Below are 56201 nucleotides of genomic sequence, written 5' to 3' on the forward strand. Positions count from 1 at the left end.
TGGGCCGCGGACAGATCCTGTGGAAGCACGTGCTGCCGAACTCCGCGGCGCCGATCATCGTCTACGCGACGGTCGCGCTCGGTCAGTTCATCGTCGCCGAGGCGACGCTGAGCTTCCTCGGCATCGGCCTGCCGCCGTCCACGGTCTCCTGGGGTGGTGACATCTCCGCCGCGCAGGGTGCGATCCGTACCGCGCCGGAGATCCTCCTCTATCCGGCTGGCGGCCTCGCCCTGACGGTGCTCGGCTTCATGATGATGGGCGACGTCGTGCGCGACGCCCTCGACCCGAAGGCTCGCAAGCGATGACGACCCAGTTCCCCGTGACGAACGAGGGCGCCGACGGCACCGCCGGTCCCGCGCCCTTCGACCCCAGCAAGCCGCTGCTCGAGATCCGCGACCTGGAGATCTCCTTCACCACCGGTGCCGGCGAGGTGAAGGCCGTCCGCGGGGCGGACCTCACCGTCTACCCTGGGCAGAGCGTGGCCATCGTCGGCGAGTCCGGCTCCGGCAAGTCGACCACGGCGGCCGCCATCATCGACCTGCTCCCGGGCACCGGCAAGGTCACCGAGGGCTCCATCCGGTTCGAGGGCCGCGACCTGGTCACGGCCTCCCGGGCCGAGAAGGAGGCGCTGCGCGGACGCGCGATCGGCCTGGTTCCCCAGGACCCGATGTCCAACCTCAACCCGGTGTGGCGTATCGGCACCCAGGTCGAGGAGGCCCTCAAGGCCAACGGGTTCAAGGGGTCGAAGACCGCGCTGCGCGCGCGGGTCGCCGAGGTGCTCGCCGAGGCCGGCCTGCCCGACGCCGCGCGCCGCGCCCGGCAGTACCCGCACGAGTTCTCCGGCGGGATGCGGCAGCGGGCGCTGATCGGCATCGGCCTCGCCTCGCGGCCGCAGCTGCTCATCGCCGACGAGCCGACGTCGGCCCTCGACGTGACCGTGCAGCGCCAGATCCTCGACCACCTCGAGGGCATGACGCGAGACCTCGGGACGGCGCTGCTGTTCATCACGCACGACCTGGGGCTGGCCGCCGAGCGTGCCGAGCACCTGCTGGTCATGTTCAAGGGCAAGGTGGTCGAGTCCGGCCCCGCCCAGGCGATCCTCGCCGACCCGCAGCACCCGTACACGCAGCGGCTGGTCGCCTCCGCCCCGTCCCTGGCCTCGCGCCGCATCCAGACCGCGCACGTGCACGGCGAGGAGTCCGCGGAGCTGCTCGCCCACCACACGGACGAGCCGCCCGCCGTGGCGGGACCGGCCACCGTGGTCGAGGCCAAGAACCTCACCAAGGTGTTCCAGATCCGTGGACCGCGACCCGGCTCGTCGACCGACTTCACGGCCGTCGACGACGTCTCGTTCACGCTCGGTCGCGGGCGCACGCTCGCGATCGTGGGCGAGTCGGGCTCGGGGAAGTCCACGGCGGCCAACATGGTCCTCGGTCTGCTCGAACCGACGTCCGGGGCCGTGGAGTTCGACGGCGTGGACGTCGCCTCGCTGGGCACGAAGGAGGCGTTCGCCTTCCGTCGCCGCGTGCAGCCGGTTTTCCAGAACCCCTACGGCTCGCTCGACCCGATGTTCTCGATCTTCCGGTCCATCGAGGAGCCGCTCAAGCTGCACGGCGTCGGCTCGGCGAAGGAGCGCGAGGCCCGGGTGCGGGAGCTGCTGGACATGGTCTCGTTGCCGCAGTCGGCCATGCGGCGGTTCCCGAACGAGCTGTCGGGTGGCCAGCGGCAGCGCATCGCGATCGCGCGGGCCCTGGCGCTGAAGCCCGAGGTGGTGGTGCTCGACGAGGCCGTCTCGGCGCTCGACGTGCTCGTCCAGGCCCAGATCCTCGAGCTGCTGGGCGACCTGCAGACCGATCTCGGTCTGAGCTACCTGTTCATCACCCACGACCTCGCGGTGGTGCGCCAGATCGCCGACGACGTGGTGGTCATGCAGTCCGGGAAGGTCGTCGAGCAGGCCTCGACGGACGAGGTCTTCGACACGCCCCGCGAGCAGTACACGCGCGACCTGCTCGCAGCGATCCCCGGCGCACGCCTGGAGGGCGACGCCTTGGCCGGCTGACCGCTCTGTCGCCTCGCGCCGGCCGTCGGCGGGCCCCGGGGGACGAACAGCGCGAAGGTGATGACCATGACACGCCGACGATCGACGATCGCCCCCGCCGTGTTCTATCCGGCGGGCGGGCTGATCCTGCTCTTCGTCCTGGTCACGATGCTGGCCACCGACACCGTCGAACGCGTGATGGGCGAGCTGCAGGGCAAGGTCATCAACGGCTTCGGCTGGTACTACGTCGTCATCGTGGCGGCCTTCGTCCTCTTCGCGATCTGGATGGGCCTGAGCCGCTTCGGTGAGATCAGGCTCGGTCCCGACGATGAGGCCCCCGACTTCAAGCTGCCCGTGTGGTTCGCGATGCTGTTCGCGACCGGCATGGGCATCGGGCTCGTCTACTTCGGGGTCGCCGAGCCGCTGTCGCACTTCACCTCGCCGAAGCCCGGCGTCGCGGGGGAGGCCCCGGCGCTGGCGCAGGCGGCGATGGGGCAGACGTACCTGCACTGGGGCTTCCACGCGTGGGCGATCTACGTCGTGGTGGGCCTGGCCCTCGCATACTCGATCCACCGCAAGGGCCGGCCGGTGTCCATCCGGTGGGCGCTCGAGCCGATCCTGGGCGAGAAGCGGGTGCGGGGCTGGCTGGGGAACGTCATCGACGTGCTGGCGATCTTCGGCACCGTCTTCGGCGTCGCGACGTCTCTCGGCCTGGGCGTGCTGCAGATCGCCGCCGGGCTGGGATACCTCGGCGTCGTGGACCCGAGCGTGGCGCTGGAGATGGGGCTCATCGCCGGCATCACCGCTGTGGCCGCGGTCTCCGTGGCCTCCGGGCTCGAACGCGGCATCAAGTGGTTGTCCAACGTGAACATGATGCTCGCCGGGGCTCTGATGGTCGCGGTGCTCATCATGGGCGCCTCCCTCTTCGTCCTGCGCGAGTGGGTGCAGTCCATCGGCTACTACTTCCAGAACGTCATGTTCATGACGTTCGACACCCTGGCGTTCCAGGGCGACGCCGGCCTGGCCTGGGAGTCGAGCTGGACCATCTTCTACTGGGGCTGGTGGATCTCCTGGGCGCCCTTCGTCGGGCTCTTCATCGCCCGCATCTCCCGCGGCCGCACCGTGCGCGAGTTCGTCCTGGGGACCCTGTTGGTGCCGATGTTCGTCAGCACGATCTGGTTCAGCGTCTTCGGGGGCTCGGCCATCCACCAGGAGCGCAACGAGCCGGGCTCCATGCTGCTGCCCGACCCGGAGACCGGTGATCTGGCGGTCAACAGCGACACGGCGATGTTCCAGCTCTTCGAGTCGATGCCCGGCGGCGGGGCCTGGATGGGGGTCGTCGCGATGGTCCTCGTCGTCGTCTTCTTCGTGACCTCGTCCGACTCCGGGTCGTTCGTGGTGGACATGCTCGCCAACGGCGGCGACCCCGACCCGCCGCTGTGGAGCCGGTTGTTCTGGGCCATCCTCGAGGGCGGTGTCGCCGCCGCCCTGCTCTACGCGGGCGGCCTCGAGGCGTTGCAGACGGCGTCCATCCTGACGGCCCTGCCGTTCTCGCTCGTGGTGATCGCCATGATGTTCGCCGTGTGGAAGGCCCTCAACGAGGAGCATCAGACGATCACGCGGGCCGAGCGACGGTTGCGCCGCCGAGAGCTCACGGAGCGCGTCACCGAGCACGTGACCGAGCACGTCACGGAGAACTTCGCGGAGATCAGCGGGCGGTCCGCGGAACGCGGTCCCGGCGGTGGCGCACGCCGACCGCGATGGAGGCGTGGCTCGTCCGGGTAGGATAGAGCGGCTCCGGGTTCCCGGGTGCCCACCTCCCACGGAAAGAGAACCGTAGATGTCTGTGCGCTCCGACCTGCGCAACGTGGCGATCGTCGCCCACGTCGACCACGGAAAGACGACCATGGTCGACGCCATGCTGCGGCAGGCCGGTGCCTTCGCCGCGCACCAGCAGGTGGACGAACGCGTCATGGACTCCGGCGACCTGGAACGTGAGAAGGGCATCACGATCCTCGCCAAGAACACCGCGATCCGGTACGCCGGGCCCGCCGCCGCCGAGGCGGGCGAGCCCGGTGGCATCACGATCAACGTGATCGACACCCCGGGTCACGCCGACTTCGGCGGCGAGGTCGAGCGCGGCCTGTCGATGGTCGACGGCGTGGTGCTGCTCGTGGACGCCTCCGAGGGGCCGCTGCCCCAGACGCGGTTCGTGCTGCGTAAGGCGCTCGCCGCCAAGCTGCCCGTCATCGTGGTGGTCAACAAGGTCGACCGGCCCGACTCGCGCATCACCGAGGTCGTGGCTGAGACCACCGACCTCCTGCTCGGCCTCGCGAGCGACCTGTCCGACGAGGTCCCCGACCTCGACGTGGACGCGGTCCTCGACGTGCCGGTGGTCTACGCCTCCGCCAAGTCGGGCCGCGCGGCCACCGAGCAGCCCGCCGACGGCGTGCTGCCGGCGAACGAGGACCTCGAGCCGCTGTTCTCGACGATCCTGCAGACCATTCCCGCGCCGACGTACGACGACGACATGCCGCTGCAGGCGCACGTCACCAACCTCGACGCCTCGCCGTTCCTCGGCCGGCTCGCCCTGCTGCGCGTCTTCAACGGGACGCTGCGCAAGGGCCAGACGGTCGCGTGGGCGCGTCACGACGGGACCCTGAGCCAGGTCCGGATCACCGAGCTGCTCCGGACGGAGGCGCTCACCCGCGTCCCGGCCGAGTCCGCGGGCCCCGGCGACATCGTGGCCGTGGCAGGCATCGCCGACATCATGATCGGCGAGACGCTGACCGACCCGGACGACCCGCGCCCGCTGCCCGTCATCACGGTCGACGACCCGGCGATCTCCATGACGGTCGGGATCAACACCTCGCCGCTGGCGGGCAAGGGCGGCAAGGGCCACAAGGTCACGGCGCGCCAGGTCAAGGACCGGCTCGACGCGGAGCTCGTCGGCAACGTCTCGCTGCGCGTCCTGCCCACCGAGCGCCCCGATGCGTGGGAGGTGCAGGGGCGTGGCGAGCTGGCCCTGGCCATCCTCGTGGAGCAGATGCGCCGCGAAGGCTTCGAGCTCACGGTCGGCAAGCCGCAGGTCGTCACCAAGGACATCGACGGCAAGCGGCACGAACCGATGGAGCGCATGACCATCGACGTGCCCGAGGAGTACCTCGGCGCCGTCACGCAGCTCATGGCCGCCCGCAAGGGCCGCATGGAGACCATGGCGAACCACGGCACCGGGTGGGTGCGCATGGAGTTCGTCGTGCCGGCACGCGGCCTCATCGGCTTCCGCACCCGGTTCCTCACGGAGACGCGCGGCACCGGCATCGCGTCGTCGTACGCCGAGGGCTACGAGCCGTGGCACGGTCCCATCGAGTCGCGCTCCACGGGCTCGCTGGTCGCCGACCGCGCGGGCGTCGTGACGCCGTTCGCGATGATCAACCTGCAGGAGCGCGGCACGTTCTTCGTCGAGCCCACGCAGGAGGTCTACGAGGGCATGATCGTGGGCGAGAACTCGCGCAACGAGGACATGGACGTCAACATCACCAAGGAGAAGAAGCTGACGAACATGCGGTCGTCGACCGCGGACAGCTTCGAGAACCTGATCCCGCCGCAGAAGCTCACGCTCGAGGAGTCGCTCGAGTTCACGGCGGAGGACGAGTGCGTGGAGATCACGCCCGAGATCGTCCGCATCCGCAAGGTCAACCTCGACGCCACCGAGCGTGCGCGGGCGACGGCGCGGGCCAAGCGCGGCTGAGCCGTGCGGGGCGGCCTGCTCGCGGTGCACGCGCACCCGGACGACGAGTCGCTCGCGACCGGGGCCCTGCTCGCCACGCGGGCGGCGGCGGGGGAGCGGGTGACCGTCGTGACGTGCACCCGCGGCGAGCGGGGCGAGGTCATCGACACCCCGTCGCACCCCACCGGTCTGGCTCACCTGGAGGGCGACGGCCCGGCGCTGGCCGCCCACCGGGAGGCCGAGCTCGACCGTGCTTTGGCCGCGCTGGGCGTGACCGACCGTCTCTTCCTCGACACGGTGGACGTCGCCGACCGTCCGGGTGCGGAGCCGGCCCGGTTCGAGGACTCGGGGATGGCGTGGGTGGCGCCGGGCATCGCCGGGCCGGCACCGGAATCCGGTCCGACGGCGTTCGCGCGCGTCCCGCTCGACATCGCCGCCCGGCGGCTCGCCGCCGTGGTCCGGGACCGGCGACCCGCGGTGGTGGCGACCTACGAGGCCGGTGGAGGCTACGGCCACCCGGACCACGTCCGGACCCATGAGGTGACCGTCCGGGCGCTGGAGCTGGCCGCCGACCCGCGGGCCGCCGTCGTCGGCGAGCCGTGGGCGGTGCCCGAGCGCTGGGAGGTCGTCGACCCGGCGCCGGACGTGCGAGCGGCCCGCCGCTCCCTCGCGTCCGACACGTCGGTGCGCCGTCTCGTGGACGGCTGCGGGCTCACCCTCCCCGACCCGGACGGCGACCTGCCGCCCGTCGCCGTGCCCGCTACGGGCATGGATCGCGCGGGGACCGTGGCGGTGGACGTCGCCCCGGTGCTCGACCAGGTCCTGGCGGCGCTGTCCGCGCACACCACCCAGGTCCAGCACGTCGGCCGCGTCGCCTCGACCGGGGGCGGTGTGCTCGCCCGGTACGCGCTGAGCAACGGGGTGCTCGCTCCCGTGCTCGCGACGGCGCACCTGCGACGCGCGGCCGCCGCCGCCACGACGCCGGTAGGCTCGGTCCGGTGAGCTCGCCCGCACCCCACCACGCCCAGTCCGCGCCGCCCCGGGTGCCCGGCCGGACGCTCGTCGTCCGCGGCGTGCTCGCGCTGCTCCTCGGAGCGACCGTCGGGGTGATCGGAACGGTCTCGCACCGCGGCGAGTGGGCCGGCCTGCCCACGGGGCTGGCCCTGGCGCTGCTGCTGACCCTGTCCACCGCCGTGCTCTGCCGCGCCTGGTCCGGCACGGTCACGCTGCTGACGGCCGGAGCGGGCTGGCTCGTCGCCGTCCAGCTGCTCTCCGCGTCCGGACCGGGCGGTGACGTCCTGGTGCCGGCTCAGGCGGTCGGCTACCTCTGGACCTACGGTGGACTGCTGATCTTCGCCGTGGCGGCGTTCCTGCCCCGCTGGTGGTTCGCCGAAGATGGCTCCGAGCAACAGCCGTGACCCAGCGCGCCGAGTAGGATTCGTGGGCGCGCGGGGATCCGCGCCCAGGACGTGAGCGGGGTCGGCGCCGGCCCCACGAGACCAGCACGGAGCGTGTCGATGGGCAAGCCGACCGAGAGCGACGAGAACCTGCCCGAACAGGGTGGTGCCGCGTCACCGGGCAGCTCTGCGTCACCGGACCGACCGGAGCCGACGCCGGAGTCCACCCGGACGCCGGACGTCGGCAGCTCGCAGCCCACGCTCGTGACCGAGGTCCCGGGCGTCTCCGCGACGCCGCCGGAGCCCGAGCCCACGCCTGAGCCGCCGGCGGAGCCGACCCCGAACCCGGCCCCGGCGCCGCAGCCCGAGCCTGAGCCCACGCCTGAGCCGACCCCGACCCCGACCCCGGCCCCGGCGCCGCAGCCCGAGCCCACGCCTGAGCCGCCGGCGGAGCCTGAGCCCACGCCTGAGCCACCGGCGGAGCCGACCCCGACCCCGACCCCGGCCCCGGCGCCGCAGCCCGAGCCTGAGCCCACGCCTGAGCCACCGGCGGAGCCGACCCCGACCCCGGCCCCGGCGCCGCAGCCCGAGCCTGAGCCCACGCCTGAGCCACCGGCGGAGCCTGAGCCGACCCCGCAGCCGACGCCCGAGCCCTCGGTGAGGCCCGAGCCGACCCCCACGCCTGAGCCGCCGCGCGCCGCCCCGACGGTCGAGACGGACGAGGACGACACCCCCTACCAGCCGGCGGTCCGTGCCTACGAGCAGCGCCGGGTCATCGGCACCGCGACGGTCAGGGACGCCGTTGCCCCGGCTGTCTCGGCGGCACCGCCGACCGAGGCGATCCAGACGGTGAACGCCCCGGCCGGTGGCTCCGCGCCGCCGTCGGGCACCACCGGAACGCCGCTGGAGGGTCTCCAGGGTGACGGGGCGCCCAGCCGCTGGCCGAAGGTGCTGCTGGGCGTCGCAGGCGGTGTCGTCGTGCTCGGCGGGCTCTACGTCGGCGCTCAGTGGTTCGTCGCGGACTCCGTCCCCTCGGGCACCACGGTGGCCGGCGTGGACATCGGTGGGCTCGACGCCGACCAGGCCGTGACCGCGCTCGACAGCGGGCTCGGACCGCGGGCGGCGGAACCGGTGACCGTCCAGGCCGGGGACGTCTCCAGCACCGTCGACCCTGCCGAGGCCGGCCTGACGCTCGACGCCGCGGCGACCATCGGGGAGCTGACCGGGTTCTCGCTGGACCCCTCCCGGCTCGTCGCGCACCTCGCCGGCGGGTCCGAGAGCCCGCCGGTGGTCGACGTCGACCGTGCTGCCCTGACGTCAGCCATCACCTCGGTGGCGACGTCGCTCGCGACGGAGCCCGTCGACGGGACGGTGCGCTTCGCCGACGGCGAGCCGGCCGCCACCGAGGCCGTCGACGGCACCCAGGTCGTGGTCGACGCCGCCGACGAGGCGCTCGTCGAGTCGTGGCTGGTGACCACCGGCCCGATCGAGCTGCCCGTCGAGCCGGTCCCGCCGACGATCGACCAGGCGGCCACGGACGAGGCCTACGCCCAGGCGGAGCAGATCGTCTCCGGTCCGGTGGTCGTGTCCGTCGGGGAGCAGAACCCGGAGCTGCCGGAGCGCGTCCTCGCCCGCTCGACGTCGTTCGTCCCCGCGGACGGCGCGCTGGTGGCCGAGCTCGACGGCGACCGGCTCACCAGTGCCCTCATCGACCGCACGGACGACCTGCTGCGCGAACCGGACGACGCCCGTTTCGAGTTCTCGGGGGGCGAGCCCACCATCGTGGGCGGCGAGACCGGCACGACGCTGGACCCGGAGGACGTCGCGGCAGCCGTCGGGGAGGCCGCGCAGAGCACCGAGCGCGAGACCACCGTCGAGCTGGTGGAGAAGGATCCCGAGGACTCCAAGGCCTCCCTCGAGGAGCTGGGGATCAAGGAGGTGGTGTCCGAGTTCTCCACGCCGCTCACCAGCGAGCCGGTCCGGACCAAGAACCTGGTGCGGGGCGCCGAGCTGGTCAACGAGACGCTCATCAAGCCCGGCGAGACGTTCTCCCTGATCGATGCGCTCTCACCGATCGACACCTCGAACGGCTTCCACGCCGCGGGTGTCGTGAGCAACGGGGTGCACGTGGACGCTGTCGGCGGCGGGCTGTCGCAGATGGCCACGACCACCTACAACGCCGGGTTCTTCGCCGGCTTCGACGACGTCGAGCACCGGCAGCACAGCTACTGGTTCAGCCGGTACCCGGCCGGTCGTGAGGCGACGATCTACGTCGGGGCGATCGACATGAAGTTCAAGAACGACACGCCCTACGGTGCGCTCATGCAGAGCTACGTCTCCGGCGGGCGGCTGCACGTCAAGATCTGGTCCACGGAGCACTACGACGTCGAGGAGTCGGACTCCGGCAAGCAGGACGTGGTGCCGATCAAGACGGTCGACAAGTCGGGCAGCCCGGACTGCGAGCCCTACTCCGGGGGGCAGGCGGGGTTCGCGATCACCGTCTACCGCAAGGTCTACCTCGACGGCGACCTCGTCAAGGACGAGTCCAACTTCTGGCGTTACAAGCCGGACGACGCGGTGAGCTGCAGCAAGCCGAAGAACGACGACAAGGACGACGACTGATGCTGGGACGCACTGCCCGCGAGTCCTCCGCGCACGCGGCCCTCGCCGCTCACGAGGCGGGCTGGTCCGGCATCGCCGCGGGTTCGTCGGTCCCGTCGGCCGTGCCGGACGAGGCAGGCGAGCTGCTCGACCTCGGGACGACGACACAGACGCTCGACACCGTGGCGAGCATCGACGATCTCGCCGCCATCGTGCACCTGGGTCACCCGGAGCAGCCGTCGCCGACGCTGGAGCAGGCCCTGCTCGCCGGCGACCCGAGCCTGCTGGTGACCGCCGCCGTGCCCGTCCGCCCGCAGTGGGTGTGGGTCGCACCGCCGGGCGTCGTGGGCGGGCAGGTCGTGGTCGACGAGGCCGGGATGCGCGACTGCGCGGACACCCTCCGGTCGGTGGGAGTCAGCCCGCGGCTGGTCCCGACGGCGACGCCGGTGGAGGAGCGCGCCCTGCTCGCGGGCGACCACGGCTCGCTGGTCGTCGAGCGCAGCCGGGTGCCGGCCGGCTGGGCGGAGGTGCCCGGCGGCGAGCGCCTCGCGGAGCAGGGGCCGGTCTGGTACGGGCTCCTGGAGTCCGGCAGCGCGTGGCCGCGGTTCGACGGGTCCGCGCAGGTGTGGCTCGCCTTCGGCCCGTCGGACGACCACCGAGGGTCCCTGCGCGAGACGCTGGGCGTGCTCGCCGACGCCGGGGTGGACCTGCAGCACCTGCGCAGCCATCCCTCGACGTTCGGCCCGCACGTCTTCCTCACGTCCTTCCGCTGCCCGCGGGTGACGGTGCTGGACGCGCTCGTGGCCGAGCTCGACGCGCGGTCCGTGGCGCACCGCACGCTCGCGGTCCTGCCGGGGGACCGGTTCGAGCCGGGACCGGACGCGCTGACGCCGCGGTGGGCGGGCGTGTGAGGATCGCCTATCTCGGGCCGGAGGGGACGTTCACCCATCAGGCGACCCGCACCTGGACCGAACGGACCGCCGGTGCGCCCGTCGAGGAGGTGCCCCTCGGTACGGTCGCCGCGGTGCACGACGCCGTGTCGTCCGGGAGGGCCGACCGGGGCGTCGTCGCCATCGAGAGCTCGGTCGAGGGGCACGTCGTGCCCTCGTTGGACGCGTTGCTGGACAGCGCCGACGTCGTCGCGGTCGACGAGGTGGTGCTGGATGTCTCCTTCGACGCGTTCGTGCGCCCGGGGCACGGCGACCTCGTCGAGGCGACCGCCCACCCGCACGGCCTGGCTCAGTGCCACCGGTTCGTGACGGGCCGCGGGCTCGTCGCGGTCCCCGCGCCGTCCAACGCGGCCGCCTGTCGCGACGTGGGTCCGGACCAGGTGGCGTTCGGTCCGCGGCTGTGCGGCGAGCTCTACGGGCTCGAGACGCTCGCCGAGGCCGTCGAGGACTTCCCCGGGGCGCGGACGCGGTTCCTGGTGCTCGACCGGCGGGAGCGGGCCGGGGAGCACTTCGCGGCGACGCGGCACGCGGCGTCCGACGAGACGTCCTGGCGCACGATGCTCGCGGTCACTCCGGTGGTGACCGGCCCCGGGGTCCTCGCCCGCGTCACCGACGCCTTCGGCGCGCGTGCCGTGAACATGTCGAGCCTGATGGCCCGGCCGCTCAAGGCACGCGAGGGCCAGTACGCGTTCGTCGTGACGCTCGACGCCGCACCCTGGGAGCCGGGCGTGCGGGACCTGTTCGGTGACCTCCTCGATGCCGGCGACGCGCTCAAGGTGCTCGGTGTCTACCCCGCCGAGCCGGGGGAGGGCGGCCTGGAAGGCCTGCTGGCCGACCACGTGCCCACCGGCAGCGTGCGCGCCGTCGACCCGGCCGCCGCCATCGACCGGGGCCTGCTGTGGTGAGCGCCGAGGACGTCGTGGGCGCGCCGCGGCAGGTCGCCGTCGTCGGGCTCGGACTCATCGGCGGGTCGCTGGCCCGCCTGCTCGCGGTCCGGGGTGTCGACGTCGTGGCCACGGACGTCTCGCCGGCCACGCGTGCCGCTGCGCGCCGTGCCGGCCTGTCCGTGGCCGACGACGTGGCGGCGTGCGTGGCGCAGGCCGACCTTGTCGTCCTCGCCACCCCCTTGCGCGCGATGCCCGGGGTGGCGGCCGAGGTCGCCACCCACGCCCCGGCGTCGGCCACGGTGACCGACGTGGGCAGCGTCAAGGGCCCGGTGCGCGACGAGGTCCGCGCCGCCGGGCTGGCCGACCGGTACGTCGGCGCGCACCCGATGGCGGGCACCGAGCACAGCGGGTTCGACGCCTCGGACGCCGGCCTGCTGGACGGGGTGCGCTGGGCGGTGACGATCCAGGCGGACGTGGACCCGGCGCGGCTGGTCCGGGTGCTCGCCCTGGTGACCGGGCCGTGCTCCGGGGCGGCCGTCGTCCTGACCGACGACGTGCACGACGAGGCCGCCGCGCTGGTCAGCCACGTGCCCCACGTGGTCGCGACCCAGCTCCTGAACACGGTCGTGGGCGCGCCGGTGCGTGACGTGGCGCTGGGGCTCGCAGCGGGCAGCTTCCGCGACGGCACCCGGGTCGCGTTCACCGACCCCGAGCGGACCGAGGCGATGGTCACCCAGAACGCCGCGTGGGTGGCCCCGGCGCTGCGCAAGGTGGTGCGCGACCTGGAGCTCGTGATCGAGGCGCTCGAGAGCAACGGCTCCACGCACGCGTTCTTCCGGGCCGCGGACGACCTCCGTGCGGCGGGCCGCCCACCGGCGCCGGTCGGTGCGGGCTCAGTCCGGGTGGAGCGGGTGCCGTTGGTCACAGGATGGCCGACGTCGTTGGTCGAGCGGTGCACGGCGGGCGCCGTCGTCGTCGGCCTCACCCCCACCCATGCCGAGGTGGTAGCGGAGGGCGCGAGGTAGTACCGCTCGCGTCGAGACGAGCGATCAGTTCTGCGGCCGCGCCGGCCTGCGGACAGGGCGCGGCGGCAGCGGTCTGGCGGCCTCGACGTCGGCGGCCCGCACCAGCACCCGCTCCCCGGCGCCGGGCGCGTCCGGGCGGGCGGGGTCGCGTCGCAGGGTGATCCCGTCGTCGTCCGTCGCCACCACGACGCCGACGACGTCGGTCCAGCGCTGCCCGGACGCGCCGGCCTCCGCGGGGGAGAGCCGACGGCGTACCACGGCCCGGGTCCCTGCCGGCCAGTCTCGCCAGTCGGACGATCCGGGGAGCGGGTTCGGGGTTGTCACGTGAGCGATACTAGAGTGCTTCGAGAACGTGCTTCGAGAACGACCGGAGCGTGCTCCACCCCGTGACCTGGAGGGAACTGCAGTGACCTACGTGATCGCTCAGCCGTGCGTCGACGTCAAGGACAAGGCGTGCATCGAGGAGTGTCCCGTGGACTGCATCTACGAGGGCTCCCGCTCGCTGTACATCCACCCGGACGAGTGCGTGGACTGCGGCGCCTGCGAGCCGGTCTGCCCGGTGGAGGCCATCTACTACGAGGACGACGTCCCCGAGGAGTGGAAGGACTACTACCGCGCGAACGTCGAGTTCTTCGACGACCTGGGCTCGCCCGGCGGTGCGGCGAAGATGGGGCTCATCGAGAAGGACGACCCCATGATCGCCGACCTGCCCCCGCAGGCCTGAGCGCCGCCGTCTGACGCGCGGATGGGGTTCGCCGACCTGAGGTCCCTCGCCTACCCGTGGGACACGCTGGACGACGTGCGCACGACGGCGGCCGCTCATCCCGGCGGCATGGTCGACCTGTCGGTCGGCACGCCCGTCGACCCGACGCCGGAGGTGGTCCGCGGCGCCCTCGCCGGCGCCGCGGACGCTCCCGGCTACCCGCTGACCTACGGCACCACGGCGCTGCGCGAGGCCGTCGCCGGGTGGTTCGCGCGGCGCCGGGGCGTGCAGGGGCTCGATCCCGCCGGCGTCATGCCCACGATCGGGTCCAAGGAGCTCGTGGGCCTCCTGCCGAGCCTGCTCCGCCTCGGGCCGGGCGACGTCGTCGTCCACCCTGAGATCGCCTACCCGACCTACGACGTCGGCGCCCGCCTCGCCGGCGCTACCCCCCTCCCCGCCGACGACGTCGCGACGTGGGCCGGACGGTCCGACGTCCGGCTCGTCTGGGTCAACTCGCCCTCCAACCCCACGGGGGCGGTGGCCGACGTCGAGCACCTGCGCGCGGTGGTCGAGGCGGCTCGCGAGATCGGCGCCGTCGTGGTGAGCGACGAGTGCTACGCCGAGCTGCCGTGGGAGCCGCGGTGGCTGGCGCCGGACGGCACGAGCCGCGTCCCCAGCCTGTTGGACCCGCGGGTCAGCGGCGGTACGCACGAGGGCCTCCTGGTCGCCTACTCCCTGTCGAAGCAGTCGAACGTCGCGGGGTACCGGGCGGCGTTCGTGGCGGGCGACCCCGCCCTGGTGGCGGATCTCGTGGCGACCCGCAAGCACCTCGGGATGATCGTGCCCGCTCCCGTGCAGGCGGCGATGGTCGTGGCGCTGGGTGACGATGCCCACGTCCGCGCGCAGCGCGAGCGGTACCGGCGACGTCGTGAGGCGCTCCTGCCCGCGCTGCGCACCGCGGGCCTCGTCGTCGACGACTCGGAGGCCGGGCTGTACCTCTGGGCGCGCTCGCGGGGCGACGACGCAGGTCCGACGAGGTCGCGCGACCTCGCGCGATGGTTCGCGCAGCACGGAGTGCTCGTCGGGCCGGGCGAGTTCTACGGTGTCGCGGGAGCGCACCACGTCCGGGTGGCGCTCACGGCGGGCGACGACGCCGTCGCACGTGCTGTGGCGCGCATCACAGGTGCTTGACGCGGGGATTGGAACCGCATGGGATTGAGGGGTAGTTTCATCCGCAGGCCGAGGCTGCCCTGCGGAGACGCCCTCAGGTGGTCCCGAGCGGTAGTCCATGACATTGCCATGAGTTCGCGTGTCCCAGGTCCCGACGACGGGACTCCGGGGGCTCGTCAGGGAAGGAAGACATGACGTCCACCCAGCAGACCGCCACGGTCGAGCTCACCGTCGCGGGCGAGGGCCGCGCCCTGCCGGTGGTGCCGGCCACCGAGGGCAACGACGGCATCGTCGTCTCGTCCCTGCTCAAGGAGACCGGGATGGTCACGGTCGACCCGGGCTTCACGAACACCGCGTCGTGCGAGTCGACCATCACCTACATCGACGGCGACCAGGGCATCTTGCGCTACCGGGGCTACCCGATCGAGCAGCTCGCGGACAGCTCGTCGTTCCTCGAGGTCTCCTACCTGCTGATCCACGGTGAGCTGCCCTCCGCCGAGCAGCTCACGGCGTTCACCGACCGCATCAACCGCCACACCCTCGTGCCGGAGGCGTTCCGCACCTTCCTCGGTACGTTCCCGCGCGGCGGGCACCCGATGGCGATCATGGCCTCGGCCGTCAACGCGCTGGCCACGTACTACCCGGAGTCGCTCGACCCGCACGACGACGACGCCGTCGAGCTCGCCACGGTGCTCATCCTCGCCAAGATCCGCACCATCACCTCGTACGTCCACCGGTCGATGCGCGACGAGCCGCTGCTCTACCCGGACGCGGCCCGCGGCTACGTGGACGACTTCCTGCGCATGACCTTCGCCCGCCCGTACGAGGAGTGGGAGGCGAACCCCACCGTCGTCTCGGCGATGGACAAGCTGCTCATCCTGCACGCCGACCACGAGCAGAACTGCTCGACGTCGACGGTCCGCATCGTGGGGTCCTCCAACGCGACCCTGTACGCCTCGGTGTCCGCGGGGATCAACGCGCTGTCCGGCCCGTCCCACGGCGGGGCCAACGAGGCCGTCCTGCTCATGCTCGAGAAGATCCGCTCCGGCGACGACTCCGTGGAGACCTTCATGAAGAAGGTCAAGAACAAGGAGGACGGCGTCCGCCTGATGGGCTTCGGCCACCGCGTCTACAAGAGCTACGACCCCCGCGCCGCCATCGTCAAGAAGCACGCGGACGCCGTCCTCGACGAGCTCGGTGCCGAGGACGAGCTGCTCGACATCGCCCGCGGCCTCGAGGAGATCGCGCTGAGCGACGACTACTTCGTCGAGCGCAAGCTCTACCCGAACGTCGACTTCTACACGGGCCTGATCTACCAGGCGATGGGCTTCTCGCCGGCCATGTTCACGCCGCTGTTCACGCTGGGCCGCATGCCTGGCTGGATCGCCCAGTGGCGCGAGATGATGAAGGACCCGCAGACCAAGATCGGCCGCCCGCGGCAGATCTACACGGGCCCGACGGCGCGCGACTACGTCTCGCTCGACCAGCGCTGACCCCGCCGACGTAGTAGCGCCCAGCGCGAGGTAGTACCGCCTACTACTCGCGCCACCGGGTACCACCTCGGCGGCTCAGGGGGTCGGCGTGCCCGTGGTCACAGTGACCGTGCCGACGTCGAGCGGGTCCGACCGGTCGACGGGTGCCCAGACCGTGGACTCCCGCGTCCAGACGAGTCCTTCCGCCCGGACCTCGACGGCACCGGTCGCCTTCGCTGTTGCCACCGCCCAGTGGGCCACGGCCCACGTGGACCGCTCGGCGCTCTCGAAGGGCAGGACTCCCGCGTCGATCTGGCTCAGCGGCCCGTCGGAAGACACGGCGTCCGCCGGGACCCCCAGGTCGCGCTCCAGGCGTGCGGGCAGGTCGACCGGTTCGTCCTCGGCCGACACGGCGAACAGCTCGCACGTCAACGAGCCGGGGGAGTGCCCGGTGAGCGACGAGGCCCACGTGCGGGCGAGAGGTTCGTGCTGGGCATAGGCCTCGGGGAACGCTGAGCGCTGCACCGCCTGTGCGGCCACCGTGATCTCCAGGTCCCGCCAGCCGTCCACGCGCTCGAGGCCTGCGTAGAACGCGTTCGTGGCGTAGACCGGGTCCATGATCTCCGTGGTGGTGCCCCAGCCCTGGGACGGGCGTTGCTGGAACAGCCCCAGCGAGTCGCGGTCGCCGTAGTCGATGTTGACCAGGCGTGACTCCTGCATCCCGGTCGCGACCCCGATCGTGCCCGCCCGCGCTGGCAGGCCGCGCTGGACCGACGTGCCCACGACGAGGGCGGCGTTCTGCGCCTGGACGGGCGAGAGCTCCCAGGCCGTGCCGTCGAGGACGGCGGTGCACCGTTCCCGGGTCAGGGCCGGCTCGCGGGTGGACAGGTACCAGATCACACCGGCCACGGCGGCGACACCGACGGCCAGGATGACGACGACGGCGACCGCCGAACCGGCGGCGGAGCGCCGTCGCCCCGTCATCAGTTCGCGTGGAGGGCGGCGTTGAGCTCGAAGCCGGCCGCACGGGCGAGGACCTCGACGGCTCCGGTGCGCGAGTTGCGGCGGAACAGGAGGTTGTCGCGTCCGGCGAGCTCGAGCGCCTTGACCACGCGCGGCTCACCCTCGTCGCCCATCTCACCGAGCATGGTGACCTTGGTCCCGGCCGTGACGTACAGCCCGGCCTCGATGACGCAGTCGTTCCCGAGCGGGATGCCGAGGCCGGCGTTCGCCCCGAGGAGGCAGCGCTCGCCGATCGAGATGATCTCCTTGCCGCCGCCGGACAGGGTGCCCATGATCGAGGCGCCGCCGCCGATGTCGGAGCCGTCGCCCACGACGACGCCCGCGGAGATGCGGCCCTCGACCATCGAGGCGCCGAGGGTGCCCGCGTTGAAGTTCACGAAGCCCTCGTGCATGACCGTGGTGCCCTCGGCGAGGTGCGCGCCGAGCCGGACGCGGTCGGCGTCGGCGATGCGCACGCCGGACGGCACGACGTAGTCGACCATGCGCGGGAACTTGTCGATGCCGTAGACCGTGACGGGCTTGTCCGTCGAGGCGCGCAGGCGCAGCCGGGTGATCTCGAAGCCCTCGACGCTGCACGGGCCGTGCGAGGTCCACACGACGTTCGTGAGCTTGCCGAAGAGACCGTCGAGGTTCACCCCGTGCGGTGGCACGAGGCGGTGCGAGATGAGGTGCAGGCGCAGGTAGGCGTCGGCGGCGTCGGCCGGTGGGGCGTCCAGGTCGATCTCGGTGCGCACGACGGCCACGTCCACCCGCCGCGCGTCGTCCCGCTGCGAGAGGGCGGCGAGATCGGCGGGCACGTCGACGTCGTCGGGGGCGTCTCCGAGCGTGGGGGCGGGGTACCAGACGTCGAGCGTGGCGCCGTCGTCGGCCACGGTCGCGAGGCCGAGTCCCCAGGCGGAACGGGCGGAGGTGGTGGGCGTCGTCATGGGATCAGCCTATCGGCGCAGGGTGGCACGATGTACGCGTGACCAGCCAGCAGAACCGCTTCGATGCAGACCTCGTCGACCCGGCGACGATCCCCGCGTCCGACCTCGTGGACCTGCTCCGCGCCGTGTGCGACATCGAGTCGGTCTCCGGCGACGAGACGGCGCTCGCCGACGCCGTCGAGGCCCTCCTGCGCGAGCAGCCCCACCTCGAGGTGACCCGCGACGGGGACGCCGTCGTCGCGCGGACGCTGCTCGGGCGGGACCGTCGCGTCGTGCTGGCGGGCCATCTCGACACCGTGCCGCTCACCGACCCGCCGAACCTGCCGACGCGGCTGGAGGGCACGGGCGACGACAGGATCCTGTGGGGGCGTGGCACCGTCGACATGAAGGCAGGTATCACCGTCATGCTGGCGCTCGCCGTCGAGCTGGGCCGGCAGGGCCACGAGCAGAGCGCCGAGCCCGTGGTCGATCTCACCTACGTCTTCTACGACCACGAGGAGGTCGAGGAGTCGAAGAGCGGGCTGGGCCGGCTGGCGCGCAACCACCCCGAGCTGCTCGCCGGGGACTTCGCCGTCCTGGGCGAACCCACGTCCGCCGACATCGAGGGCGGCTGCCAGGGCACGATCCGGGTCGACGTGCGCACCCGTGGTGTGGCGGCCCACTCGGCCCGCTCCTGGCGGGGCGAGAACGCGATCCACGCCGCCGCACCGGTCCTCGCGCGCCTGGCCGCGTACGAGCCGGTCGAGGTCGACGTCGACGGGCTCCGCTACCGCGAGGGGATGAACGCCGTCGGGATCCGTGGAGGAATCGCCGGCAACGTCGTGCCGGACGAGTGCACGGTGACCGTCAACTACCGGTTCGCGCCGTCGCGCGACCTCGCCGAGGCCGAGGCGCACGTGCGCGAGCTCTTCGACGGCTACGAGGTGACCGTCACCGACGCGTCGCCCGCGGCGCGCCCGGGCCTGGACGACCCGCTCGCGGCGGAGTTCGCCGCGGCCGTGCTCACCCTCACCGGGGGACGCCCGAAGCCCAAGTTCGGGTGGACCGACGTCGCCCGGTTCGCGCAGCTGGGCATCCCCGCCGTGAACTTCGCCCCCGGCGACGCGTCGCTCGCCCACGCCGACGACGAGCGCGTGCCCGTGCGCGAGCTCGCCGTGTGCCGCGACGCGCTGCGCACCTGGCTGCGCGGTCAGTAGTCTCGGCCCATGAGCGAACGCACCGACGAGGGCGTCCCGGAGGCGGGACGCGGCTACCGCAAGGGCCCGGTCCTCCTGCGCGGCACCCAGATCCCCGACACGACCACCGACCAGCGGCTGCTGGCGCCCGGAGACGGCACGGACTGGGTGCACTCCGACCCCTGGCGGGTGATGCGCATCCAGGCCGAGTTCGTCGAGGGATTCGGCGCCCTGGCCGAGGTGGGTCCGGCCGTGTCGGTCTTCGGGTCCGCGCGGACCCGGCCCGACCACGACGACTACGGCCTGGGGGTCGAGATCGGGCGCCTGCTGGTCGAGGCAGGTTACGCCGTGATGACCGGCGGCGGGCCAGGCATCATGGAGGCCGCCAACAAGGGGGCCTCGGACGCCGGTGGCACGTCGATCGGGCTGGGGATCGAGCTGCCCTTCGAGCAGGGCATGAACGAGTACGTCAACCGCGGCGTCAACTTCCGGTACTTCTTCGCGCGCAAGACGATGTTCGTCAAGTACGCCCAGGGGTTCGTCGTGCTGCCGGGCGGGTTCGGCACCTTCGACGAGCTCTTCGAGGCGATCACCCTCGTCCAGACGCACAAGGTCACCGGGTTCCCGCTGGTGCTCGTCGGGACCGAGTACTGGAGCGGCCTGCTCGAGTGGGTGCGCACCGCCGTCGTCGACCGCGGCATGATCAACCCCACCGACCTCGACCTGCTGCACCTCACCGACTCCGCGCAGGACGCGGTGGAGTACGTCGTCGAGCGGGGCCGGGCGCTCGCCGCCGAGTTCCGCTCGTGATCCCGCCCGCGGGCGCGCCGCTCGTGCTGCGCGGCCGCGAGGTCGGCCGGGAGTCGGACGGCGTGGTGCGGCCGGTCGTCATGGCCATCGTCAACCGGACCAGCGACTCGTTCTACGCGCCCGCCCGGTTCGCGGACGACGGCCCCGCCCTCGAGGCCGCGCACGTCGCCTGGGACGACGGCGCGGCGATCCTCGACGTCGGCGGCGTGCGGGCCGGTACGGGGCCCGAGGTGGGCGTCGCGGAGGAGATCGACCGCGTCGTGCCGTTCGTCGAACGCCTGCGCGCCGAGGTCCCCGACCTGCTCGTCAGCGTCGACACGTGGCGCTCGGAGGTCGCCCGCGCCGCCGTCGACGCCGGGGCCGACCTGATCAACGACACCTGGGCCGGGCACGACCCCGCGCTCGTCGAGGTGGCGGGCGCGGCCGGGGTGGGCGTCGTCTGCTCCCACACCGGTGGGGCGCAGCCCCGCACGGACCCCTGGCGCGTGGAGTACCCGGCCACCGCCGGCACGCTCGACGGCGAGGACCCGCGCGACGGCGTCACCCAGGACGTGCTGAGGAGGCTGCGCAGCGCGGCCGAGCGGGCCGTCGCGAGCGGTGTGCCCCCGTCGTCGGTGCTCGTGGACCCCACGCACGACTTCGGCAAGAACACGTGGCACTCGCTGCACCTGCTGCGCCGCACCGAGGCGCTGGCCGAGCTCGGGTACCCCGTCCTGATGGCGCTCAGCCGCAAGGACTTCGTGGGGGAGACCCTCGGTCTGCCGCCTGCGGACCGGCTGCCCGGCACGCTGGCCGCGACGGCGCTCGCGGCCTGGCACGGTGCCAGGGTCTTCCGGGCGCACGACGTCGCGGCGACGCGGCAGGCGCTCGAGATGGTGGCGGCCGTCCGGGACGAGGCGCCGCCCCGCGCGGCTCTGCGCGGGATGGCGTGACCGAGGGACGACCTCGCCCGCAGTAGAATGGTGAGGCACGCCTCAAGCTGCGTGGCCGTGCCGGCAGCGTTGACCCGTCGCCGGGGCGACGGGCGGGCTGAGGCAGTTGGGGAACCGGACAACGGAAATGGAGAGCCACACATGGCTGCGATGAAGCCGCGGACGGGCGACGGACCGCTCGAGGTCACCAAGGAGGGACGCGGCATCGTCATGCGTGTCCCGCTGGAGGGCGGCGGTCGCCTGGTCGTCGAGCTGAACGCCACCGAGGCCGGCGAGCTGGGCGAGGCCCTCCAGGCCGTCACCGGCTGAGTCGGCCCGGGGCTGACGACGTACGAACTCACGGGCGCGGAGCAGGCACCTGCTCCGCGCCCGTCGTGCTGCCCAGGACCCGTCGCTACCGGCGCACCGCCAGCAGCGTCCCCTCGCCGACCGGCACCATCGCGGGGGTGAGGCGCTCGTCGTCGCGCACCACCTGGGCGAGGCGACGGACGAGCGCGGTGGTCTCGTCGCGCCGGTCCGGGTCGGCGACCCGCCCACCCAGCAGGGCGTCCACGACGACGAGGACGCCGCCGGGCCGGAGCAGGCGCACCGCGGCCTCCACGTAGTCGGCGTAGGCCTGGGGGTCGATCGCGACCAGCACCAGGTCGTAGGCGCTGTCGGTCAGCCGGGGCAGGACGTCGAGGGGCGGTCGGACGATGGTCCGGGTGCGGTGCACCGGCACACCCTCCTCGGCGAAGGCGACCTTGGCGGCACGCTGGTGCTCGGACTCCGGGTCGATGGTGGTCAGCACGCCGTCCGGGGCCATCCCCCGGAGCAGCCACAGCGCAGCCACCCCGGCGCCGGTCCCGATCTCGACGACGGCGCGGGCGCGGACCGCTGCGGCCACCACCTGCAGGAGCGCTCCCGTGCCGGGGGAGACGGTGGTGCAACCGAGCTCGGCCGCACGTTCGCGGGCGCGCAGGATCGTCACGTCCTCGGCGAGGTACGTCTCGCTGAAGGCCCAGGCGGCCGTCGGGTCGTCCTGGGCTCCGACCCCGATGGTGATGGCGGCCCCCTCGAATTGATGCGCTGTGATCGTACGTGGGAACCACTCAGGGCGCTCACACGTTCGCATGGGACCATGCAGGTGATGACCGAGACCTCAGACCGTACCGACCCGGGAGCGCCGGACCCTGCCGCAGGCTGGGTCCCGCCGACGTGGGACCAGATCGTCCGTGAGCACTCCGCCCGTGTGTACCGTCTCGCGTACCGCCTGACCGGCGACAAGCAGGACGCCGAGGACCTGACGCAGGAGACGTTCCTGCGCGTGTTCCGGTCGCTGTCCAGCTACACGCCCGGCACGTTCGAGGGGTGGCTGCACCGCATCACCACGAACCTCTTCCTCGACCAGGTCCGGCGCAAGAAGCGCATCCGGTTCGAGATCATGGGGGAGGACGCCTCCCGGGTCGAGGCCACCGACGACCGCGCGCGGCCGGAACGCGGGTTCGAGCACGCCCACCTCGACAACGACGTGCAGGCGGCGCTGGACGCCCTGCGGCCGGAGTACCGCGCCGCCGTCGTGCTGTGCGACATCGAAGGTCTCAGCTACGAGGAGATCGCGGTGACGCTGGGCATCAAGATCGGCACGGTCCGGTCCCGCATCCACCGCGCCCGGGCGCAGCTGCGCGACGCGCTCGAGCATCGCCGCACCGAGGTGGTGCGATGAGAGGTCACCTCGGGGACCTGGTCAGCGCCCTCGCCGACGGCCAGCTCGGTCCGGCCGAGACGGACCGGGCGCTCTGCCACGTCGCGGCCTGCCGCCTGTGCGCGGCCGAGCTGGAGTCCGCCCGGGCGGCCCGGCGTCGTCTCTCGCAGGCCTGCGACGTGGCGCCGGCGCCGGAGCTCACGGCGCGGCTGCTCGCGCTGTCCGCGTCCATCCCGTCGACCGACCACGACCCGCTGCGCGCACCCGACCGGGACACGACCTGGCAGACGCCGGAGGCCTGGCGGTCCACCCTCACCGGTGACATCGCCGGCTCGGCGCGTCGTCGGCGACGTCGTCGGCTGGTCCTCGTGGGGGCGAGCGGTGCGGGCGTGCTGGGCTGTGCCCTGTTCGTGCTCGGTCAGGCGCCCGTCGTCTCGCCGGAGACGTCCCGCGCCGCGGCGCTGAGCATGCTCGCCGGGACGGACGAGGTCTCGACGAGCGTGTCCGACGCCGACGCTCCGGACCCCGAGGCGTTCGTCGCGCCGGGCGCGCTGCCCGCCGGCTACGAGCTCACCGACGTCAGGACCGACGGCGAGGTCGTCGAGATCCACCTGGCGGGCCCCGAGGGACCTGTCGTGGTCCGTGAACGACCGGGCCGGCTCGCCGACGTCGTCGACTCCGAGGTGCTGCTGGACGTTCCCGGCCGGGAGGGCGTGCACGTGCTGACCCGAGACCCGTGGCACGTCGCGTGGCAGGCGGGTGACACGGTGGTCGAGGCGACGACCGACGTCCCCCACGCGGTGCTGGTCGACGTGATCGCCGCGTTCCCCGACGATGCCTACGATGCGGGGGTCGTGCCCCGGATCACCCGCGGCTGGACCACCGTGACAGGAGCACTCTCCCGCCCATGACGCACCAGGATTCCTCGGATCTCTTCGCGACGCCGGAGCCGCCGGCCCGGCGGCCGGACCCGGCACCGGTGGAGGTGCCGCCGACGCCGGCCCCGTACCCGGCCGCAGCGGGGAGCAGTCCGCAGGCCCCGCCGTCGGGCAGCAGCGAACCGGCACCGTCCGCGCCGGTGCCGCCGTCGGCCCCGCCGACGTCGTCCCGGCCGCTCGCGTCCGCGCCGACCGAGACCGCGCCGACCGAGACCGCGCCGTCGGCCGGGAACGGGAAGCCGGGGGCCCCGCGTGCCCGCCTCGGCGGCGCTCGGGTCACGGGGATCCTGGTCCTCGCGCTCCTGGTCGGCCTCGTGGGGGGGTTCGCCGGCGACCGGCTCTCCGGAGCCACGTCCGACGGCGAGACCTCTGCCCGGCTGCCGGTCGCGACGGACGACGCCGAGGCGGCGTCCGGGTTCGACCGGCCCGAGGGATCCCTCGCGGCCACGGCGGCGGAGGTCCTGCCGTCGGTGGTGTCCTTCGAGGTCACGGGCTCCGACGACAGCCGCTCCAGCGGGTCGGGGTTCGTGCTGCGCGAGGACGGCTACGTCCTGACCAACGACCACGTCGTGGCCGCCGGGACGGGCGGGGGTGAGGTCGTCGTCGTGCTCGCCGACGGCAGCGAGCACGAGGGCGACGTCGTCGGCCGCACCTCCGATTACGACCTGGCGGTCGTGAAGATCGACGTCGACGGCCTCACCCCGCTCACGCTGGGCGACTCGGACGGCGTCGTGGTCGGCGACGAGGTGCTCGCCGTGGGCGCGCCGCTCGGTCTCGACTCGACCGTCACCTCGGGCATCGTCAGCGCGCTGCACCGGCCCGTGCAGGCGGGGGACCAGGCGACGACGGCGTTCATCGACGCGATCCAGACCGACGCCGCGATCAACCCGGGGAACTCCGGCGGCCCGCTCGTCAACGCGGCCGGCGAGGTCATCGGCATCAACTCGGCCATCGCGCAGCCGCCCGGCGCCATGCAGGCGACCGGCAGCATCGGGCTCGGCTTCGCGATCCCCGCCAACCAGGTGCGGACGACCGCCGAACAGCTCATCGAGTCCGGCCGCGCCACCTACCCCGTCATCGGTGTGCTGCTCGACACGAGCTACACCGGCGAAGGTGTCAAGGTCGCCGAGGAGGCGCAGCAGGGGACCTCTCCGGTGACCGACGACGGCCCGGCCGACGTGGCCGGCATCCAACCGGGCGACATCATCCTGGAGATCGACGGCCGCCCCGTCGCGCAGAGCGACGAGCTCATCGTGGCGATCCGCGCCAGCCAGCCCGGCGACGCGGTGACCCTGCGGGTGCGCAGCGGGGACGACGAGCGCGACGTGCGCCTCGTGCTGCAGGCGAGCCCGAGCGAGTGAGCGGGTACCGGGCCGGATCGACGGCGGGCTAGGCTGTCCGGCGTGGGATTCTTCGGGATCAACGGCGGCGAGCTCGTCGTCATCATCGTGCTGGCTCTGGTGCTGATCGGCCCCGAGCGGTTGCCGCACTATGCCGGCCAGCTCGGGTCGCTGGTGCGTCAGGGCAAGACGGCCCTGCAGGGCGCGAAGGAGCGCATCGGTGACGAGTTCGGCGACGAGCTCAAGGACGTCGACTGGCAGAAGCTCGACCCCCGCCAGTACGACCCGCGACGCATCGTGAAGGAGGCCCTGCTCGACGACGAGCCGGCGCCCCGCACGACGCCGCGCACGGCCGGGTATGCCGGCGACGGCGTCGCGGCGGGGGCCGCGGCCGGCGCCGCGTCGGTGGCCGCGTCGGCTGGCCCCGCACCGTTCGACGACGAGGCCACGTGAGATCGACCACCCACCGCGCACCGACCTGTCCGGCGTTTCCGGCCTGCCCTCCCGACCTGTCAGAATGAACCTCATGTCCGACGTCACCGTCCCGGGATCGCCGACGGCGCCCCGGCCTCGCATCCTGTCCGGCATGCAGCCGACCGACTCCTCGCTGCACCTGGGCAACTATCTCGGAGCCCTGACGCAGTGGGTCGCGCTGCAGGAGGACCATGACGCGCTGTACTGCGTGGTCGACCTGCACGCCCTGACGGTCAACCCGGATCCCGTCGCCCTGCGCGAGCGCACCCGCGCGACGGCGGCCCAGTACCTCGCCGGCGGGGTCGACCCGGCTCGCTCGACGCTGTTCGTGCAGTCGCACGTCCCGGAGCACACGGAGCTGGCCTGGCTCCTGAGCTGCCAGACGGGCTTCGGTGAGGCGAGCCGGATGACGCAGTTCAAGGACAAGTCGGCCAAGCAGGGCACCGAGGGCACCACCGTCGGTCTGTTCACCTACCCGGTGCTCATGGCGGCCGACATCCTCGTCTACGACGCCAACCTGGTGCCGGTCGGCGAGGACCAGCGCCAGCACCTCGAGCTGACGCGTGACCTCGCGGAGCGGCTCAACGCCCGGTTCGGCGCGGGGACCGCCGTCGTGCCGGACCCGTACATCGTCACCGCGACGGCGAAGATCCAGGACCTGCAGAACCCTGCCGCGAAGATGTCGAAGTCCAATGCCGGCGGCAAGGGCGTCATCTGGCTGCTCGAGAACCCCAAGAAGGCTGCGAAGGCGATCAAGTCGGCGGTGACCGACGCCGACGAGTCCTACGCGGTCTACTTCGACCGCGAGAAGAAGCCGGGCATCTCCAACCTGCTGACCATCTTCTCCGCCGTCACGGGTCGCGGGGTCGACGAGATCGCGACCGAGTACGACGGCCGTGGCTACGGCTACCTCAAGGTCGACCTGGCGGATGCCGTCGTCGCGTTCCTCGAGCCGTTCCAGGACCGCGCGAACACCTACCTGGCCGACCCGGCGCAGCTCGACAAGGTGCTCGACGACGGCGCGGCACGGGCGCGCGAGATCGCCGGTGAGGTGCGTGACCGGTACTTCGACCGGTTCGGGCTGCTGCCTCGAGGCGCCCGGTGAAGCTGCCCGCCCGAGGCCCCGAGCAGGTCAGGATCGGGATCGCCATCGCGATCCCCGAGCCGTACGCCACGCAGCTGCAGAACGCGCGTGCCGCCGTCGGCGACCCGCTGGCCGCCGCCATCCCGCCGCACATCACCGTGATCGGGCCGACGGTCGTCGACTCGTCGGTGCTGCCCGCCGTGTGCGAGCACCTGGAGAAGATCGCGGGCGAGACGCCGCCCTTCCGCATCCACCTGCGTGGCACGGCGACGTTCCGGCCCATCTCGCCGGTCGTTTTCGTCGCCCTCGCGGAGGGCATCGCAGAGTGCGAGCTCCTGGAGGAGCAGGCCCGTTCCGGCGTGCTGGCGCAAGAGCTGCGGTTCAACTATCACCCGCACGTCACCGTCGCCCACGAGGTACCCGACGAGGCGCTCGACCGGGCGTTCGACGAGATGAGCGGCTTCGAGGCGGTCTTCCACGTCTCAGCCCTCTCGATGTACGAGCACGGCGACGACGGCGTGTGGCGGCCGCAGCGGTCCTTCGCCCTCCGGGGGAGCCCGGCCGCCGGCCACTCATGACCGCCCTGCCTGACCGACCTGCCGACCGCGGGACGGCTCGATAGGGTCGGGGCGTGCCCGACAGACTTGCCCGCCTCCGTGACCTGGTGGTCGGCCTCGTCCAGTGGGCGTTCGACCTGCGTTCCGTCCGTGCCGTCAAGTGGTACCTGGCGCGCCGCGGGAATCTGCTCTGCGGCGGGATCGCCTACTCGGCGCTGTTCTCGTTGGGCGCCGCCCTGACGATCGGCGTGAGTGTCTTCTCCACCACTCTCCGCAACAACGCGGAACTCGAGAACGAGGTGTACGAACAGATCGACAAATGGGTCCCCGGTCTGCTCAAGGAGAGCCCGGGCGACGACCAGGGCCTGGTCGATCCCGACCAGCTCGTCCGGGCGACGGCCTGGAGCTGGACGACCGTCGTCGCCGCCGTCGTCTTCCTGTGGACCGCGATCAGCGTGATGGGGGCGCTGCGGCACTCGGTGCGCTCGATGTTCGATGCCCCGGTGGTAGGCGTCAACCCGGTGCTCTCGAAGGTGTGGCAGCTTGCGGGGTTCCTCATCCTCGGGGTCATGCTGGTCACCGCGGCGGCGGCGAGCATCGTCTCCCAGAGGGTGGACCAGCTGGTGACCCGATGGTTCGGCGACACGGTGGTACTGGGATGGGCCTTCGCGGTCGGCACCTTCGTCGTGGGGGTGCTCCTCGACGCCGTGCTCGTGTACCTGATCGTCCGGGTCGTCGGCCAGGTGCGACCGCGCCGGAAACGGGACCTGGTGATCGGCTGCCTGGTGGCGGGCCTGGCGACCAGCGGTCTGCGCTGGGCCGGGACCTCGCTGGTGACGGCCAGCGCGTCGCGTAACGTCATCCTGGCGTCGTTCGTGACGCTCGCGACAATCCTGCTGCTGGTCAACTTCGTCGCCCGCGTCCTGCTGCTGGTGTGCGCGTGGGTGTACGACCCGCCCCGGCTCGACGAGATCGAGAGGGCGGAGCAGACGGTCGCGGCCATGCGGCGCGAGGCCGAGATCGAGCGTCAGGTCCGCCAGGGGCCGGGCAGCGGCAGGCTCTACAGTCCCGTCGTGCGGGGGGTGCGCCGCGGGCTCTACGCCTTCTGACGTGCGTTACCTCGCGCCGTGGTGCGCTACCTCGACGAGCGGTGCGCTACCTCGCGGGGACGACGAAGCCCGGTGTCGAGACGATGTGCACGGTCGTCATCCCCGAAGTGGAGGGCGCGCAGCGCCCGTGAACGCGACTGTGCACATCGTCTCGACACCGGGCGTGCCGAGCGGACGAAAGACTCAGAAGGCGCGGGTGATCATCGCCCGCTTGACCTCCTGGATCGCCTTGGTGACCTCGATGCCGCGCGGGCAGGCCTCGGTGCAGTTGAAGGTCGTGCGGCAGCGCCACACGCCCTCCTTGTCGTTGAGGATCTCCAGACGCTGGGTGGCGCCCTCGTCACGGGAGTCGAAGATGAACCGGTGCGCGTTGACGATCGCTGCCGGGCCGAAGTACTGGCCGTCGGTCCAGAACACCGGGCAGGACGAGGTGCACGCGGCGCAGAGGATGCACTTGGTCGTGTCGTCGAACCGGTCGCGGTCGGCCTGTGACTGGATGTTCTCACGGCTCGGCTCGTTCCCGGAGGTGATGAGGAACGGCATGATCTCGCGGTAGGAGGCGAAGAACGGCTCCATGTCGACCACGAGGTCCTTGATCACGGGCAGGCCCTTGATCGGCTCGACCGTGATCGGCTTGTCGGGGTTGACGTCCTTGAGGAGCGTCTTGCACGCCAGCCGGTTGCGGCCGTTGATGCGCACGGCGTCCGAGCCGCACACGCCGTGGGCGCAGGAGCGGCGGAACGTCAGGGAGCCGTCCAGCTCCCACTTGATCTTGTGCAGGGCGTCCAGGACGCGGTCCGTCCCGTGCGCGGTGACGGTGTGCTCCTCCCAGGTCGCCTCGTCGGAGACCTCCGGGTTGAACCGGCGGATCTTCAGCGTGACCTCGAAGGACGCGACAGCGCCCGCCTGTCCGTCCGGAGCGGCGTTCGCGGTGTTGTCAAGAACAGCAGTCATCAGTACTTCCGCTCCATCGGCTCGTAGCGCGTCTGGGTGACGGTCTTGGACCCCAGGACCACCTTGTAGTCCCCGAAGTCCTCGACGTGGTCGAAGTAGCCCTCGACGTGGCCGTCGGCGGCGTCGGGAGCCGACGTCGGACGGCGGTACGCCATCGTGTGCAGCATGTAGTTGGTGTCGTCGCGGTCCGGGTAGTCCTCCCGGTAGTGGCCACCGCGCGACTCACGGCGGTTGAGTGCCGCGACCACCGTCACCTCGGCGATGTCGAGCAGGAAGCCCAACTCGATCGCCTCGAGGAGGTCGGTGTTGAACAGGGTGCCCTTGTCCTGGACGGACACGTTCTTGTACCGCTTCTGCAGCTCGCGGATGTCGGCCGCGGCCTGCTCGAGCGACTCCTGGGTGCGGAAGACCTGGGCGTTGGCGTCCATGGTCTCCTGCAGCGCCTTGCGGACCTCGGCCACCCGTTCGCCCTCGGGGCGGTCCCGCATCTCGCTGAGCTGTGCCTCGACGCGTGCGGTGGGGTTCTCGGGGATCGGCAGGTGCTGCTCGACCGTCTGGGCGTAGGCGGCGGCCGACCGGCCGGAGCGCTTGCCGAAGACGTTGATGTCGAGCAGGGAGTTGGTGCCGAGGCGGTTCGACCCGTGCACCGAGACGCAGGCGACCTCGCCGGCGGCGTAGAGGCCCTTGACCACGTTGTGGCCGTCCCGGAGCACCTCGCCCTCGATGTTCGTGGGCACGCCGCCCATGGCGTAGTGCGCGGTGGGGTACACGGGCACCGGCTCGGTGTAGGGCTCGATACCGAGATAGGTACGCGCGAACTCGGTGATGTCCGGCAGCTTGGCGTCGATGTGCGCCGGCTCCAGGTGCGTCAGGTCGAGCAGCACGTAGTCCTTGTCGGGGCCGGCGCCGCGACCCTCGCGCACCTCGTTCGCCATGGACCGGGCGACGATGTCGCGCGGAGCGAGGTCCTTGATGGTGGGGGCGTAGCGCTCCATGAACCGCTCACCCTCGGAGTTGCGCAGGATGCCGCCCTCGCCACGTGCCGCCTCGGAGAGCAGGATGCCGAGCCCCGCGAGACCGGTGGGGTGGAACTGAAAGAACTCCATGTCCTCGAGCGGCAGGCCGCGCCGGTAGGCGAGAGCCATCCCGTCGCCCGTGAGGGTGTGGGCGTTCGACGTGGTCTTGAAGATCTTGCCCGCGCCGCCCGTGGCGAAGATGATCGCCTTCGCCTGGAACACGTGGATCTCGCCCGAGGCGAGGTCGTAGGCCACGACGCCGGTCGCGTTGACCTCGGCGCCGTCCTCGATGTCCTCGGTGGTGAGGTCGTGGTCCGTGAGCAGGTCCAGCACGTAGAACTCGTTGAAGAACTCGACGTCCTGCTTGACGCAGTTCTGGTAGAGCGTCTGCAGGATCATGTGACCCGTCCGGTCCGCGGCGTAGCACGCGCGGCGCACCGCGGCCTCGCCGTGGTTGCGGGTGTGCCCGCCGAACCGTCGCTGGTCGATGCGACCCTCCGGCGTCCGGTTGAACGGCAGACCCATCCGCTCCAGGTCCAGCACGGCGTCGATGGCCTCCTTGGCCATGACCTCGGCGGCGTCCTGGTCGACGAGGTAGTCGCCGCCCTTGATGGTGTCGAAGGTGTGCCACTCCCAGTTGTCCTCCTCGACGTTCGCCAGGGCGGCGCACATGCCGCCCTGGGCGGCGCCGGTGTGGGAACGCGTGGGGTACAGCTTGGAGATGACCGCGGTGCGGGCCCCCTTCGAGGCCTCGAGCGCCGCGCGCATGCCGGCGCCGCCTGCGCCGACGATGACGACGTCGTACTGGTGGGTCTGCATCGGTTCCGATGCCTCCTGCGGCGAGTGGTGGATCAGCGGGCTGGGGAGATGCGCGGGCTCAGGCCGTGCAGAACGAGGCGAGGAGCTCGGCCGGCGCGTCGGACGGGCACGGGTCGAACGTGAAGATGACCAGGGTGCCGAGCACGACGGTGATCGTGAACGCCAGGTAGAGCAGCACCTTGAGCACACCGCGGGTGGCGTCCCGCTCGGCGTAGTCGTTGATGATCGTCCGCACGCCGTTGGTGCCGTGGATCATCGCCAGCCACAGCATGAGCAGGTCCCACGTCTGCCAGAACGGGCTGGCCCACTTGCCGCCGACGAAGGCGAAATCGATGGCGTGCACGCCGTCGCCCACCATGAGGTTGACGAACAGGTGGCCGAAGACGAGCACGACGAGCAGCACGCCGGAGGCCCGCATGAACACCCACGAGTACAGCTCGAAGTTGCCGCGGGTGGTCTTGCGGCGCGCGTACGGGGAGCGCGGCGTGGGGATCGCGGTCTGGGTGCTCATCAGTGGCCTCCGAAGACGATCGAGAGGTGGCGGGGCAGGAACCCTGCCATGGTCACCACGAACAGGCCGAGGACGACCCACAGCATGACCCGCTGGTACCGCGTTCCCTGGGACCAGAAGTCGACCAGCGCGACGCGGATGCCGTTGAAGGCGTGGAAGACGATGGCGGCCACCAGGCCGGCCTCGCCCAGCCCCATGATCGGCGTCTGGTACGTGCCGATGACGGCGTTGTACGCCTCGGGGGAGACCCGCACGAGCGCCGTGTCGAGCACGTGGACGAGCAGGAAGAAGAAGATGAGCACGCCGGTCACGCGGTGCGCGACCCACGACCACATGCCTTCGCGGCCGCGGTAGAGCGTGCCAGCGGGAGCAGTCGGCACGGGGGGAGCCTCCATTGGCGGATTCGGGCGGGTTACGTGAAGTCACTGTAGTGACACCGAGTCGCGATCGGGTCACGGAGTGTCCGAAAACGGCGTCTCTGCGCGGTTTCTGTGACACATTCCACAGGCTTCGTGTCGGCCGGCGGGAACCCGTCACTATGCTGCGAACATGCCTTCGTCTGCCATTCCCGGATTCCGCGCCGTCGTCCCGGCGGGAGGGTCCGGCACGCGGCTCTGGCCGGTCTCGCGCGCCGACCGCCCGAAGTTCCTGCACGACCTGACGGGATCCGGGCGGACGCTGCTGCAGGCGACCGCCGACCGCCTCGCGCCGTTGGCCGGTGACGACGGGATCCTCGTCGTCACCGGTGAGCGGCACGTCGCCGCGGTGCGCGAGCAGCTCCCGGGCGTCGGGGCGGACCAGGTGCTGGCCGAGCCGAGCCCGCGCGACTCCATGGCGGCCATCGGCCTGGCCGCGGCGGTGCTGGAACGCCGTGCGGGCGACGTCGTCCTCGGCTCCTTCGCGGCCGACCAGGTCGTGACCGGCAGCCGGGAGTTCGAGCGCTCGGTCCGCGAGGCGGTGGAGGCGGCCCGTGCCGGGTACGTCACGACCGTTGGCATCGCCGCGTCCCGGCCCTCGACCGCGTTCGGCTACGTGCGCGGCGGGAGCCCGCTCGACGTCGCGGGCGCGCCGAGCGCGGTGCACGTGCAGGGCTTCACCGAGAAGCCGGACGCCGCGACCGCGCGGGAGTACCTGACCTCGGGGGAGTACCGGTGGAACGCCGGCATCTTCGTCGCGTCCACGAGCGTGCTGCTGGGCCACCTCGCCGAGCAGCGACCCGCTCTGCACGACGGGCTGCGCCGCGTGGCGGACGCCTGGGACACCCCGGACCGTGCGCGGGTGCTCGCCGAGGTGTGGCCCGGCCTGGAGAAGGTCGCGATCGACCATGCCGTGGCCGAGCCGGTGGCCGCGGCGGGCGGCGTCGCGATGGTGCCCGGTTCGTTCGGCTGGGACGACGTCGGCGACTTCAACTCCCTCGCGGCGCTGCTGCCGGCGGACGACGACTCCGGGTCGAAGGTCCTCGGCGACGGCGCGGACGTGGTGCGGGTGCAGAGCGCCGGGTCGGTGGTCGTCCCGGCGAGCGGCCGCACGGTGACGCTGCTCGGCATCGACGACGTGGTGGTGGTCGACACCCCGGACGCGCTGCTGGTGACGACGCGGGCGCGAGCCCAGCAGGTGCGGCGCATGGTCGACGCGGTGCGCGACCACGGCCGCGAGGACCTGCTGTGAGCGGCGTCGGTGCGGCGGCGGGGCGTCTCGACGCCGTGGTCGCCGAGCTCGAGCCGGAGCTCGTCGCGGTCCGGCGCGACCTGCACGCCCACCCGGAGGTCGCTCGCGAGGAGGTCCGGACGACGGCGGTGCTCGCCGAGCGTCTGCGCGCGGCCGGCCTGCACCCCCGGACGCTCGAGACGACCGGGCTCGTCTGCGACGTCGGCCCGGACGTCCCCGGACAGGGTCGGGTGGCGCTGCGCGCGGACATCGACGCGCTGCCCCTGGACGACCTGTGCGGGTGCGACTTCGCCTCGACCGTGCCGGGCGTCGCCCACGCCTGCGGCCACGACGTGCACGCCGCCGTCGTGCTCGGTGCGGGGCTCGCGCTGGCCCGGCTGGACGCCGAGGGGCTGCTCGACGTCGGTGCCCGCCTGGTCTTCCAGCCCGCGGAGGAGTCCATGCCCGGCGGGGCGCACGAGGTCATCGCCCAGGGCGTGCTCGACGGGGTCGACCGGATCGCGGCCGTGCACGCCGAGCCGAAGCTCGACGTCGGGCGCATCGGCACCCGGATCGGGCCGATCACCTCGGCGTCCGACCTCGTGACCGTGCGGCTGTCGTCCGGGGGCGGGCACACGTCCCGCCCGCACCTGACCGGCGACGTCGTCTACGCCCTCGGGCAGGTGATCACCCAGGTGCCCGCCGTGCTCGGCCGGCGGCTGGACCCGCGCTCGGGGGTCAACCTGACCTGGGGCGCCGTCGAGTCGGGCAACGCGCACAACGCCATCCCGATGTCGGGGGTCGCCCGGGGCACGCTGCGCTGCCTGGACGTGCGCGCGTGGGAGAAGGCCGGCCAGGTGCTGCACGACGCCGTCGAGCAGGTCGTGGCCCCCTACGACGTCGACGTGAGCGTGCACCACGTCCGCGGCGTCCCGCCGGTCGACAACGACGCCGACGTGACCGCGCGGCTCGAGGCCGCCGGCGCCGCCGTCCTGGGCGAGGAGGGAGTGGTCCTGACCGAGCAGTCGCTCGGTGGCGAGGACTTCGCCTGGTACCTGACGAAGGTGCCGGGCGCGATGGCACGCCTCGGCACCGCGACCCCCGGCGGCCGGCGGTACGACATCCACCAGGGTGACCTGGTCGTCGACGAGCGGGCGATCGGGATCGGGGCGAGGTTGCTGGCACGTTTCGTCCTCGGTCCGGGCCCGGCCGCGGACGTACCGCTTCGGTAACGACTCGGCCACGGGAGGCCCCGGTGGCATCGAGGACGCCGAGCGATGGTTACGCTTGCCGTCTCTGATCGTGAGACGGGCGAGCGCCCGCGCTCACCCACCCTCATCGACAGGAGTGACAGGTGAAGAGAGCCATCCAGCTCACCGCCCTCGCAGGCGCTGCCGCGCTGACCCTCGCGGCGTGCGGGTCTGCCCCCGAGGAGTCCACCGGCGAATCGACCGAGAACGGCGCGGCGCAGTCCGACTTCACCGCCTGCATCGTCTCGGACGAGGGCGGGTTCGACGACAAGAGCTTCAACCAGCTGAGCTTCGAGGGCGCCAAGAAGGCGGCCGACGAGCTCGGGGCCCAGTTCAACGAGGTCCAGTCCCAGTCGGAGACCGACTACCAGCCCAACGTGCAGGCCCTGGTGGACGAGGGCTGCAACGCCATCGTCGCCGTCGGCTTCGCGCTCTCGGCCGACACGGTCGAGTCGGCGAACAGCAACCCGGACATCGACTACATCCTGGTCGACGACGCCGCGGACAACGACTTCGACGGCGAGGCGGACGCGGAGAACGTCAAGCCGCTGCTGTACAACACGGCCGAGGCCGCGTTCCTCGCGGGCTACCTCGCGGCGGGCTACTCCGAGGCCGGCAAGGTCGGCACGTTCGGCGGCCAGCCGTTCCCGACCGTGACGATCTTCATGGACGGCTTCAAGCAGGGCGTCGAGCACTTCAACGAGGTCAACGACGCCGAGGTCGAGGTCATCGGCTACGCCGGTGGCGAGGACGGCGCGTTCACCGGTGGCTTCGCGGCCAACGAGACGGCCAAGACGACGGCGACGAACATCCTGGGCCAGGGCGTCGACGTGATCCTCCCGGTCGGCGGGCCGATCTACCAGTCCGCGATCGCCGCGATCGAGGACTCGGGCCGCGACGTCGCGCTCATCGGTGTGGACGCGGACTTCTACGAGACCGACCCGACCACGCAGCCGTACGTGCTGACCTCCATCCTCAAGAAGATGGACGTCTCCACCTACGAGGCCGTGAAGTCCTCCGGCGAGGGCACCTTCGACCCCGAGCCCTACGTCGGCACCCTGGAGAACGAGGGCGTGGGCCTGGCCCCGCTGCACGACTTCGAGGACAAGGTCGACCCGGAGCTCATGGCCGAGGTCGACGAGCTGCGCCAGCAGATCATCGACGGCGAGCTCGAGGTCACGTCCTACCTGGACCAGTGACGAGGAGCTGAAGATCACCGCCGACGCGGCGGGGCACGGGATCTCACCCGGGTCCCGCCGCGCCGTGCGGCCTAGGCTGGCCGGGGGATCGTGAGGAAGGTGGACGCGCCACGATGAGGCTCGAGCTACGGGGGATCACCAAGCGTTTCGGTGCGCTGGTGGCCAACGACCACATCGACCTGGTGGTCGAACCCGGGGAGATCCACTGTCTCCTCGGCGAGAACGGGGCGGGCAAGTCCACCCTGATGAACGTCCTGTACGGGCTGTACGACGCCGACGAGGGCGAGATCCTCCTCGACGGGGAGGTGCAGGACTTCGACGGTCCCGGTGACGCGATGGCTGCCGGCATCGGCATGGTCCACCAGCACTTCATGCTCGTGCCCGTCTTCAGCGTGGCCGAGAACGTCATGCTGGGCCACGAGGTCACGCGCGGCCCCGGTCTGCTCGACCTGGAGTCGGCCCGCGCCACGGTGCGCGACACCGCCGACCGCTTCGGGTTCCACGTCGACCCGGACGCCGTGGTCGAGGACCTCCCGGTCGGTGTGCAGCAGCGCGTCGAGATCATCAAGGCGCTGAGCCGTGACGCCCAGGTCCTCGTCTTCGACGAGCCGACGGCGGTGCTCACCCCGCAGGAGACCGACGAGCTCATGTCGATCATGCGTCAGCTCCGCGACGAGGGGAAGGCGATCGTCTTCATCACGCACAAGCTGCGTGAGGTCCGTGAGGTCGCCGACCGGATCACGGTCGTGCGCCACGGCAAGGTCGTCGGTGAGGCGGAGCCCACGGCGTCCGACAACGAGCTGGCCTCCCTCATGGTGGGGCGCGCGGTCCAGCTCACCGTCGACAAGCAGGCGGCACGCCCGCGGAAGAACGAGCTCGCGGTGCGCAACCTGGTCGTCGCACGCCAGGACGGCCAGGTGGTCGTCGACGACCTGAGCTTCACCGTGCACGGCGGCGAGATCCTCGTGGTCGCAGGAGTGCAGGGCAACGGGCAGACGGAGCTGACCGAGGCGCTGCTCGGGCTGCACCCCGGCGGGAGCGGCTCGATCAGCCTCGACGGCAACGAGCTGCGAGGTCGCTCGGTGCGCCAGATCCTCGACGCGGGCGTCGGGTTCGTGCCCGAGGACCGCAGCACGGACGGCCTGGTCGGCGAGTTCACGATCGCGGAGAACCTCATCCTGGACCGGACGGCCGGGCCGCCCTTCGTGCGGGCCGGCAGCCTCCAGCTCGCGGCCCGCGACGAGTTCGCGCGCGAGAAGGTGAACGAGTACGACGTCCGCACGATCGGCATCGACCTGCCCGTGGGCCGGCTCTCCGGCGGCAACCAGCAGAAGGTGGTGCTCGCCCGCGAGCTCTCCCGCGAGCTGCGGCTCCTGGTGGCCGCCCAGCCCACGCGTGGCGTGGACGTGGGTTCCATCGAGTTCATCCACAAGCAGATCGTGGCCGCGCGTGACACCGGCATCCCGGTCGTGGTGGTCTCCACCGAGCTGGACGAGGCGGTGGCCCTGGCCGACCGCATCCTGATCATGTACCGCGGCAAGGTCGTGGGCATCGTCCCGGCAGACACCCCGCGCGACGTGCTCGGGCTGATGATGGCGGGCATCGCCCCCGAGACCGAAGGAGAGGCCGCGTGAGCGACGCGTCGGGCCGGCACCCGGCCGAGGAACCCGAGAACCCGCTCGACGAGGCCGCGCAGCGGGCCGCCGCCGAGCACGAGCCCGGGCTGGCCGAGGAACTGGAGCAGGAACGGGCCCGGGAGGCCGCTCCGGCGATCGAGGAGACGGACGACCGCTGGCGCGACGCGTTCCGACGCGTCGCCGCGGGCGGCTGGGCCGTCTCCCTGGGCGCCATCCTGCTGGCGGTGATCGCCGGCTCGCTGATGATCATCGTCACCGACGAGGCCGTGCAGGCGGCGGCGGGGTACTTCTTCGCGCGGCCGGGCGACATGCTCACGGCGGCCGCGGAGGCGGTCGGCGGTGCCTACTCGGCGCTCTTCCAGGGTGCCGTGTACAACTTCGGTGCGGACACGTTCGCCGCGGGGATCCGGCCGCTGACGCAGACCCTGACCAACGCCACGCCCCTGATCGCGGCAGGGCTCGGCGTCGCCATCGCGTTCCGTGCCGGTCTGCTCAACATCGGCGGGCAGGGCCAGATGCTCGTGTCCGCGGCGGCTGCCGGCTGGGTCGGGTTCGGCCTCACCGGCCTGCCGGTCGTGGTGCACCTGATCGTCGCGATGGTCGCGGGCATCCTCGCTGGTGCGCTGTGGGCGGGCATCGCGGGTCTCCTCAAGGCCCGCACCGGTGCCCACGAGGTGATCGTCACGATCATGCTCAACTACGTCGCGTACTACCTCGTGTCGTACTTCCTGGCGACGCCGGGCCTGATGCAGGCCCCCGGCTCGGCCAACCCGAAGACCCCGCCCACCCCCGAGTCGGCGACGCTGCCTCCGCTGCTGGGCGAGCGCTACAACCTGCACTGGGGCTTCGTGCTGTCGCTGCTCGCAGTCGTCGTCGTGTGGTGGCTGCTCAACCGCTCCGCGGTCGGCTTCTCCTACCGCGCCGTCGGCGAGAACCCGCGTGCGGCGCGGGTCGCGGGCATCGACGTGCCGCGGGCCACCGTGTCGGTGATGCTCGTCGCCGGTGCCCTGGTCGGCCTGGCCGGCATCACGCAGGTGCTCGGCACCGTGACGACCGGGTTCGGCGCGGACATCGACGCCGGCATCGGCTTCGACGCGATCACCGTGGCGCTGCTGGGCAACTCCAACCCCGTGGGCGTCCTGGGCGCGGGCATCCTGTTCGGCGGCTTCAAGGCCGGTGGCTCCGCCATGCAGGCGGCCGAGGGGATCCCCATCGAGATCGTCCTGGTCGTGCAGTCCCTCATCGTGCTGTTCATCGCCGCCCCGCCGCTCGTGCGGGCGATCTTCCGGCTCCCGCAGCCGGGCAGCACGCCGAAGAAGAAGCGGTCGCAGACCGCCCGCAAGGAGGTCTCGGCATGAGCGCCGCCACCGTCGACGGGACGACAGCCGCCCCGGACGCCCCGCGCACGCTGAGCACCGTCACGTGGAAGACGTCGATCTCGCTCGGGGTCGTCCTCGCCCTGTACGCGCTCCTGCTCGTCCTCGCTCCGCACGAGGGCAGCGCGAGGTTCGCGCTCTCCACGCCGACCGACTTCTTCCAGATCCCCGTGTACGTGGTGCCCGGCATGGCCACAGCCTGGATCTGCGGCGCGCTCGCCGCCGTCATGGTGGCGCTCTCGGTGGGGGCCACCCGGCGCGCCCGGCGCACCTCGGTGTGGGTGCCGTCGGTCTTCGCCGCAGTCCTGCTCGTGGGCTTCCTCGCGTGGGCGGCGGCGGGCAGCCCGCGCGACCTCTCCGTGGTCGGGCTCCTGGGTGGCGCCCTCGTGCTGTCGGTGCCGCTCGTGTACGGGGCGCTGAGCGGCGTCATCGGCGAGCGGTCGGGCACCATCAACATCGCCATCGAGAGCCAGCTCCTGGCCGGTGCGTTCACCGCCGCGATCGCGGGGTCGCTGACGAAGAGCCCGTGGGTCGGGCTCCTGGCCGCGATGGCCGCCGCGGCGCTGGTCGCGCTGGTGCTGGCCGTGTTCACCATCACCTACCGCGTCAACCAGATCATCGTCGGTGTGGTGCTCAACGTGCTGGTCATCGGCCTGACGAGCTTCTTCTACTCGCTGGTCCTGGTGCCGAACACGGCGACGCTGAACACCACCGTCCGGTTCGAGCGGATCCCGATCCCGCTCCTGGACCGGATCCCGGTGATCGGCCCGGTGCTGTTCGACCAGACGATCATCGTGTACCTGATGTTCGTCATCGTGGCGGTCGTCTGGTACGCCCTCTTCCGCACCCGCTGGGGCCTGCGGCTGCGGGCGGTCGGCGAGCACCCCCGCGCGGCCGACACCGTCGGCGTCGACGTGCTGCGCACGCGGTACCGGGCGTTGCTCGTCGCCGGTGCCGTGGGCGGCATGGGAGGCGCGTTCTACACGGTGGTGTCGATCAACCAGTTCAACCGTGAGATGACGGCGGGAGCGGGCTTCATCGCACTGGCCGCGATGATCTTCGGCAAGTGGGACCCGGTCCGCGCGGCGCTGGCCGGTCTGCTGTTCGGGTTCGCGACGAACCTGCAGAACGTGCTGTCGGTGGTCGGCTCGCCCGTGCCCAGCCAGTTCATGCTCATGCTGCCGTACATCGTCACGCTGTTCGCCGTGGCGGGGCTCGTCGGCCGGTCCCGGCCGCCTGCCGCCCTCGCTACCCCGTACACCAAGGAGTAGCCGGTGGCACCGCACGAGACCGCCATGGACTGGGACGCCCTGCGTGCCGCCGCCCACGAGGTCGCGCAGCGCGCGTACGTGCCGTACTCGGGCTACCCCGTGGGGGCGGCCGCATACGCCGACGACGGCCGGCTCCTCGTGGGCTGCAACGTCGAGAACGCCGGGTACGGCGTCACGCTGTGCGCCGAGTGCTCCCTGGTCTCGGCGCTCGTCACGGGTGGTGGGGGGCGGCTGACCGCCTTCACGTGCGTCACCGGCCGCGGCGACCTGATCACCCCCTGCGGGCGGTGCCGCCAGCTCCTGTGGGAGCACGGCGGCCCCGGCCTGCTCGTCGAGACGCCGCGGGGCGTCGTCACCATGTCCGAGATGCTGCCGCAGGCGTTCGGACCGGAGGACCTGAACCGATGAACGAACCGTTCGACGCCGTCGACGTCATCCGTACCAAGCGGGACCGGGCCCACCTGTCCGCCGCGCAGATCGACTGGGTCGTGGACGCGTACACCCGGGGCGCGGTCGCCGAGGAGCAGATGTCGGCGCTCGCCATGGCAATCCTGCTCAACGGCATGAGCCGCGGTGAGGTCGCCCGGTGGACCCAGGCGATGATCGCCTCGGGCGAGCGGATGGACTTCTCCGAGCTGTCGCGCCCGACGGCGGACAAGCACTCCACCGGCGGGGTGGGGGACAAGATCACGCTGCCCCTGGCACCGCTGGTGGCGGTGTTCGGGGTGGCCGTGCCACAGCTGTCCGGCCGCGGGCTGGGGCACACCGGCGGCACCCTGGACAAGCTCGAGTCGATCCCGGGCTGGCGCGCGGGCCTGAGCAACGCGGAGATCCTGGCCCAGCTCGACGACGTCGGCTCCGTCATCTGTGCCGCCGGCACCGGGCTCGCGCCGGCGGACAAGAAGCTCTACGCGCTGCGCGACGTCACGGGCACGGTCGAGGCGATCCCCCTCATCGCCAGCTCGATCATGTCCAAGAAGATCGCCGAGGGCACGGGCGCGCTGGTGCTCGACGTGAAGGTCGGCTCCGGTGCGTTCATGAAAGAGATCGCCGACGCGCGCGAGCTCGCGCGCACGATGGTCGAGCTCGGCACCGACGCCGGGGTCCGCACGGTCGCGCTGCTCACGGACATGTCCGTGCCGCTGGGGCGGACGGCGGGCAACGCCCTCGAGGTGCGCGAGTCTGTCGAGGTGCTCGCCGGTGGCGGGCCGGCGGACGTCGTCGACCTCACCGTCGCGCTGGCCGTGGAGATGCTCGACGCCGCGGGACGACCGACGGCCGAGGCGGAGGTCCGCGCCGCGCTGCAGGACGGCCGCGCGATGGACGTGTGGCGCCGGATGATCAGCGCCCAGGGCGGAGACCCGGACGCCGAGCTGCCGGTGGCCGCGCACACCGAGGAGGTCCGCGCGGACCGGACCGGCGTCCTGGCCGCGCTCGACGCCTACGCCGTGGGCGTCGCCGCGTGGCGCCTGGGGGCGGGACGCTCGCGCAAGGAGGACCCCGTGCAGGCGGGCGCCGGCGTGGAGGTGCACGTCCGCCCGGGCGAGCAGGTCGTCGCCGGGCAGGCCGTCATGACCCTGCACACCGACACCCCGGAGCGGTTCGCCCGGGCGCGGGCGGCGCTCGACGACGGGTGGCAGGTCGCGCCGTCGGGCACGTCGGTGCCGCGGCGCCCGATCGTCCTCGACCGGATCCACTGACGCGGCGGACGGCGTGCGGGCGGGGCGGGACGCGCTGCGGCTGACCGACCTCCTGGAGGCCGCGGGGCTGTTCTGCGGCCCCGTACCCCCACCGGTCGCGCAGCGCGCGGGCGCGCGCACCACGCCACGCGTTCCGTACGCCGTGGAGTTAGCGCTGCGCGACGCCGACCCGCGGGTGCGCCAGCGCGTGCTCGACCCGCTGGGCCGCGATCAGGGCGCCCCGCGGACCGGCCGGCCGGTCCCGTTGTTCCTGCCGGAGCTGACGGCAGGGCCACGGTCAGCAGGACGACCAGGCCCGCGACGGCTCGCGCCGGAGGCACGCCAGGTCGACGAGACCACGTGCGGGGCGGCGGTGCTCGCGGTGCTCCGCCTGGCGGGCGACCCGGCGGCCGCGCTCGCCCTGGCCCGGGACCCCCGCGGTGCCCGGCACGCGTTCGCCGCGCTGCAGCGGCAGATCCACGCCCGTGCGCGCCGGGTCTGGCCGCGCAGGCTCGGCACCCCGCCGTGGGGTGCGGCCCGTGAGGCGCGGTTCGGCTCGGTGCGCTACACGCACCGGGTGGTCGGTCGTCACGAACCGTCCGAGGGGTCGCGAGCCGTCCTGCGTGCCGCCGTCGTCGCCGCGGCGGCGGGGGTGCCGGTGCCGCTGTACACGGGCGGCGACCTGGGCCACGGCGCGACGACGGCCGTACCGCGCCACGTGGTCCTCCTGACGGCGGTGCGGGACACCTCCGCCGGGCCGATCGCGACACTGTACGAGCCGTCGTCGGGCGCGATGCACGCCCTGCCGGTCGACGCGCTGCGCGGGCCGGGCGGCGCCCCGGGGGCGCAGGCGAGCCGCGGCCGGGCGCTCGGTGGCTGGCCGCACGTGGTCTGGGCGGTCCTGCCGCGCGAGGAGGACCGATCGGGGTCAGCATGGGGGCATGAGCACGACACCCTCTGACGCCTGGCGCGACGCCGGCCTGGAAGCCCCGGACGACACCACGAACCTCGTCGAGGAGTCGAGCACGCCGCCTGCCACCCCGGAGCACCCGGAGGAGACCGACGAGTACCGCCCCGCGACGCCCCGTCCCGACCTGGACGGCGAGGCGTCCGAGGCCGACGTCGCCGAGCAGGCGAGCATCGTCACCTCGTCCGAGGACGACCCGGACGCCGTCTGACCGGTAGGTTGGGGGGCATGACGCAAGCGCTCCACGACGCGATCCCCGACCTGCCGAAGGTCCTCCTCCACGATCACCTCGACGGTGGCCTGCGCCCGCAGACGGTGCTCGAGCTGGCGGCCGAGGTGGGCCACGAGCTGCCGGCCGACGACGCCGCGTCGCTCGGCGCCTGGTTCCGCGACGCGGCCGACTCGGGTTCGCTGCCGCGCTACCTGGAGACGTTCGACCACACGATCGCGGTCATGCAGACCCCGGAGTCCCTCGCCCGCGTGGCACGCGAGGCGGTCGTCGACCTGGCGGCCGACGGCGTCGTCTACGCCGAGCAGCGGTGGGCACCGGAGCAGCACCTGCAGCGGGGGATGAGCCTGCCCGAGACGGTCGAGGCCGTGCAGGCCGGGATCGACGAGGGCGTGCGCGAGGCCGCGGCCGCCGGACGGACGATCCGCGTGGGCCAGCTCGTCACCGCGATGCGGCACACCGACCGGTGGATCGAGATCGCCGAGCTGGCGGTGGCCTACCGCGGGGCCGGCTCCGTCGGTTTCGACATCGCCGGGCCGGAGGACGGGTTCCCGCCGGACCGCCACGTCGAGGTGTGGCGGTTCCTGGCGGAGCACAACTTCCCCACGACGATCCACGCCGGTGAGGCGGCCGGGCTGGACTCGATCGGTCAGGCCGTGCACCTCGGCCAGGCGGACCGGCTCGGCCACGGCGTGCGCATCGCGGACGACATCACGTTCGACCACGGCTCCGGGACGGCGGAGCTCGGGGAGCTGGCGCACTGGGTCCGCGACCACCAGATCGCCCTCGAGGTCTGCCCGGTGTCCAACCTGCAGACCGGGGCGGCGACGTCGATCGCCGAGCATCCGATCACGCGGCTCAAGGAGCTCGACTTCGCGGTCACGCTCAACACCGACAACCGCCTGATGTCGCAGACCTCGATGTCCCACGAGATGCGCCGGCTCGTCGCGGAGGCCGGCTGGACCATCGACGACCTGGCCGACGTGACCATCACCGCGGCGTGGAGCGCGTTCATGCACCACGACGAGCGCCGCGAGCTCGTCGACGAGCTGATCCTGCCGGGGTACCAGAAGATCGAGGGGGCCCTCCGATGAACGCCGACCACCCGACGCCGACGACCAGGGCCGAGCTGGCCCGGTACGTCGACCACACGCTCCTCAAGCCCGAGGCGACCTCGGCCGACGTCACGGCGCTCGTCGAGGAGGGCGCCGGGCTCGGGGTCTTCTCCGTGTGCGTGTCGCCCACGTTCGTGGCGCACGCCGTCGAGGCGGCGGCCGGGCGGCTCGCGGTGGCGACGGTCTGCGGTTTCCCGTCGGGGAAGCACGCGAGCGACATCAAGGCGGCGGAGGCCGCGCGGTCGGTGCTCGACGGCGCCGACGAGGTCGACATGGTCATCGACGTCGGCGTCGCCAAGGCCGGCGGCTTCGACCTGGTGCAGGCCGACGTGGCGGCGGTGCGCGCCGCCGTGCCGGCCGACAAGGTCCTCAAGGTCATCATCGAGTCCGCCGCGCTGAGCGACGACGAGATCGTCGAGGTGTGCCGGGCCGCGGAGGCCGCGGGCGCCGACTTCGTCAAGACGTCCACGGGATTCCACGCCACGGGCGGCGCCTCGGTGCATGCCGTGGAGCTGATGGCACGAACGGTGGGCGGCCGGCTGGGGATCAAGGCCTCCGGCGGGGTGCGCACGCTCGCCGACGCCCAGGCGATGATCGCCGCGGGCGCCACCCGCCTGGGGCTGTCCGGCACGGCGGCCGTCCTGGCGGGCTTCGACGAGGTCGCTGACGGGGCCGCGGCCGCCGACGAGGCGTCCGCGACCGACGGCGGCTACTGACTGCCGAGACACCAGGGGGTCTTGTGGTCCGATCAGCCGACGACGTGCACGTCTTCGAAGCGCACGCGCCCGACGCGGAGCTCGAGGACCTGCGCGCGCGACTGACGACGGCGCGGCTGCCGGAGCCCGAGACCGTCGTGCGCTCCGCGCCCGGCCCTCGGCGCTGGGAGCAGGGCGTTCCGCTCGCCGACCTCGTCGACCTCGTGGACTACTGGCGCACCGGGTACGACTGGCGGGCCTTCGAGGCGCGCCTCGACCGGATCGGTCAGTTCCGCACGACCGTCGACGGGCTGGGCATCCACTTCCTGCACCGTCGGTCCGCGCGCGCCGATGCCACCCCGCTGATCATGACGCACGGCTGGCCGGGCAGCGTCGCCGAGTTCGTCGACGTGGTCGACGAGCTGGCGGACCCGCAGGATGCCGGCGCACCGGCGTTCCACGTCGTGGCCCCGTCGCTCCCGGGGTTCGGCTACAGCGACAGGCCGAGCACGGCCGGGTGGGGGGTCGAGAAGATCGCAGCCGCCTGGGTGGAGCTGATGGGGAGGCTGGGATACGACCGATTCGTCGCGCACGGCGGTGACTGGGGAGGAAACGTCACGACCATCCTCGGCGGCAGCTTCCCGCAGCACGTCCTCGGCATCCACACCACGTTCGCGCCGGCACCGCCGGGGATGACGACGGAGTCTCTGACGGCAGTCGAGCGCACGACGGTCGAGGAGGCACGAGACTTCTGGCAGAACCACAGGGCGTACGCGAAGCAGCAGGCGACCAGGCCCCAGACCATCGGCTACTCGCTCGTCGACTCACCGGTCGGGCTCCTCGCGTGGCTCGTCGACAAGTTCGCCGAGTGGTCGGACACCGAGGACAGCCCGTTCGAGACGATCTCCCGCGACAGGATTCTCGACGACGTCACGCTCTACTGGCTGACGCGCACCGGTGCGTCGGCCGCACGCATCTACGCCGAGAGCCCTCACTCGCTCGACCCGGACCTCCGGGTGGACGTCCCGTCAGCCATCACCCTGTACCCCGGTGACGTCGAGTCCCGCACCCCGCGAGCATGGGCCCAGGAGCGGTATCGACAGATCGTCCGCTGGAACCTGCCCGAGTCCGGGGGCCACTTTCCCTCCTTGGAGGTGCCGGAATACTTCGTGAGGGACCTGCAGCACGGCCTTGCCGCCGTGCTGGCCGCCGCTCGAAGCGAGGGGCAGAGGCCGTGATGCAGGTCACCGCGAGGCTGTGCCGGACGGCCCGCCGCGCGCCTCACCGAAGATTCGGGGGACACGACCTAGCGTCGGCGCCATGACCAGCGCCGACACAGATGAACCGCTCGTCGAGGTGCGTGAGGCGACGCGGACGCACGGCAGCGTGCAGGTGCTCGCCCCGACGTCCCTGACGCTGCACGCGGGCCAGGCCGCCGCCGTCGTGGGGGCCAACGGGAGCGGCAAGTCCACGTTGCTGGGGCTCGTCGCCGGGGCGGACGAACCGACGTCGGGCAGCGTGCGCACCCTCGGGCTGACGGCGGCGCGTGCCCGGCTGCGCCGGCGCGAGGACGTCACGCTGCTCATGGGCGGTCTGCCCACCTACCGCGACCTGACGGTGGCGGAGCACCTGCGGCTGGTCAGCTCCGCCTGGGCGGGGAGGCACACGCTGGCCGACGTCGCCGAGACGTTGGCCGAGGCCGAGCTGGACCGTGTGCGCGACCAGTTCCCGTCCGAGCTGTCGTCGGGGGAGCGCCAGCTGTTCGCGCTGGCCACCACGCTCTACCGGCCCGCGCGGCTCGTGCTGCTCGACGAGCCCGAGCAGCGTCTCGACGCCCGGTGGCGCACCGTGGCACGCCGTCTCGTCGGGCGTGCCCTCGACGCCGGACGGACCGTCCTCGTCGCGACCCACGACAGCGGGCTGCGCGACGACGTCGCGGCCCGCGGTCAGGTGGTCGAGCTCGCCGAGCCAGGGCAGCGATGAGCGCTCCTGCAGGCACCGGGACGGGCAGCGCGGACCCGGACGACGCGGGCCCTGCGCGCGTGCTCTACACGCCGTGGCGGCGCTGGCTGGGCCGGCTGCGCCGCCGCTCTGCGCTGGCTCGCGCGGCCGCGTCCGGCGCGGACCCGGGCGACCGCGTCTATCTCGTCTACGGCGTCGTCCTCCTGGCCCTGGTCTACGGACCGATGCTGTGGGCGGCGCTGTCCGTCGTGGGCGTCCCGCTCGGCGGTGCGGGCGGCGGCGAGGGTGCCGTGGCGGCCGAGCGGTGGAGCTCGAGCTCGTTCGACGGCCTGGTGGTGGTCGGGCTGTGCGTCGGCGGTGTCCTCGCACTCCTGGCGGTCAACGCCGCCCGCGCCGGCGGACCGCTGTGGACCAGCCCGTCCGAGGCGACGTTCGTGCTCGCCGGTCAGTTCCCGCCGGTGGCGGTGCTCTGGCGGCGGGTCGTGCTGCTCGCCGTCGGCGCGGCGGTCGTCGCGGCGTTCGGGGGGTCCGCTCTCGCGGCGGGCGCGCTGGGCCTCGCCGGGGGTGCGGGCGTGGTGCCCGCCGACGGCGTCGGCCCTGCGGACGTGGCGGGTTGGGCACTGCTGGCGGGGTTCGCCGTCCAGGTCCCGCTGATGCTGGGCGTGGCGGCCCAGGCGCCGCGCTGGCGCACGGCGGCGCGGCGGGCTGCAGGAGTGCTGCTCGGCCTGGGAGTTCTCGCACCGGTGCTGGAGGTCGTCGCCCCGCAGGTGCGTACCGCCGTCGGGCAGGTCTGCGCGGATCCCGCGGCGACCGGGGTCGCGTGCTCGCTGGCGACGGTGCCCGGACCGGGCCTGCTGGGTGTCGCCGGTGTGGCGGCGCTCCTCGCCGTGTGGTTGACGGTGCGTGTGCTGCCCACCGAGATGGACGTCGACGCGACCGCGGCGGCCCAGCGCAACACGGTCGCGACGTCCCAGGCCCTGATCGGCGGGGAGGCGGGCGGCCTGACCGACCTGCTGGGCCCGGTGCGGCTGCACGGCCGCCGCCGGACGCTCTGGCCCCCGCTGCTGTACCGGGCGCCCGTGGTGGCGCGGGACCTGCTGGGGCTGCGCCGGCGGGCGTGGACCGTCCTCGGCTCGCTGGTGGCGGGGACGGGCGGCACGCTGCTGGTCCTGGTGAGCATCCCGTCGCCGGAAGGCCCCGGGTCTGCCTTCGGCGTCGTCCTGGGAGCGGCCGTGCTGTACGCGGCGACGTCGTCCTGGGCGTCCGGCCTGCGGGACATGGCCTCCCAGGCCAGGCCGGGCGGGTTGCTGCCCGGCGGCGTCGGCCGCCTCGTGGCGGCACATCTGGTGGTGCCGACGGCGCTCGGCGTCGTCGCGGTCGGGGCCGGCCTGGCGCTCGCGGTCCCCGTCGGTCTCGCCGGCCTGCCCGACGACGGCGCCACGGCGGTCGTGGTCGCGGTGACCACGGGTGTGCTGGTGCTCGCCGTGCGGTGCTGGGTCGCGGGCGCGACGACCGTCCCGACCGAGCTGTTCACGCCGGTGAGCGTGCCGGGTGGTGGTGACGCCTCCACGCTGATCGTCGCAGCGTGGTTCGTGCGGGGGTGGCTGATGGTCGTCGCTCTCGCGTGGTCGGCGTACCGCGGGGCGGGGGCGGGCACCGGAGCGCTGCTCGCCGTCGCCGTGGTGATCGTGCTCTCGGCCGCCTGGTTCGTGCGGTCCACCGTGCGACGCCTCGCGCGGACCTGACCGCGAAGGAGGTTAGGCTTACCTCTGATGACTGCAGCGACCCAGCGCCCGGACGGCCCGCCGGCCGGGCGGCGCACCCCGCACCACGCGACCGTCTCGGCCGTGCGTTGGCTCACACCGCACATGGTCCGCCTCACGTTCGCCGGGGACGCACTCGACGCGATCGACCGGCCCGCGGTGACCGACCTGTACCTCAAGCTCGTGGTCGGCGAGCCCTCGACGCCCGGATCCCGTCCCGTGGTGCGCACCTACACCGTCCGGGCCGTCCGCGCCGGCGAGTGGGACGTGGACTTCGTGGTGCACGGGGACGAAGGGCTCGCCGGCCCCTGGGCCGCCCGGGCTCGACCCGGAGACCCGGTGACGTTCCTCGGCCCGGGCGGCGGCTACGCCCCGGACCCGGAGGCGCCCTGGCACCTGTTCGTCGGGGACGACGCCGCGCTGCCGGCGATCGCGGCGGCCGTGGAGTCGCTGCCGCCGGGAGCCGTCGCGCACGCCTTCGTCGAGGTCCCCGGTCCGGCCGACGAGCAGCAGATCGTCACGGACGCGGACCTGCGGCTCACGTGGGTCCACCGTGGCGCGGCCGAGCTGACCGACACGGTGCGTGCAGCGCACGCGGCCGGCCGGCTGCCCACCGGTGTGCCGCACGCGTTCCTGCACGGCGAGGCCTCGGTCGTGCGAGAGCTGCGCCGCTGGGTCCGTGCCGAGCTGGGCGTTGACAAGGACCGGCTGTCCGCCTCCGGGTACTGGCGCCGCGGGCACGACGACGAGGCGTGGCGGGCCGCGAAGCCACGGTGGAAGGCCGAGGTGGCGCAGGACGACGCCGAGCTCGCCGCGCCTCGCTGACGAGGCGCGGCGGCACCCTCAGAGCCCGAGGACGGACGCCATCTCGCGCTGGAGGGCGTCGAGCCGCTCGTGCGCCGCGACCCGGGCCTTGCCGACGTCGTACGCGGACGCGTCCGGTGCGACGTCCGCGACCACCTCGAGGTAGCACTTGACCTTGGGCTCGGTGCCCGACGGTCGCACGATCACCCGCGTGCGGTCCTCGGCCAGCAGCAGGATGCCGTCCGTGGGCGGCAACCCCTCGTAGCCGTCGGACAGGTCCACGACCGTGCGCACCGACGAGCCGCCCAGCGACGACGGTGGGGCGGAGCGGAGGCGGGACATCGTCCCGGGGATCTGCGCCAGGTCGTCGAACCGCGCGGCGAGCTGGTCGGTGACGTAGAGCCCGTGCGCGCGGGCGATGTCGTCGAGCGCGTCGACCAGCGTCCGTCCGGACGCCTTGAGCCGGGCCGCGAGGGTCGCCACGACGACGGCGGCGCTGATGCCGTCCTTGTCACGCACGTGCGCCGGGTCGACGCAGTAGCCGAGCGCCTCCTCGTAGCCGAACACCAGGCCGGGCGTGCGGGAGATCCACTTGAACCCGGTCAGGGTCGTCGCGTGCGCGACGCCGGCGTCCTCGGCCAGGCGGCCCAGCAGCCGGGAGGAGACCACCGAGCACGCGACCGTGGCGTCGACGCTGCCGGAGGCACGCCGCACGGCCTCCGCGCCGAGCAGCGCCCCCACCTCGTCGCCGTGCAGCATGCGCCAGCCGCTCGAGCGCGCCGTCTCCACGCCCAGGTGCGTCCCCTGGGTGACGTCGAGCACCGCGACGGCGCACCGGTCGGCGTCCGGGTCGTTGGCGATCACCAGGTCGGCACCGGTGTCGACGGCCAGCCCGAGCGCCATGTCCATGGCCCCGGGCTCCTCCGGGTTGGGGAACGACACCGAGGGGAAGTCAGGGTTCGGGAACGACTGCTCCTCGACGGGCACGACCTGGCTGAATCCCGCGTCGGCGAGGGCGCGGGCCAGGGTGCGGCCGCCGACGCCGTGCAGCGACGTCGTGACGACGCGGAGCGCGTCCGCGGCCACGGGGTCGGGCGTCGTGACGCCCCGCACCGAGGCGAGGTAGGCGTCCACGACGTCGTGGTCCAGCAGGGTCCAGCCGTCCTCGGCCCGGGGGACCTCGTCCGGCTGCCCGACGGCGGCGATCCGCTCCGCGATCGACGCGTCGTGGGGCGGGACGATCTGCGCACCCTGCCCCGCGTCGGTGACGACCCGCCCGCCGAGGTACACCTTGTAGCCGTTGTCGGCGGCGGGGTTGTGGCTCGCGGTCACCATCACGCCCGCGTCGGCGGACAGGTGCCGCACCGCGAAGGCGAGCACCGGGGTGGGCAGCGGGCCGGGCAGCAGCAGCACCTCGGCGCCGGCCGCGGAGAGGACGGCAGCGGTGTCGTGGGCGAAGTCCTGCGACCGGTGGCGGGCGTCGTGGCCCACGACGACGCGCGGCCCCGCGCCCGGACCGAGCACGTCGGCGAGGTAGGCGGCCAGCCCGGCCGCCGCGGCGATCACCACGGACCGGTTCATCCGGTTCGGTCCGGCGGCCATCGCGCCCCGCAGCCCGGCCGTCCCGAACTGCAGCGTGCCGGCGAAGCGGTCGCGCAGCTCGGCGAGCGCCGTCGGGTGCCGTGCGCCGTCGTCGGCCGTCGCGTGCTCGACGAGCCGGGTCAGCTCGGCGACGTCGGTGTCGTCGACGTCGTGGCGCATCCATTCCTCGACGCGGTCCAGCAGCATGTCCGTCGATTCGGTCATCACGCCCTCCTCACAGCGCCTTGACGATGTTCGCGAGCAGGTCGCTGATCCGGGGGCCTGCGGCCTGGCCCGCCTCGAGGACCTCCTCGTGGGAGAGCGGCTGCGGGGAGATCCCGGCCGCGAGGTTCGTCACGAGGGAGATGCCGAGCACGTCCATGCCGGCGTGCCGCGCCGCGATCGCCTCGAGGGTGGTCGACATGCCGACCAGGTCGGCGCCCATGATGCCGGCCATCCGCACCTCGGCGGGGGTCTCGTAGTGCGGTCCGGGGAACTGGGCGTACACGCCCTCGGGCAGCTCCGGGTCCACGCCCTGCGCCAGCTCGCGCAGGCGCGGGGAGTACAGGTCGGTGAGGTCGACGAACGTCGCGCCCTCGAGCGGCGACGTCGCGGTCAGGTTGAGGTGGTCGCGCAGGAGCACCGGCTGCCCGGGGCGCCACGCCATGTGCAGGCCGCCGCACCCGTTCGTCAGGACCACCGACTCGCAGCCGGTCGCCGCCGCCGTGCGCACACCGTGCACCACCCGCCGGACACCACGACCCTCGTACAGGTGGGTGCGGCCGCCGATGACGAGCGCGTGCCGGGTCGAACCGTCGGGCCGCTCGACGCGGATCGAGCGCGTCGTGGAGGCGTGGCCCACCACCGCGGCGCGGGCGAAGCCCGGGATCTCGTGCGTCGGCAGCTCGGCGACCACGTCGCCGACCAGCTCGGCCGCGCCGCCCCAGCCGGAGCCGAGGACGAGGGCGACGTCGTGCCCGGCGACCCCGGTGGCCTCGGCGATGTGGTCGGCGGCAGCGCGCGCGACGTCGAACGGATCGGTCCCCGGGTCATCGAGGTCCGGCGTCGTAGCAGGTGTGGTGCTCATGGACCCGAGACTATCTCTGCCCGCAGGGGCCCGCCGGTGCTGACACAATGGCACCCGTGCCTGCAGAGAACAGCATCCTTGCCGGACCCAACCACGGCGTCGTCGTCATCGGCGGCGGCCCGGGAGGCTACGAGGCGGCCCTGGTCGCCCGCCGCACGGGGGCCGACGTCACCGTCGTCGAGCGCTCGGGCATGGGCGGCGCGACGGTCCTGACCGACGTCGTCCCCTCCAAGACGCTCATCGCCACGGCCGAGTGGCTGACCATCGCGGAGTCCGCGCCCGAGCTCGGCATCCGGACCGGCGGCAGCGTGACGCCGGGCGACGACCCGGACGCACGGCGCGCTCTCGTGGACCTCCAGGCCGTCAACAAGCGCGTGCTGGCCCTCGCCGCGGCGCAGTCCGCCGACATCCGGGCGCGCATGGACCGCGAGGGGGTCAGGATCATGGACGGCAGCGGCCGCCTGGACGGACCCAGCAGGGTCGCCGTCGCGCCGTCCGACGGCGGACCCGAGGTCACGCTCGACGCGGACATCGTGCTGCTCGCCACCGGCGCCACGCCGCGTACCCTGCCCACCGCGGAGCCCGACGGCGAGCGCATCCTCACCTGGACGCAGCTGTACAACCTCGCGGAGCTGCCCGAGAAGCTCATCGTGGTCGGCTCCGGCGTCACCGGGGCGGAGTTCGCCGGTGCCTACCTCGCGCTCGGCTCCGAGGTCGTCCTGGTGTCCTCGCGCGACCGCGTGCTCCCCGGTGAGGACGAGGACGCCGCCGAGCTGCTCGAGGGCGTCTTCCGCAGCCGCGGGATGACGGTCATGTCACGTTCGCGGGCCGCGGCCGCCGAGCGCACCACTGACGGCGTCGCCGTCACCCTCTCCGACGGCCGCGTGGTCGAGGGCTCCCACGTGCTGATCGCCGTCGGCGGCGTCCCCAACACCACGGGTCTGGGCCTCGAGGAGGCCGGCGTGCTCCTGAAGGACTCCGGGCACATCCAGGTCGACCGCGTCTCGCGCACGTCGGTGCGCGGCGTCTATGCGGCCGGCGACTGCACCGGTGTGCTGCCGCTGGCGTCGGTCGCCGCCATGCAGGGCCGCCTCGCGATGGCGCACGCGCTGGGCGACGCCGTCGCCCCGCTGCACCTGGGCAAGGTCGCGGCGAACATCTTCACGGCGCCGGAGATCGCGACGGTCGGCTACTCGGAGGAGGAGCTGCGCTCGCAGGGCTCGCGCTACGTGACCACGACGCTGCCGCTCGCCCGCAACCCGCGGGCCAAGATGCACGGCGTCCACGACGGCTTCGTCAAGCTGTTCGCCCACCCGGAGGCGGGCGCCGTCCTGGGCGGCGTCGTCGTCGGCCCGCGGGCGAGCGAGCTCATCTTCCCGGTGACGCTCGCGGTCACGCACCGGCTCACGGTGGACGACGTCGCCGAGACGTTCACCATCTACCCGTCGCTGTCGGGGACGATCAGCGAGACGGCACGCGTGCTGCACGGCCAGCTCACCCCGCGCTGAGCGCTCAGCGGGTCAGGGCCGGCGCTGCCGGTCCGTGTCGAGCAGGCGCGCGAGGTGCGGCAGGGCGTCGGCGAAGCCCGGGTGCAGGGGAAGGCCGGCGACCTCGCCGACCGGCACCCAGCGCACCTCGATGCTCTCCGGGTCCGTGGCCTCGACGGGCGTGCGTTCTCCGGAGACGGTCTCGCCGAGCACCGTGGTGTAGGTCCACACGCCGTGGTCGAGCACGTGCTCGGCGGTCACCCGCACGGAGGCGGGATCGATGCCCGCCTCCTCGGCGGCCTCGCGCAGCGCCCCCTGGGTCGGCGTCTCGTCGGGGGAGACGGCCCCACCCGGGATGCCCCACGTCCCGCCGTGGTGCGACCACGCGGCACGGTGCTGCAGGACGACGTCGGTCACGGGTCCGGGCGTGCAGTCGGGGGCAGGGACGGCCCGGCGCACCAGGAACAGCCCCGCTGCGCCGTGCAGGCCCCAGTGGCGGTGGTCCCCGCACTGCACCCAGCCGTCGCCGGGGTGCCGGTGGTGCGCGCCGCCGGACACGTCGATCAGGCGATCTCGCAGATGGCGGAACCGGCGGAGACGCCGGCGCCGGCGGCGAGGCTCAGGCTCTTGATGGTCCCTGCCCGATGGGCGGTGATCGGCTGCTCCATCTTCATCGCCTCGAGCACGACGACGAGATCGCCCTCGACGACCTCGTCGCCCTCGGCGACAGCCACCTTGACGATGGTGCCCTGCATGGGTGAGGCCAGCGTGGTGCCGCTCGCGCCCCCGCTGCCGCCCCGGGCTGCGCGGCGGGCAGGACGGCGAGCGGCCTTGCCGGTGCCACCGGCGCGGCCCATGCCGAGCCCGGCCGGGAGGACCACCTCGAGCCGGCGCCCGCCGACCTCGACGACCACCCGCTCCGGAGGCTCCTCCGGCCCCTCGGTCGCCGCCTCGGCCATCGGCGGGTCGGAGGGCCCGAGGGCCGCGACGGCGTCGGCGAAGTCGGTCTCGATCCAGCGGGTGTGCACGCGGAACGGGGTGTCGGCCTCCCGGGGCACGAAGTCCTCGGACTCCAGCACGGCGCGGTGGAACGGGACGACCGTGGGGATCCCGGCGACCTCGAGCTCGCGCAGGGCGCGGCGGGCGCGTTCCACCGCCTGGGCCCGGGTGGCGCCGGTGACGATCAGCTTGGCGATCATCGAGTCGAACAGGCCGGAGACGGTGTCGCCCTCGACGACCCCCGTGTCGACGCGAACGCCCGGGCCGGACGGCCAGCGCAGCGTGGTCACGGTGCCCGGTGCGGGCAGGAACCCGGCGGCCGGGTCCTCGCCGTTGATACGGAACTCGAGAGAGTGCCCCCGCACGGTGGCGACGTCGTAGCCGAGCTCTTCGCCCGCGGCGATCCGCAGCTGCTCGCGCACGAGGTCGATCCCGGTGACCTCCTCGGTGACGGGGTGCTCCACCTGCAGGCGGGTGTTGACCTCGAGGAAGGACAGGGTGCCGTCCGTGCCGACCAGGAACTCGCAGGTCCCCGCGCCGACGTAGCCAGCCTCGGTGAGGATGGCGCGCGAGGCGCGGTCGAGCTCCGCCTCCTGCTCCGCCGTCAGGAACGGTGCGGGCGCCTCCTCGACGAGCTTCTGGTGCCGGCGCTGCAGCGAGCAGTCACGCGTGGAGACCACCACGACGTTGCCGTGCGAGTCCGCCAGGCACTGCGTCTCGACGTGCCGGGGCCTGTCGAGGTAGCGCTCCACGAAGCACTCGCCGCGACCGAACGCCGCGACGGCCTCACGCACCGCGGAGTCGTACAGCTCGTCGATCTCCTCGTGCGACCGGGCCACCTTCAGGCCGCGCCCGCCACCCCCGTAGGCCGCCTTGATGGCGATGGGCAGGCCGTGCTCCGCGGCGAACTCGCGGACGTCGGCGGCGCTCTCGACAGGGTCCTTGGTGCCCGGGACCAGCGGGGCGCCGGCGCGCTGCGCGATGTGCCGCGCGCTCACCTTGTCGCCGAGGGACTCGATGGCCGCGGGCGGCGGGCCGATCCACACCAGCCCGGCGTCGATCACCGCCTGGGCGAAGCCGGCGTTCTCGGACAGGAACCCGTACCCCGGGTGGACGGCGTCCGCTCCTGACCGGCGGGCGACGTCGAGCAGCTTGTCCGCGCTCAGGTAGGTGTCCGCGGCGCGGGTGCCGTCGAGGGCGAAGGCCTCGTCCGCGAGCTGCACGTGCAGTGCCCGACGGTCGGTGTCGGCGTAGACGGCGACGGAGGTGATGCCTGCGTCGGCGCAGGCGCGGGCGATGCGGACAGCGATCTCACCGCGGTTGGCGACGAGGACCTTCGTGATGGTGGGCACGGCTCACGGTAACGTGCCGAGGTCCCCGCTCCGCCACTCCGTGCGGCCCGGCCGGGGAAGTCTGTGCCGGGTGCCAACGCGGATCGAAGGCGTTTGTACACATCCCACATGGACCGTGGGCCGATCGTGCCGGGTGCACAGGGCGCGTTGGCGGTTTCGTCAGGAAGGGCCGTGCTGCGCTCGCAGCAGATGGAAGGGCACGTCGATCTCGGCGAGGAGCTCGCGCAGCAGCGGCAGGCTCACACCCACCACCCCGTGGTGGTCACCCTCGATCCGTTCGACGTACGGACCGCCGAGCCCGTCGATCGTGAAGGCCCCGGCCACCTGCAGCGGTTCGCCGGTCGCCACGTAGGCGTCGATCTCGGCGTCGTCGAGGTCGGCGAAGTAGACCGTCGTCGACGAGGAGCCGCCGAGCGTGGCCGCCGTGCCGCCGTCGTCGTCCGCCCGGCAGTCGACGACCCAGTGCCCGCTGTGCAGCACGCCGGAGCGGCCGCGCATGCGCCGCCAGCGCTCGCGGGCGATCTCGGGGGTGCCGGGCTTGCCGACGATCTCGCCGTCGATCTCGAGCATCGAGTCGCAGCCGAGCACGAGCGCGCCCTCGGTGCGCGCGGCGACCTCCTCGGCCTTGGCCTGCGCGAGGACCAGCACGGCGTCGGCGGGGCCGAGGTCGTCGAAGCGTCCGCGCGCGGCGGCCAGCACGGCGTCCTCGTCGACGTGTGAGACGTCGACGCCGGGGTCGATGCCCGCGGCACGCAGGGTGGCGAGGCGGGCGGGGG

The 56201-nt window shown here is 72.9% G+C and carries 54 protein-coding genes (2 of these 54 cut by a window edge); 41 read left to right on the plus strand and 13 right to left on the minus strand.

Translation table 11 applies throughout. The features are described 5' to 3' along the window. The 10 genes from ACH5HR_RS08160 to ACH5HR_RS08205 form a co-directional block, all read left to right on the plus strand. Positions 1 to 305, plus strand: the end of a protein-coding gene (locus ACH5HR_RS08160) for an ABC transporter permease (protein WP_416477289.1). 676 nt of this gene lie to the left of the window's left edge; 305 of the gene's 981 nt are visible here — the last part of the coding sequence; its start codon lies off the left edge, out of view; the stop codon is at positions 303 to 305. Then, positions 302 to 2059 carry a dipeptide ABC transporter ATP-binding protein gene (locus ACH5HR_RS08165; protein ID WP_416477291.1) on the plus strand — a complete coding sequence of 586 codons (1758 nt, stop codon included), beginning with the start codon at positions 302 to 304 and terminating at the stop codon, positions 2057 to 2059. Before ACH5HR_RS08160 ends, ACH5HR_RS08165 begins: the two co-directional genes overlap by 4 nt. Before the next feature lie 66 nt (positions 2060 to 2125). After that, positions 2126 to 3823: a BCCT family transporter gene (locus ACH5HR_RS08170; RefSeq protein WP_416477293.1), complete on the plus strand. Its 1698-nt coding sequence runs from the start codon at positions 2126 to 2128 to the stop codon at positions 3821 to 3823. A 55-nt stretch (positions 3824 to 3878) separates the two neighbouring features. Next, complete coding sequence (gene typA, locus ACH5HR_RS08175) at positions 3879 to 5789, plus strand: translational GTPase TypA (protein ID WP_402375949.1); 1911 nt, start codon at positions 3879 to 3881, stop codon at positions 5787 to 5789. Positions 5790 to 5792: 3 nt separating this feature from the next. Continuing rightward, positions 5793 to 6770 carry a PIG-L family deacetylase gene (locus tag ACH5HR_RS08180; RefSeq protein ID WP_416477295.1) on the plus strand — a complete coding sequence of 326 codons (978 nt, stop codon included), beginning with the start codon at positions 5793 to 5795 and terminating at the stop codon, positions 6768 to 6770. After that, entirely contained in the window at positions 6767 to 7186 is a 420-nt protein-coding gene (locus tag ACH5HR_RS08185) for a DUF6113 family protein (RefSeq protein WP_402375953.1), read from the plus strand. Before ACH5HR_RS08180 ends, ACH5HR_RS08185 begins: the two co-directional genes overlap by 4 nt. 636 nt (positions 7187 to 7822) lie before the next feature. Continuing rightward, positions 7823 to 9787: a VanW family protein gene (locus ACH5HR_RS08190; RefSeq protein WP_416477297.1), complete on the plus strand. Its 1965-nt coding sequence runs from the start codon at positions 7823 to 7825 to the stop codon at positions 9785 to 9787. Further along, positions 9787 to 10677 carry an ACT domain-containing protein gene (locus ACH5HR_RS08195; RefSeq protein ID WP_402375956.1) on the plus strand — a complete coding sequence of 297 codons (891 nt, stop codon included), beginning with the start codon at positions 9787 to 9789 and terminating at the stop codon, positions 10675 to 10677. Before ACH5HR_RS08190 ends, ACH5HR_RS08195 begins: the two co-directional genes overlap by 1 nt. Next, positions 10674 to 11621, plus strand: a complete 948-nt coding sequence (locus tag ACH5HR_RS08200) for a prephenate dehydratase (RefSeq protein ID WP_402375958.1) — start codon at positions 10674 to 10676, stop codon at positions 11619 to 11621. Before ACH5HR_RS08195 ends, ACH5HR_RS08200 begins: the two co-directional genes overlap by 4 nt. After that, entirely contained in the window at positions 11618 to 12628 is a 1011-nt protein-coding gene (locus tag ACH5HR_RS08205) for a prephenate dehydrogenase (RefSeq protein WP_416477299.1), read from the plus strand. The genes ACH5HR_RS08200 and ACH5HR_RS08205 overlap by 4 nt, the downstream gene beginning before the upstream one ends. A 24-nt stretch (positions 12629 to 12652) precedes the next feature. On the opposite strand, the gene ACH5HR_RS08210 is transcribed toward ACH5HR_RS08205, so the two are convergent. Further along, positions 12653 to 12952: a hypothetical protein gene (locus ACH5HR_RS08210; protein ID WP_416477301.1), complete on the minus strand. Its 300-nt coding sequence runs from the start codon at positions 12950 to 12952 to the stop codon at positions 12653 to 12655. Between the two features lie 82 nt (positions 12953 to 13034). On the opposite strand from ACH5HR_RS08210, the gene fdxA reads away from it, so the two are divergent. From fdxA to ACH5HR_RS08225, 3 genes are all read left to right on the plus strand, one after another. Beyond that, the gene (fdxA, locus tag ACH5HR_RS08215) at positions 13035 to 13352 is read left to right on the plus strand and encodes a ferredoxin (protein WP_402375964.1); all 318 of its coding nucleotides are present in this window, start codon (positions 13035 to 13037) and stop codon (positions 13350 to 13352) included. Between the two features lie 21 nt (positions 13353 to 13373). Continuing rightward, the gene (gene dapC / locus ACH5HR_RS08220) at positions 13374 to 14522 is read left to right on the plus strand and encodes a succinyldiaminopimelate transaminase (protein ID WP_416477304.1); all 1149 of its coding nucleotides are present in this window, start codon (positions 13374 to 13376) and stop codon (positions 14520 to 14522) included. A gap of 170 nt (positions 14523 to 14692) precedes the next feature. Next, entirely contained in the window at positions 14693 to 15994 is a 1302-nt protein-coding gene (locus tag ACH5HR_RS08225; RefSeq protein WP_416477306.1) for a citrate synthase, read from the plus strand. Positions 15995 to 16069: 75 nt separating this feature from the next. Here ACH5HR_RS08225 and ACH5HR_RS08230 read toward each other — a convergent pair whose 3' ends face one another. Further along, positions 16070 to 16957 carry a hypothetical protein gene (locus ACH5HR_RS08230; RefSeq protein ID WP_416477307.1) on the minus strand — a complete coding sequence of 296 codons (888 nt, stop codon included), beginning with the start codon at positions 16955 to 16957 and terminating at the stop codon, positions 16070 to 16072. Beyond that, positions 16957 to 17922: a 2,3,4,5-tetrahydropyridine-2,6-dicarboxylate N-succinyltransferase gene (gene dapD, locus ACH5HR_RS08235; RefSeq protein ID WP_416477309.1), complete on the minus strand. Its 966-nt coding sequence runs from the start codon at positions 17920 to 17922 to the stop codon at positions 16957 to 16959. The genes ACH5HR_RS08230 and dapD overlap by 1 nt, the downstream gene beginning before the upstream one ends. A 38-nt stretch (positions 17923 to 17960) precedes the next feature. Here dapD and dapE point away from each other — a divergent pair, with 38 nt between their 5' ends. The 4 genes from dapE to ACH5HR_RS08255 all read left to right on the plus strand — a co-directional run bounded on the left by dapE (position 17961) and on the right by ACH5HR_RS08255 (position 21148). Beyond that, positions 17961 to 19118 (plus strand): succinyl-diaminopimelate desuccinylase, encoded by a 1158-nt coding sequence (dapE, locus tag ACH5HR_RS08240; RefSeq protein ID WP_402375981.1) that lies wholly within the window; start codon positions 17961 to 17963, stop codon positions 19116 to 19118. A gap of 9 nt (positions 19119 to 19127) precedes the next feature. Then, entirely contained in the window at positions 19128 to 19907 is a 780-nt protein-coding gene (locus ACH5HR_RS08245; RefSeq protein ID WP_416477311.1) for an LOG family protein, read from the plus strand. Next, the gene (gene folP, locus ACH5HR_RS08250) at positions 19904 to 20839 is read left to right on the plus strand and encodes a dihydropteroate synthase (RefSeq protein ID WP_402375985.1); all 936 of its coding nucleotides are present in this window, start codon (positions 19904 to 19906) and stop codon (positions 20837 to 20839) included. Before ACH5HR_RS08245 ends, folP begins: the two co-directional genes overlap by 4 nt. 141 nt (positions 20840 to 20980) lie before the next feature. Beyond that, entirely contained in the window at positions 20981 to 21148 is a 168-nt protein-coding gene (locus ACH5HR_RS08255) for a DUF3117 domain-containing protein (RefSeq protein ID WP_106266794.1), read from the plus strand. An 85-nt stretch (positions 21149 to 21233) separates the two neighbouring features. Here the strand turns inward: ACH5HR_RS08255 and ACH5HR_RS08260 are convergent, their stop codons facing one another. After that, positions 21234 to 21953 (minus strand): O-methyltransferase, encoded by a 720-nt coding sequence (locus ACH5HR_RS08260; protein WP_402375986.1) that lies wholly within the window; start codon positions 21951 to 21953, stop codon positions 21234 to 21236. A 15-nt stretch (positions 21954 to 21968) separates the two neighbouring features. Between ACH5HR_RS08260 and sigE the strand changes: the two genes are divergently transcribed. The 7 genes from sigE (at position 21969) to ACH5HR_RS08295 (ending at position 28025) form a co-directional block, all read left to right on the plus strand. Beyond that, entirely contained in the window at positions 21969 to 22544 is a 576-nt protein-coding gene (gene sigE / locus ACH5HR_RS08265) for an RNA polymerase sigma factor SigE (protein ID WP_402375988.1), read from the plus strand. After that, entirely contained in the window at positions 22541 to 23434 is an 894-nt protein-coding gene (locus ACH5HR_RS08270) for an anti-sigma factor family protein (protein ID WP_416477314.1), read from the plus strand. Before sigE ends, ACH5HR_RS08270 begins: the two co-directional genes overlap by 4 nt. After that, entirely contained in the window at positions 23431 to 24822 is a 1392-nt protein-coding gene (locus tag ACH5HR_RS08275; protein ID WP_402375991.1) for a S1C family serine protease, read from the plus strand. Before ACH5HR_RS08270 ends, ACH5HR_RS08275 begins: the two co-directional genes overlap by 4 nt. Positions 24823 to 24864: 42 nt before the next feature. Further along, the gene (locus ACH5HR_RS08280; protein WP_402375993.1) at positions 24865 to 25254 is read left to right on the plus strand and encodes a twin-arginine translocase TatA/TatE family subunit; all 390 of its coding nucleotides are present in this window, start codon (positions 24865 to 24867) and stop codon (positions 25252 to 25254) included. A 73-nt stretch (positions 25255 to 25327) separates the two neighbouring features. After that, a complete protein-coding gene (gene trpS, locus ACH5HR_RS08285) occupies positions 25328 to 26380 on the plus strand; it encodes a tryptophan--tRNA ligase (protein ID WP_402375995.1) in 1053 nt (350 codons plus the stop codon). After that, positions 26377 to 26937 (plus strand): 2'-5' RNA ligase family protein, encoded by a 561-nt coding sequence (locus ACH5HR_RS08290; RefSeq protein WP_416477316.1) that lies wholly within the window; start codon positions 26377 to 26379, stop codon positions 26935 to 26937. Before trpS ends, ACH5HR_RS08290 begins: the two co-directional genes overlap by 4 nt. 53 nt (positions 26938 to 26990) lie before the next feature. Next, positions 26991 to 28025, plus strand: coding sequence for a YihY/virulence factor BrkB family protein (locus ACH5HR_RS08295; protein WP_416477318.1), 1035 nt, complete (start codon positions 26991 to 26993; stop codon positions 28023 to 28025). Positions 28026 to 28208: 183 nt separating this feature from the next. Here ACH5HR_RS08295 and ACH5HR_RS08300 read toward each other — a convergent pair whose 3' ends face one another. The 4 genes from ACH5HR_RS08300 to sdhC are packed head-to-tail and all read right to left on the minus strand — an operon-like array spanning position 28209 to position 31705. Further along, a complete protein-coding gene (locus tag ACH5HR_RS08300) occupies positions 28209 to 28979 on the minus strand; it encodes a succinate dehydrogenase iron-sulfur subunit (RefSeq protein ID WP_402376000.1) in 771 nt (256 codons plus the stop codon). Then, the gene (sdhA, locus tag ACH5HR_RS08305; protein ID WP_402376002.1) at positions 28979 to 30814 is read right to left on the minus strand and encodes a succinate dehydrogenase flavoprotein subunit; all 1836 of its coding nucleotides are present in this window, start codon (positions 30812 to 30814) and stop codon (positions 28979 to 28981) included. Before sdhA ends, ACH5HR_RS08300 begins: the two co-directional genes overlap by 1 nt. Before the next feature lie 58 nt (positions 30815 to 30872). Then, complete coding sequence (locus ACH5HR_RS08310) at positions 30873 to 31325, minus strand: succinate dehydrogenase hydrophobic membrane anchor subunit (RefSeq protein WP_402376004.1); 453 nt, start codon at positions 31323 to 31325, stop codon at positions 30873 to 30875. Then, complete coding sequence (sdhC, locus tag ACH5HR_RS08315; RefSeq protein ID WP_402376006.1) at positions 31325 to 31705, minus strand: succinate dehydrogenase, cytochrome b556 subunit; 381 nt, start codon at positions 31703 to 31705, stop codon at positions 31325 to 31327. The genes ACH5HR_RS08310 and sdhC overlap by 1 nt, the downstream gene beginning before the upstream one ends. Positions 31706 to 31874: 169 nt before the next feature. Between sdhC and ACH5HR_RS08320 the strand changes: the two genes are divergently transcribed. The 16 genes from ACH5HR_RS08320 (at position 31875) to ACH5HR_RS08395 (ending at position 48940) form a co-directional block, all read left to right on the plus strand. Then, positions 31875 to 32993, plus strand: coding sequence for a mannose-1-phosphate guanylyltransferase (locus ACH5HR_RS08320; protein ID WP_416477321.1), 1119 nt, complete (start codon positions 31875 to 31877; stop codon positions 32991 to 32993). Next, positions 32990 to 34204, plus strand: a complete 1215-nt coding sequence (locus tag ACH5HR_RS08325) for an amidohydrolase (RefSeq protein WP_416477323.1) — start codon at positions 32990 to 32992, stop codon at positions 34202 to 34204. The genes ACH5HR_RS08320 and ACH5HR_RS08325 overlap by 4 nt, the downstream gene beginning before the upstream one ends. A 122-nt stretch (positions 34205 to 34326) precedes the next feature. Further along, a complete protein-coding gene (locus ACH5HR_RS08330; protein WP_402376013.1) occupies positions 34327 to 35421 on the plus strand; it encodes a BMP family lipoprotein in 1095 nt (364 codons plus the stop codon). A gap of 113 nt (positions 35422 to 35534) precedes the next feature. Next, complete coding sequence (locus ACH5HR_RS08335; RefSeq protein WP_416477325.1) at positions 35535 to 37055, plus strand: ABC transporter ATP-binding protein; 1521 nt, start codon at positions 35535 to 35537, stop codon at positions 37053 to 37055. Beyond that, positions 37052 to 38416, plus strand: a complete 1365-nt coding sequence (locus tag ACH5HR_RS08340) for an ABC transporter permease (protein ID WP_402376018.1) — start codon at positions 37052 to 37054, stop codon at positions 38414 to 38416. The genes ACH5HR_RS08335 and ACH5HR_RS08340 overlap by 4 nt, the downstream gene beginning before the upstream one ends. Then, positions 38413 to 39705, plus strand: a complete 1293-nt coding sequence (locus tag ACH5HR_RS08345; protein WP_416477326.1) for an ABC transporter permease — start codon at positions 38413 to 38415, stop codon at positions 39703 to 39705. The genes ACH5HR_RS08340 and ACH5HR_RS08345 overlap by 4 nt, the downstream gene beginning before the upstream one ends. A gap of 24 nt (positions 39706 to 39729) precedes the next feature. After that, positions 39730 to 40113, plus strand: coding sequence for a cytidine deaminase (locus ACH5HR_RS08350; RefSeq protein WP_416477499.1), 384 nt, complete (start codon positions 39730 to 39732; stop codon positions 40111 to 40113). Next, on the plus strand, positions 40110 to 41405 hold the full coding sequence (locus tag ACH5HR_RS08355) for a thymidine phosphorylase (RefSeq protein ID WP_416477328.1): 1296 nt from the start codon (positions 40110 to 40112) through the stop codon (positions 41403 to 41405). Before ACH5HR_RS08350 ends, ACH5HR_RS08355 begins: the two co-directional genes overlap by 4 nt. A 13-nt stretch (positions 41406 to 41418) precedes the next feature. Next, positions 41419 to 42345 (plus strand): hypothetical protein, encoded by a 927-nt coding sequence (locus ACH5HR_RS08360; protein ID WP_416477329.1) that lies wholly within the window; start codon positions 41419 to 41421, stop codon positions 42343 to 42345. Then, on the plus strand, positions 42326 to 42562 hold the full coding sequence (locus ACH5HR_RS08365; RefSeq protein WP_416477331.1) for a hypothetical protein: 237 nt from the start codon (positions 42326 to 42328) through the stop codon (positions 42560 to 42562). The genes ACH5HR_RS08360 and ACH5HR_RS08365 overlap by 20 nt, the downstream gene beginning before the upstream one ends. A 17-nt stretch (positions 42563 to 42579) precedes the next feature. Then, the gene (locus tag ACH5HR_RS08370) at positions 42580 to 43674 is read left to right on the plus strand and encodes an adenosine deaminase (RefSeq protein WP_416477332.1); all 1095 of its coding nucleotides are present in this window, start codon (positions 42580 to 42582) and stop codon (positions 43672 to 43674) included. Continuing rightward, positions 43671 to 44411, plus strand: coding sequence for a deoxyribose-phosphate aldolase (deoC, locus tag ACH5HR_RS08375; RefSeq protein ID WP_416477334.1), 741 nt, complete (start codon positions 43671 to 43673; stop codon positions 44409 to 44411). The genes ACH5HR_RS08370 and deoC overlap by 4 nt, the downstream gene beginning before the upstream one ends. 44 nt (positions 44412 to 44455) lie before the next feature. After that, the gene (locus ACH5HR_RS08380) at positions 44456 to 45628 is read left to right on the plus strand and encodes an epoxide hydrolase family protein (protein WP_402376032.1); all 1173 of its coding nucleotides are present in this window, start codon (positions 44456 to 44458) and stop codon (positions 45626 to 45628) included. A gap of 82 nt (positions 45629 to 45710) precedes the next feature. Further along, complete coding sequence (locus ACH5HR_RS08385) at positions 45711 to 46373, plus strand: ABC transporter ATP-binding protein (protein ID WP_416477337.1); 663 nt, start codon at positions 45711 to 45713, stop codon at positions 46371 to 46373. Further along, the gene (locus ACH5HR_RS08390) at positions 46370 to 48097 is read left to right on the plus strand and encodes a hypothetical protein (protein ID WP_416477339.1); all 1728 of its coding nucleotides are present in this window, start codon (positions 46370 to 46372) and stop codon (positions 48095 to 48097) included. Before ACH5HR_RS08385 ends, ACH5HR_RS08390 begins: the two co-directional genes overlap by 4 nt. A 27-nt stretch (positions 48098 to 48124) precedes the next feature. Further along, positions 48125 to 48940, plus strand: coding sequence for a siderophore-interacting protein (locus ACH5HR_RS08395; protein WP_402376041.1), 816 nt, complete (start codon positions 48125 to 48127; stop codon positions 48938 to 48940). Positions 48941 to 48958: 18 nt separating this feature from the next. Here ACH5HR_RS08395 and ACH5HR_RS08400 read toward each other — a convergent pair whose 3' ends face one another. Together ACH5HR_RS08400 and ACH5HR_RS08405 are read right to left on the minus strand one after the other, a co-directional pair. Next, positions 48959 to 50725: a phospho-sugar mutase gene (locus ACH5HR_RS08400; RefSeq protein ID WP_416477341.1), complete on the minus strand. Its 1767-nt coding sequence runs from the start codon at positions 50723 to 50725 to the stop codon at positions 48959 to 48961. Between the two features lie 10 nt (positions 50726 to 50735). After that, positions 50736 to 51587, minus strand: a complete 852-nt coding sequence (locus tag ACH5HR_RS08405; protein WP_416477343.1) for a purine-nucleoside phosphorylase — start codon at positions 51585 to 51587, stop codon at positions 50736 to 50738. Positions 51588 to 51634: 47 nt separating this feature from the next. Between ACH5HR_RS08405 and ACH5HR_RS08410 the strand changes: the two genes are divergently transcribed. Further along, entirely contained in the window at positions 51635 to 53095 is a 1461-nt protein-coding gene (locus tag ACH5HR_RS08410; RefSeq protein WP_416477345.1) for an NAD(P)H-quinone dehydrogenase, read from the plus strand. A gap of 12 nt (positions 53096 to 53107) precedes the next feature. On the opposite strand, the gene ACH5HR_RS08415 is transcribed toward ACH5HR_RS08410, so the two are convergent. From ACH5HR_RS08415 to ACH5HR_RS08425, 3 genes are all read right to left on the minus strand, one after another. After that, positions 53108 to 53632: an NUDIX domain-containing protein gene (locus ACH5HR_RS08415; protein WP_416477346.1), complete on the minus strand. Its 525-nt coding sequence runs from the start codon at positions 53630 to 53632 to the stop codon at positions 53108 to 53110. Positions 53633 to 53637: 5 nt separating this feature from the next. Next, complete coding sequence (locus ACH5HR_RS08420) at positions 53638 to 55425, minus strand: acetyl/propionyl/methylcrotonyl-CoA carboxylase subunit alpha (protein ID WP_416477348.1); 1788 nt, start codon at positions 55423 to 55425, stop codon at positions 53638 to 53640. Between the two features lie 159 nt (positions 55426 to 55584). Continuing rightward, positions 55585 to 56201, minus strand: partial view of a Maf family protein gene (locus ACH5HR_RS08425; RefSeq protein WP_402376056.1) — the 3' portion only. It continues 28 nt past the right edge of the window; the window shows 617 of its 645 coding nt (coding positions 29-645); its start codon lies off the right edge, out of view — the gene reads right to left on this strand; it ends in the stop codon at positions 55585 to 55587.

Source organism: Isoptericola maris, from assembly GCF_048065335.1.
In the GTDB taxonomy this organism is placed as follows: domain Bacteria; phylum Actinomycetota; class Actinomycetes; order Actinomycetales; family Cellulomonadaceae; genus Isoptericola; species Isoptericola rhizosphaerae.

Bases quoted from the DNA above. Each gene is read 5' to 3' on its own strand.
- ACH5HR_RS08320 (WP_416477321.1), top strand. From the start codon at position 31,875: ATGCCTTCGTCTGCCATTCCCGGATTCCGCGCCGTCGTCCCGGCGGGA.
- ACH5HR_RS08260 (WP_402375986.1), bottom strand. From the start codon at position 21,953: ATGCGAACGTGTGAGCGCCCTGAGTGGTTCCCACGTACGATCACAGCG.
- ACH5HR_RS08275 (WP_402375991.1), top strand. From the start codon at position 23,431: ATGACGCACCAGGATTCCTCGGATCTCTTCGCGACGCCGGAGCCGCCG.
- sigE (WP_402375988.1), top strand. From the start codon at position 21,969: ATGACCGAGACCTCAGACCGTACCGACCCGGGAGCGCCGGACCCTGCC.
- ACH5HR_RS08385 (WP_416477337.1), top strand. From the start codon at position 45,711: ATGACCAGCGCCGACACAGATGAACCGCTCGTCGAGGTGCGTGAGGCG.
- ACH5HR_RS08405 (WP_416477343.1), bottom strand. From the start codon at position 51,587: ATGAGCACCACACCTGCTACGACGCCGGACCTCGATGACCCGGGGACC.
- ACH5HR_RS08400 (WP_416477341.1), bottom strand. From the start codon at position 50,725: ATGACCGAATCGACGGACATGCTGCTGGACCGCGTCGAGGAATGGATG.
- ACH5HR_RS08365 (WP_416477331.1), top strand. From the start codon at position 42,326: ATGAGCACGACACCCTCTGACGCCTGGCGCGACGCCGGCCTGGAAGCC.
- ACH5HR_RS08225 (WP_416477306.1), top strand. From the start codon at position 14,693: ATGACGTCCACCCAGCAGACCGCCACGGTCGAGCTCACCGTCGCGGGC.
- ACH5HR_RS08395 (WP_402376041.1), top strand. From the start codon at position 48,125: ATGACTGCAGCGACCCAGCGCCCGGACGGCCCGCCGGCCGGGCGGCGC.
- ACH5HR_RS08230 (WP_416477307.1), bottom strand. From the start codon at position 16,957: ATGACGGGGCGACGGCGCTCCGCCGCCGGTTCGGCGGTCGCCGTCGTC.
- ACH5HR_RS08335 (WP_416477325.1), top strand. From the start codon at position 35,535: ATGAGGCTCGAGCTACGGGGGATCACCAAGCGTTTCGGTGCGCTGGTG.
- ACH5HR_RS08245 (WP_416477311.1), top strand. From the start codon at position 19,128: ATGAGCGAACGCACCGACGAGGGCGTCCCGGAGGCGGGACGCGGCTAC.
- ACH5HR_RS08345 (WP_416477326.1), top strand. From the start codon at position 38,413: ATGAGCGCCGCCACCGTCGACGGGACGACAGCCGCCCCGGACGCCCCG.
- ACH5HR_RS08195 (WP_402375956.1), top strand. From the start codon at position 9,787: ATGCTGGGACGCACTGCCCGCGAGTCCTCCGCGCACGCGGCCCTCGCC.
- ACH5HR_RS08390 (WP_416477339.1), top strand. From the start codon at position 46,370: ATGAGCGCTCCTGCAGGCACCGGGACGGGCAGCGCGGACCCGGACGAC.
- typA (WP_402375949.1), top strand. From the start codon at position 3,879: ATGTCTGTGCGCTCCGACCTGCGCAACGTGGCGATCGTCGCCCACGTC.
- ACH5HR_RS08255 (WP_106266794.1), top strand. From the start codon at position 20,981: ATGGCTGCGATGAAGCCGCGGACGGGCGACGGACCGCTCGAGGTCACC.
- ACH5HR_RS08300 (WP_402376000.1), bottom strand. From the start codon at position 28,979: ATGACTGCTGTTCTTGACAACACCGCGAACGCCGCTCCGGACGGACAG.
- ACH5HR_RS08350 (WP_416477499.1), top strand. From the start codon at position 39,730: ATGGACTGGGACGCCCTGCGTGCCGCCGCCCACGAGGTCGCGCAGCGC.
- ACH5HR_RS08270 (WP_416477314.1), top strand. From the start codon at position 22,541: ATGAGAGGTCACCTCGGGGACCTGGTCAGCGCCCTCGCCGACGGCCAG.
- ACH5HR_RS08410 (WP_416477345.1), top strand. From the start codon at position 51,635: ATGGCACCCGTGCCTGCAGAGAACAGCATCCTTGCCGGACCCAACCAC.
- dapC (WP_416477304.1), top strand. From the start codon at position 13,374: ATGGGGTTCGCCGACCTGAGGTCCCTCGCCTACCCGTGGGACACGCTG.
- trpS (WP_402375995.1), top strand. From the start codon at position 25,328: ATGTCCGACGTCACCGTCCCGGGATCGCCGACGGCGCCCCGGCCTCGC.
- ACH5HR_RS08310 (WP_402376004.1), bottom strand. From the start codon at position 31,325: ATGAGCACCCAGACCGCGATCCCCACGCCGCGCTCCCCGTACGCGCGC.
- ACH5HR_RS08165 (WP_416477291.1), top strand. From the start codon at position 302: ATGACGACCCAGTTCCCCGTGACGAACGAGGGCGCCGACGGCACCGCC.
- ACH5HR_RS08355 (WP_416477328.1), top strand. From the start codon at position 40,110: ATGAACGAACCGTTCGACGCCGTCGACGTCATCCGTACCAAGCGGGAC.
- deoC (WP_416477334.1), top strand. From the start codon at position 43,671: ATGAACGCCGACCACCCGACGCCGACGACCAGGGCCGAGCTGGCCCGG.
- sdhA (WP_402376002.1), bottom strand. From the start codon at position 30,814: ATGCAGACCCACCAGTACGACGTCGTCATCGTCGGCGCAGGCGGCGCC.
- ACH5HR_RS08370 (WP_416477332.1), top strand. From the start codon at position 42,580: ATGACGCAAGCGCTCCACGACGCGATCCCCGACCTGCCGAAGGTCCTC.
- ACH5HR_RS08170 (WP_416477293.1), top strand. From the start codon at position 2,126: ATGACACGCCGACGATCGACGATCGCCCCCGCCGTGTTCTATCCGGCG.
- dapD (WP_416477309.1), bottom strand. From the start codon at position 17,922: ATGACGACGCCCACCACCTCCGCCCGTTCCGCCTGGGGACTCGGCCTC.